36 protein-coding genes (2 of these 36 only partly in view) are annotated in these 57,671 nt (G+C 65.5%); 22 read left to right on the forward strand and 14 right to left on the reverse strand.

Annotation, left to right across the window (positions count from 1 at the left end; translation table 11 throughout):
- Positions 1 to 2,749 carry the 5' portion of a TonB-dependent receptor gene (locus AC1RRC_RS02340; RefSeq protein WP_493053633.1) on the reverse strand. It extends 413 nt beyond the left edge of the window, so the window shows 2,749 of its 3,162 coding nt (coding positions 1-2,749); it begins with the start codon at positions 2,747 to 2,749; its stop codon lies beyond the left edge, outside the window.
- 49 nt (positions 2,750 to 2,798) lie between these two features.
- Positions 2,799 to 4,088, reverse strand: coding sequence for a hypothetical protein (locus AC1RRC_RS02345; RefSeq protein WP_493053634.1), 1,290 nt, complete (start codon positions 4,086 to 4,088; stop codon positions 2,799 to 2,801).
- Positions 4,089 to 4,587: 499 nt separating this feature from the next.
- Here AC1RRC_RS02345 and AC1RRC_RS02350 point away from each other — a divergent pair, with 499 nt between their 5' ends.
- The 4 genes from AC1RRC_RS02350 to AC1RRC_RS02365 are packed head-to-tail and all read left to right on the forward strand — an operon-like array spanning position 4,588 to position 9,560.
- Positions 4,588 to 6,555 (forward strand): glycoside hydrolase family 97 protein, encoded by a 1,968-nt coding sequence (locus AC1RRC_RS02350; protein WP_493053635.1) that lies wholly within the window; start codon positions 4,588 to 4,590, stop codon positions 6,553 to 6,555.
- A 21-nt stretch (positions 6,556 to 6,576) separates the two neighbouring features.
- Entirely contained in the window at positions 6,577 to 7,587 is a 1,011-nt protein-coding gene (locus AC1RRC_RS02355; RefSeq protein WP_493053636.1) for a zinc-binding alcohol dehydrogenase family protein, read from the forward strand.
- Complete coding sequence (locus tag AC1RRC_RS02360) at positions 7,588 to 8,733, forward strand: mannitol dehydrogenase family protein (protein WP_493053637.1); 1,146 nt, start codon at positions 7,588 to 7,590, stop codon at positions 8,731 to 8,733. It begins immediately after the preceding gene.
- On the forward strand, positions 8,730 to 9,560 hold the full coding sequence (locus AC1RRC_RS02365; protein ID WP_493053638.1) for an amidohydrolase family protein: 831 nt from the start codon (positions 8,730 to 8,732) through the stop codon (positions 9,558 to 9,560). The genes AC1RRC_RS02360 and AC1RRC_RS02365 overlap by 4 nt, the downstream gene beginning before the upstream one ends.
- A gap of 29 nt (positions 9,561 to 9,589) precedes the next feature.
- Here the strand turns inward: AC1RRC_RS02365 and AC1RRC_RS02370 are convergent, their stop codons facing one another.
- Positions 9,590 to 10,594: a sugar kinase gene (locus tag AC1RRC_RS02370; RefSeq protein ID WP_493053639.1), complete on the reverse strand. Its 1,005-nt coding sequence runs from the start codon at positions 10,592 to 10,594 to the stop codon at positions 9,590 to 9,592.
- 192 nt (positions 10,595 to 10,786) lie between these two features.
- Here AC1RRC_RS02370 and AC1RRC_RS02375 point away from each other — a divergent pair, with 192 nt between their 5' ends.
- The 3 genes from AC1RRC_RS02375 to AC1RRC_RS02385 all read left to right on the forward strand — a co-directional run bounded on the left by AC1RRC_RS02375 (position 10,787) and on the right by AC1RRC_RS02385 (position 14,722).
- Entirely contained in the window at positions 10,787 to 12,232 is a 1,446-nt protein-coding gene (locus tag AC1RRC_RS02375) for an alpha-L-fucosidase (protein WP_493053640.1), read from the forward strand.
- 170 nt (positions 12,233 to 12,402) lie between these two features.
- The gene (locus AC1RRC_RS02380) at positions 12,403 to 13,731 is read left to right on the forward strand and encodes a GDSL-type esterase/lipase family protein (RefSeq protein ID WP_493053641.1); all 1,329 of its coding nucleotides are present in this window, start codon (positions 12,403 to 12,405) and stop codon (positions 13,729 to 13,731) included.
- A gap of 4 nt (positions 13,732 to 13,735) precedes the next feature.
- Positions 13,736 to 14,722: an alpha/beta hydrolase gene (locus tag AC1RRC_RS02385; RefSeq protein ID WP_493053642.1), complete on the forward strand. Its 987-nt coding sequence runs from the start codon at positions 13,736 to 13,738 to the stop codon at positions 14,720 to 14,722.
- A 374-nt stretch (positions 14,723 to 15,096) separates the two neighbouring features.
- On the opposite strand, the gene AC1RRC_RS02390 is transcribed toward AC1RRC_RS02385, so the two are convergent.
- Positions 15,097 to 16,662, reverse strand: a complete 1,566-nt coding sequence (locus AC1RRC_RS02390; protein ID WP_493053643.1) for an alpha-L-fucosidase — start codon at positions 16,660 to 16,662, stop codon at positions 15,097 to 15,099.
- 217 nt (positions 16,663 to 16,879) lie between these two features.
- Between AC1RRC_RS02390 and AC1RRC_RS02395 the strand changes: the two genes are divergently transcribed.
- Complete coding sequence (locus tag AC1RRC_RS02395) at positions 16,880 to 19,573, forward strand: polysaccharide deacetylase family protein (RefSeq protein ID WP_493053644.1); 2,694 nt, start codon at positions 16,880 to 16,882, stop codon at positions 19,571 to 19,573.
- 98 nt (positions 19,574 to 19,671) lie between these two features.
- Here AC1RRC_RS02395 and AC1RRC_RS02400 read toward each other — a convergent pair whose 3' ends face one another.
- Positions 19,672 to 22,119: a discoidin domain-containing protein gene (locus AC1RRC_RS02400; RefSeq protein ID WP_493053645.1), complete on the reverse strand. Its 2,448-nt coding sequence runs from the start codon at positions 22,117 to 22,119 to the stop codon at positions 19,672 to 19,674.
- A gap of 289 nt (positions 22,120 to 22,408) precedes the next feature.
- Here AC1RRC_RS02400 and AC1RRC_RS02405 point away from each other — a divergent pair, with 289 nt between their 5' ends.
- Positions 22,409 to 23,788, forward strand: a complete 1,380-nt coding sequence (locus AC1RRC_RS02405) for a glycoside hydrolase family 27 protein (RefSeq protein WP_493053646.1) — start codon at positions 22,409 to 22,411, stop codon at positions 23,786 to 23,788.
- A gap of 70 nt (positions 23,789 to 23,858) precedes the next feature.
- On the opposite strand, the gene AC1RRC_RS02410 is transcribed toward AC1RRC_RS02405, so the two are convergent.
- The 5 genes from AC1RRC_RS02410 to AC1RRC_RS02430 form a co-directional block, all read right to left on the reverse strand.
- Positions 23,859 to 25,301: a polysaccharide deacetylase family protein gene (locus AC1RRC_RS02410; protein ID WP_493053647.1), complete on the reverse strand. Its 1,443-nt coding sequence runs from the start codon at positions 25,299 to 25,301 to the stop codon at positions 23,859 to 23,861.
- Positions 25,302 to 25,386: 85 nt separating this feature from the next.
- The gene (locus tag AC1RRC_RS02415) at positions 25,387 to 25,971 is read right to left on the reverse strand and encodes a PEP-CTERM sorting domain-containing protein (protein ID WP_493053648.1); all 585 of its coding nucleotides are present in this window, start codon (positions 25,969 to 25,971) and stop codon (positions 25,387 to 25,389) included.
- A 61-nt stretch (positions 25,972 to 26,032) separates the two neighbouring features.
- Positions 26,033 to 28,387 (reverse strand): WD40/YVTN/BNR-like repeat-containing protein, encoded by a 2,355-nt coding sequence (locus AC1RRC_RS02420; protein WP_493053649.1) that lies wholly within the window; start codon positions 28,385 to 28,387, stop codon positions 26,033 to 26,035.
- Between the two features lie 114 nt (positions 28,388 to 28,501).
- Positions 28,502 to 30,904, reverse strand: coding sequence for a dockerin (locus AC1RRC_RS02425; RefSeq protein ID WP_493053650.1), 2,403 nt, complete (start codon positions 30,902 to 30,904; stop codon positions 28,502 to 28,504).
- A 255-nt stretch (positions 30,905 to 31,159) separates the two neighbouring features.
- Positions 31,160 to 33,523: a sialidase family protein gene (locus tag AC1RRC_RS02430; RefSeq protein ID WP_493053651.1), complete on the reverse strand. Its 2,364-nt coding sequence runs from the start codon at positions 33,521 to 33,523 to the stop codon at positions 31,160 to 31,162.
- 488 nt (positions 33,524 to 34,011) lie between these two features.
- Here AC1RRC_RS02430 and AC1RRC_RS02435 point away from each other — a divergent pair, with 488 nt between their 5' ends.
- Positions 34,012 to 35,928, forward strand: coding sequence for an NPCBM/NEW2 domain-containing protein (locus tag AC1RRC_RS02435; RefSeq protein ID WP_493053652.1), 1,917 nt, complete (start codon positions 34,012 to 34,014; stop codon positions 35,926 to 35,928).
- A 285-nt stretch (positions 35,929 to 36,213) separates the two neighbouring features.
- Here the strand turns inward: AC1RRC_RS02435 and AC1RRC_RS02440 are convergent, their stop codons facing one another.
- Together AC1RRC_RS02440 and AC1RRC_RS02445 are read right to left on the reverse strand one after the other, a co-directional pair.
- Complete coding sequence (locus AC1RRC_RS02440; protein WP_493053943.1) at positions 36,214 to 36,348, reverse strand: hypothetical protein; 135 nt, start codon at positions 36,346 to 36,348, stop codon at positions 36,214 to 36,216.
- A 39-nt stretch (positions 36,349 to 36,387) separates the two neighbouring features.
- A complete protein-coding gene (locus AC1RRC_RS02445; protein WP_493053653.1) occupies positions 36,388 to 37,686 on the reverse strand; it encodes an ABC transporter substrate-binding protein in 1,299 nt (432 codons plus the stop codon).
- Positions 37,687 to 37,827: 141 nt separating this feature from the next.
- Between AC1RRC_RS02445 and AC1RRC_RS02450 the strand changes: the two genes are divergently transcribed.
- Positions 37,828 to 38,520, forward strand: coding sequence for a response regulator transcription factor (locus AC1RRC_RS02450; protein WP_493053654.1), 693 nt, complete (start codon positions 37,828 to 37,830; stop codon positions 38,518 to 38,520).
- A complete protein-coding gene (locus AC1RRC_RS02455; RefSeq protein WP_493053655.1) occupies positions 38,504 to 39,985 on the forward strand; it encodes a sensor histidine kinase in 1,482 nt (493 codons plus the stop codon). Before AC1RRC_RS02450 ends, AC1RRC_RS02455 begins: the two co-directional genes overlap by 17 nt.
- 97 nt (positions 39,986 to 40,082) lie before the next feature.
- On the opposite strand, the gene AC1RRC_RS02460 is transcribed toward AC1RRC_RS02455, so the two are convergent.
- Positions 40,083 to 42,209, reverse strand: a complete 2,127-nt coding sequence (locus tag AC1RRC_RS02460) for a beta-galactosidase (protein WP_493053656.1) — start codon at positions 42,207 to 42,209, stop codon at positions 40,083 to 40,085.
- 379 nt (positions 42,210 to 42,588) lie between these two features.
- Between AC1RRC_RS02460 and AC1RRC_RS02465 the strand changes: the two genes are divergently transcribed.
- The 10 genes from AC1RRC_RS02465 to AC1RRC_RS02510 all read left to right on the forward strand — a co-directional run bounded on the left by AC1RRC_RS02465 (position 42,589) and on the right by AC1RRC_RS02510 (position 55,895).
- Positions 42,589 to 44,853, forward strand: coding sequence for a glycoside hydrolase family 3 C-terminal domain-containing protein (locus AC1RRC_RS02465; protein WP_493053657.1), 2,265 nt, complete (start codon positions 42,589 to 42,591; stop codon positions 44,851 to 44,853).
- Positions 44,854 to 44,951: 98 nt separating this feature from the next.
- A complete protein-coding gene (locus tag AC1RRC_RS02470) occupies positions 44,952 to 46,157 on the forward strand; it encodes a cation:proton antiporter (RefSeq protein ID WP_493053658.1) in 1,206 nt (401 codons plus the stop codon).
- A 93-nt stretch (positions 46,158 to 46,250) separates the two neighbouring features.
- Positions 46,251 to 47,462, forward strand: a complete 1,212-nt coding sequence (locus AC1RRC_RS02475; protein ID WP_493053659.1) for an AraC family transcriptional regulator — start codon at positions 46,251 to 46,253, stop codon at positions 47,460 to 47,462.
- Between the two features lie 158 nt (positions 47,463 to 47,620).
- Entirely contained in the window at positions 47,621 to 47,836 is a 216-nt protein-coding gene (locus AC1RRC_RS02480) for a hypothetical protein (protein WP_493053660.1), read from the forward strand.
- Between the two features lie 101 nt (positions 47,837 to 47,937).
- Positions 47,938 to 50,430, forward strand: a complete 2,493-nt coding sequence (locus tag AC1RRC_RS02485; RefSeq protein ID WP_493053661.1) for a cellulose binding domain-containing protein — start codon at positions 47,938 to 47,940, stop codon at positions 50,428 to 50,430.
- 51 nt (positions 50,431 to 50,481) lie between these two features.
- Positions 50,482 to 51,078, forward strand: a complete 597-nt coding sequence (locus tag AC1RRC_RS02490; RefSeq protein WP_493053662.1) for a PEP-CTERM sorting domain-containing protein — start codon at positions 50,482 to 50,484, stop codon at positions 51,076 to 51,078.
- A gap of 159 nt (positions 51,079 to 51,237) precedes the next feature.
- Entirely contained in the window at positions 51,238 to 52,452 is a 1,215-nt protein-coding gene (locus AC1RRC_RS02495) for a XylR family transcriptional regulator (RefSeq protein ID WP_493053663.1), read from the forward strand.
- A gap of 126 nt (positions 52,453 to 52,578) precedes the next feature.
- Positions 52,579 to 53,478, forward strand: coding sequence for an aldose epimerase family protein (locus AC1RRC_RS02500; protein WP_493053664.1), 900 nt, complete (start codon positions 52,579 to 52,581; stop codon positions 53,476 to 53,478).
- A gap of 22 nt (positions 53,479 to 53,500) precedes the next feature.
- Entirely contained in the window at positions 53,501 to 54,991 is a 1,491-nt protein-coding gene (locus AC1RRC_RS02505; protein WP_493053665.1) for a tryptophan halogenase family protein, read from the forward strand.
- A 145-nt stretch (positions 54,992 to 55,136) separates the two neighbouring features.
- Positions 55,137 to 55,895, forward strand: a complete 759-nt coding sequence (locus tag AC1RRC_RS02510) for a GDSL-type esterase/lipase family protein (RefSeq protein ID WP_493053666.1) — start codon at positions 55,137 to 55,139, stop codon at positions 55,893 to 55,895.
- Positions 55,896 to 56,020: 125 nt separating this feature from the next.
- Here the strand turns inward: AC1RRC_RS02510 and AC1RRC_RS02515 are convergent, their stop codons facing one another.
- Positions 56,021 to 57,671 carry the 3' portion of a glycoside hydrolase family 2 protein gene (locus AC1RRC_RS02515; RefSeq protein WP_493053667.1) on the reverse strand. The gene runs 416 nt beyond the window's last position, so 1,651 of the gene's 2,067 nt are visible here — the last part of the coding sequence; its start codon lies beyond the right edge, outside the window — the gene reads right to left on this strand; it ends in the stop codon at positions 56,021 to 56,023.

Consider the following 57,671-nt stretch of genomic DNA (forward strand, 5'->3'; position numbering starts at 1 on the left):
AATCCTTGAATGGCAAGCCGTTGGTGTCGCAACCGTACAGGGTTTCGCCGATCTTCAAGTCGCCGGCAGGGCAGTAAGCCAGCTTGAACGGGTGATACAGCTCTTGTTTGCCGTCGATGTAGGTGAAGTTCGCGGAAATACCGAAGCCCTTGGCCCAGTCAGGCAGGCGGTCCGACAGCCCTGGCAGCTTGTCCAGGTAGGTCGAGCCGGCCAGTTCGATACCGCCGAGCCAGAGCTTGGCCGCATTGGCCGGCCCGGTGATTTCGAATTCCTGCTCGCTGCCGGCCAGGGACTTGAAGGTACGGCGGTAAGTCTCGGACATGATGATGTCCTTGACTTTCTTGTAGAACAGCACGGCGGTCAGCGACTGGCCATTCTGCGGATACCATTCCAGCGACACGTCGAAGTTGTTGGCCTTGAGCGGCTTCAGCTTCACGTTGCCGTCGTTCTTGCCGAGGTAGGAGACCATGGCCACGTTCTTGCCAGTGGAGTCCATCGTGATTTTCTGCTCCAGCTTGATGTACTCCTGCATCTGGTCGAAGCCGGGACGCGAAATGCCCTGCGACGCGGCGAAACGCGCCTGCAGCTTGTCCGTCAGGTTGGCCTTCAGGTTCAGGCTGGGAATCACGTCGATATGGCTGTCCGTCAGGTCCAGCGGTTGATCGATGCTGTCGAAGCGCGGAACGCTGGGCGGTGTGGTATCGCCATAGGTTGGCTTGAACACGGTGTAACCGTGCGCCACCGTATCGGTCCGGATCGCGCGCACGCCTACATTGCCTTCCACCGGGAAGCGCCAGTCATCGAAGCCGAAGCGCACGGTGCCATGCAGGGCCTGGGTGCCTTCATTGTGCTTGCTGATGTATTTGGGGTCGTTGCTGAAACTGTCGCGCACCCAGTCGTTGCCAATCTTCGAGCAGTCAGCGCTGGTGCCCTTGATCAGGTTCGCGTCTTCACAGTTGTAGCGCAGCGCGGTCAGCAGCTTCTGGTAGGCGGCCGGCTTGTCCTGAATCAGGGCCCTGGTCGGTACCACGATGGTGGGCGGCGCCACCATCCTGCCGTTGAAGAAGTTGGGGAAGGTGAACGTTTCCACACTGCCCAGGGCCGCATAGCGCGGGTCGCTCAAGTAGCCGAAGTTACTGCGCTGCCAGCCCAGGTCGGAGACTTGCGGCAACTGGCCTGGCACTTTGGTGGATGCCACGCCCCATTCCTCGGAGTAGGATTTCCAGCCGGTGCCGGCGTTCTTGAATTTCGTCGACGTGCGGTCGGTCAGGCGCACGCCGAAGCGCACGTCGCGCAGCACTGGATGATCGAAGACGTACTTGGCGTCCACCTTCCATGCGTACATGTCGGCCTTGGCCTTGTTGACGTCGGGCTGCGAAATGCCCCAGAAGTAATTGCCTGGATTGGCCAGGAAATTGCGGGCCTTTTCGTCGAACACGAACGACGGCCGCCCGCCGGAAACGTCCACGCCCATGCTCGGCACGTAGGTGCCAAGGTTGATCATGCCGAAGTCGCCGGAGTTGGTGGAGTGTACCCACTGCAGGTCATTCTGGAGCGACCAGCTCTCATTGACTTGCCACTTGAAGTTCCAGGCCAGTTCGCGGGTGCGTCCGTGCACGTCGCTGTAATTGCGGGTGGTGCCCATGCTCAAGCCGCCCTCGGCGAACTGGTTGGCGCCCCGGCCGCCGATGGGATAGCTCAGCACGCCGGACTGGAACACGCCGTTGGCGTCATATTTCGCGTCCGTATACTTGGTCAGATAGGCGTCTTCGCCGCCGGTGAAGATACTATTGTCAAAGTTCGTTGAATGGAACCCGGAGTCGAAGTAGGTCAGCGACGATTCCTTGCCGTTCTTCTTCCATTGCAAGGCGCCATAGTAGCCCTTGCGCTCGGTTTCGCCATCGTTGCTGCCCCACGATGCGCCGACCGGCACCCATACGGTCTTGCCGGCAACGAGGTTGCTGCGCGGGTAGTAGACCGACTGGTTGATCGTGTCGTACCGGCTGGTGTTCCGGTTGAACGATACATCGACCAGTGCGCCAAACTCGCCGAAGTCGGTTTGCCAGCGATTGGAATACAGGGCGGAGAAGGCTGGCGAGCTCTTCTTGCCCAGCTCGGCATAGCTGTTCGACGCGGAGAGCGCGCCAAACTGGCCCTTGGTGTCGAACGGCAGGCGCGTGCGCAGGTTGACCTGGCCGCTGATGCCGCCCTCGATCAGTTCGGCGGACGGGTTCTTGAACACGTCCACACCCGACATCAGTTCCGGCGGAATGTCACCCCAGCTCAGTTCGCGCCCGGGCCAGCCGGCCGAGAAGGTTTCACGGCCGTTCAAGGTGGACGACCCCCAAGACAGGCCGCGCACCTGGATGCCCGAGCCTTCCACGTCGAAGCCCAGGCCGTTCGCGGCCAGGTTGGCGCCCGTGCGGCTGCGGTTGCGGTCCATGGTCACGCCCACGACACGCTGCAGCACTTCGGTGATCGACTTGTCCGGCAGCTTGCCGGCCTCGTCGGCCACGACCGAATCGACGATCAAGTCCGATTCCTGTTTGATTCTTTGCGCGGTTTCCATCTGCCGGCGCTGGCCCGTGACCACGACAACGTTGGTGCCATCCTTGGCGGCTGGTTCCGATCCCGAGGCCTCGGTCTGCGCATACGCGTTGCCGCACAACAGCGCGACCTGCGCGGCGGCAAACGCCAGCGCGGTCATCCTGATGTGCTTGCTGTTGGTGCTTGTCTCAATTCTCTTCATTATATTTGTCCTCTTGTAAATGCCTTGCTATCTGCCGGGCGGTCCGCCGTCACTGGAAGGTGATCGGGCCGGTCAGAACCAGCTGGGTCGGGTAGGTCGGTTTATCCAGCGGCGTGCTCGACACCGAGATGTTCATGCTGTCGGCGTTGAACGACACCTGCACAATTGGATAGTCCTGCAGTTCATACCAGGGATTGACATCTTTCAGTCCGCACGATTCCGCCACCGTCAGGTCGCGCAGGGACACGGTGTAGTCGGTGGCGTCGGTCGTGGCTGGCTTGATTGTCGAGCGCAGGGTCACGTTGCACGCATCCTTGCCGTCCTTGAGGGCAAAGTGGCCGAGAACCAGGTCGACGTTGATCTTGTTGTTGCCGGTCTTGATCCATTCCGCGTTTTGCGCAATGCGGAACTTCATGGTCGACTGGGAATCGATCCGCGCACCGGTGACCATCGGCCCGACCTTGGAGAGCTCCTTCAAACTGCCGGCCAGCACGTGCAGGCCATAGTAGCCGCCAATCCAGCTGCCGTCGTTGGGCTTGTCGAGCTTGGTATTGAAGGTGAAGCGCAGGTTGTTGCCGTCTTCGGACAGGACCTGGTCGCACCAGCCGTTGCACCACCAGCCGTTCAGGTTGACGCCGGCGTAGCCGTTGACGGCGCCTTCCTCCTTGGTGGTCGAGGCATCCTTGAAACCGGAGAAATGCGTCAGCACCGGCGCCTTTTCGGTGCCGACCGGAATCTTCTTGGTCATCGTCGCGGTTGCGAAAATGTCGCCGCCTTCGGACTTGGCCGTGACGGTGCACAGCCCGTTGGCGACCTTGGTCAGGGTGCTGCCGCTGACCGTGCACACCGCGGGCGTGGTGGTTTCAAACGTGACGGGCCGGTCCAGGTCGGAGACGGCGGCCAGCGCAACCGGCTGCCCATCGAGCGCCTGCGCGCCCGGGTTGCGGAAGGAAACCATATGCGGCCGTTTTGGAATCACGAACAGCTGGCGCTGCGAGGCCGGTGCATAATCTTCAAAACCGGCCTGGGTGGCCGTCACGGAACACTCGCCAGCCTTCAACAGCGACAGCGTGTCGCCATTGATGGCGCAGACGTCCGGTGTATGCGACGTGTAGGTGACCGGGCCGCCGGAGCTGGCCGTGGCCCTCAGTTTGGTCGTTGCCACGGCGGGCGGTATGGCCACCTCAGGCCCGCCAGGGAATGGGAAGGAAATCGACTGTACCGCGCCGCCGCTGCCACTGCCGCCCTTGTCTCCGCCGCCACCGCCGCAAGCGCTCAGTAGCGCGACGCAGGCCAGTCCGACCGCTGTCAGCTGGAATCGCACCGTTGGTCTCCTCATGATTTGTTCCTTTCTGTAGTGTTATTAGTGTGCCGCCGGGTCTTGCAACGATGGCCTGGCATGACGACGGGCGGCAAGTTGAAGATTGGCAATCTCTATCTTGCAAGTTCCGGCGCCACGCGGCAATTGCGATATTCACTAATCCGGCAAGTGAAATTTCGCATCGACTCACAGTGTCTTTAATAGGTAGGATACCAACGGTCTTGTTCATGCCGGATGCTGTGAAATTTCGTATGCCGTCATGGCGGTTTTTGTAATTGCAATGGGGCTGGCGATGCTCGCACAATGTGTTCATCGTGCGGTGCAAACTGGACTAATTGCATGTCTTAAATTTATAATGGACAATGTAGGCCATGCAAGGCGCGGCGCATGGGCGGCATCGGCGACGCCGCGGCCGGCGCATGTATACAACGACACGATTTTCCTGCGGCATCCTTATTACCGGCTGCGATTATCCGATCGACGGCGGCTTTATGACACTGAACTCGCGGACCACACCATGACGAAGAAACCCCTGTTGACCGCCGTGGCGGTCGCCGCCGCGCTGAGCCAGCCGGTATTGCAGCCGGCTTGGGCCGCGCCGGCGCCCGCCACCATTGTTTCGCCGGACGGCAAGATCGCCGTCCGCATCGACGCCGACGCCAGCCGCTATACCGTGACGCGCGGCGGCGAAGCCGTGCTTGCGCCGTCCGCGCTGGGCCTGGAACTGGACGGCGCCCCGGCGCTGGAAGGCCTGGCGCTGGAAAAGCGCAGCGATGTGCGGGTGGACCGCACCATCGCACTGGTGGCCACCAAGGCCGCATCGGCGCGCGACCATTACCGGGGCGCCACGCTGGCGTTCCGCGAGCGCGCAGGCGGCAAGCGCCGCCTGCTGCTCGACGTGCGCGCCTATAACGAAGGGGTGGCGTTCCGCTACCGCCTGGACGACGCGGCGCCGGTGCGCCTGCGCGGCGAACGCACCACGTTCGTCCCGGCCGGCGATCCAGAATGCCTGGTGTCGGTGGCCGACGGCGCGCACGAAGTCGGGTTCGACCCCATGAAAGTGTCGCACATGCGGACCGGCCAGGGCTATGACGTGCCGGTGGTGTGCGGCACGCCGTCCGGGCGCACCGCGTACGCCATCACGCAAGCGCACCTGGCCGGCTACGCCGGCGCATCGCTGTGGCGCGACGGCGATGCGCTGAAGGTGCGGCTGTCGGCGCCGCCCAAGCGGCCCGCGCTGGCGGTCGATTCGCCGTCCGGGCTGACCACCGCGTGGCGCGTGGTCATGATGGGCGACCGTGCCGGCGACCTGATCGCCTCGCACCTGGTCGGCAACCTGAACCCGGCGCCGGCCGGCGATTTCAGCTGGGTCAAGCCCGGCAAGGCCGCATGGGACTGGTGGTCCGGCCCACTGGAGGGCATGAAGCCGGACATGGGCAGCTATAAACGCTTCATCGATTTTGCCGCCGCCGCCGGCCTGCCGTATTACCTGATCGATGCGGGCTGGGCCAAGGGCGCCAACAACGAGGGGTGGCTGGCGCGGCCGGAGACCGATATCACCCGCGCGGCGGACGGTATCGACATGCCGGAACTGGTGCGCTATGCGGCGGCCAAGGGCGTCGGCTTGATGCTGTGGGCGCACTGGGAACATGTGGCGCAGCGCATGGACGAGGTGCTCGACACCTATGCGCGCTGGGGCATCAAGGGCGTCAAGATCGATTTCATGAACCGCGACGACCAGGAAGTGGTCGGCTTCTACCAGCGTGTCGCCGCCGCCACCGCGCAGCGCCGCCTGTTGCTGGACCTGCACGGCGCCTATGTGCCGGACGGGCTGCAGCGCACTTATCCGAATTTCATTACCCAGGAAGGCGTGCGCGGCGCGGAGTGGAACAAGATGGACAAGTCGATCACGCCGCGCCACAACCTGATGCTGCCGTATACCCGCATGCTGGCCGGCCCGATCGACTACACGCCGGGCGGCTTCCGCAACGGCACGCCGGCCGGCTTCACGGTGCGCGCCGAGATGCCGCTTACGCAATCGACGCGCGGCCAGGCACTGGCCATGTACGTGGTGTACGACAGCCCGCTGCAAATGGTGTCGGACGACCCGAAAGCGTACCATGGCGGCGCCGGCTTCGATGCCGGCTTCGATTTCATCCAGCGGGTGCCGACCGCGTGGGATGAAACGCGCTTTGTGTCCGGCACGCCGGGCCGGGACATCGTGCTGGCGCGCCGCCAGGGCGGTAACTGGTACCTCGGCGCCATGACGGCCGACGAGGCCGGCCGCGACGAGCCGGTGCCGCTGCGCTTCCTGCCCACCGGCCGTTACCGCGCCACCGTGTGGGAAGACGGCGCCACGCCGAACGAGGTGCGGCGTGTGCAACGCGAAGTCACGTCCGCCGACACGCTGCCGCTGCGCATGGCGCCGGCCGGCGGCGCCGCCGTGATCCTCGAACCGATTCCGGCCACCGCCAGGAATCATTAAAACAATGCAAGGACAACTTTGATGAAAACAGTGGTATGCCAATCCCCCGGCGAGTTGCGCATGTGCGAAGCGCCCATTCCCGTGCCGGCGCCGGGCGAAGTCTTGATCCGGGTGCGCCGCATCGGCCTGTGCGGCACGGACATGCACATTTTCCGGGGCACCCAGCCCTTCCTGCAGTATCCGCGTGTGATGGGGCATGAGTTGTCCGGTGAAGTGGTCAGCGCGCCCGAAGGCGCCGGGCTGGCGCCGGGCGACCCGGTATACGTGATGCCTTACCTGTCGTGCGGGCGCTGTGTCGCCTGCCGCCAGGGCAAGACCAATTGCTGCACCCATATCCAGGTGCTGGGCGTGCACCGCGACGGCGGCATGGCGGAATACCTGGCGCTGCCGGCGCAATTCGTCTTCAAGACCGACGGCATTTCGCTGGACCAGGCCGCGATGCTGGAATTCCTCGCGATCGGCGCGCACGCGGTGCGCCGTGGCGCGGTGAAGGCGGGACAGCGCGTGCTGGTGGTGGGCGCCGGTCCGATCGGGCTGGCCGTGATGCTGTTTTCGCGCCTGCAAGGGGCGCAAGTGACGGTGCTCGATACCCGCGCCGACCGGCTGCAATTCAGCAGCGACGTGCTGAAAGTGGCGCACACGGTGGAAGCGAAGGACGGCGATAAGGAAGCGCTGGCGAAACTGACCGACGGCGAATTCTTCGACGTGGTGTTCGACGCCACCGGCAACGTGAAAGCCATGGAACGCGGCCTGGAATTCGTTGCGCACGCGGGCACCTACGTGCTGGTGTCGATCGTGCTGGACCGCATTTCGTTTGCCGACCCGGAATTCCACAAGCGCGAAACCAGCCTGCTGGGCAGCCGCAACGCCACCGCCGACGATTTCCGCACCGTGTTGGCGGCCATGAAGGCGGGCCAGGTGCCGACCGGTTTGATGAACACCCACCGCACCACCCTGGACGAATTCATTGGCGTGCTGCCACAATGGATGGACCCCGCCAGCGGCGTCATCAAAGCCATCGTCGAGGTGTAAGTGCATCCTATCCTTCAATTCGGCACCAGCCGTTTCCTGCAGGCGCACGTTGACCTGTTCGTCAGCGAAGCGCTGGCGGCAGGGAACGCGCTGGGCCATATCACCATCGTGCAAACCACCGGCAGCGCCGACAGCGCGCGCCGCGTGGCGGCGTTCCGGCAGGGGGGCGGTTATCCCGTGATCGTGCGCGGCTGGCAAAACGGCGCCGCGTATGAGCGCGAACAACGCGTCACGTCGGTGGCCCACGCGCTGCGGGCGGACCAGGATTGGCCGCAAGTGGTGGAAGCGGCCGAGGCCGCGCAAGTCATCGTGTCCAATACCGGCGACCGGGGGTATGAGCTGGACCCTTACGACAACCCGATGCTGCTGGAAACCTGGCGCGCGCCGCGCAGTTTCCCCGCCAAGCTGCTGGTGCTGCTGCATGGGCGGTTTTTGCGCGGCGCGGCGCCGGTGACCCTGATGCCGTGCGAGCTGGTCGCCAACAACGGCAGCGTGCTGCGCGACGCCGTGCTGGGACTGGCGCGTAACTGGCGCATGGATGGCGCTTTCGTGGCCTACCTCGAACACAGCTGCGTGTGGGTGAATTCGCTGGTCGACCGTATCGTGTCGCAGGCGCTGGAGCCGGCGGGCGCGGTGGCCGAGCCGTATGCCTTGTGGGCGATCGAGGCCCAGCCCGGCATGGTGCTGCCTTGCCGCCATCCGTGCATGGTGGTGACGGAGCGGCTGGAACCGTACGAGCGGCGCAAGCTGCTGATGCTGAATCTGGGCCACACCTTCCTGGCGGAGCAGTGGCTGCGCGGCGGCCGCCTGGCCGACGAAACCGTGCGGCAGGCGATGGCCGACCCGGCGCTGGGCGGCGTGCTGGAGCAGGTGTGGGACGAGGAAGTCTTGCCGCTGTTCGCGGCCCTGGGTGAGGGCGAGCCCGGCCGTGCTTACCGGGCTGAGGTCCGGGACCGTTTCAACAATCCCTACGTGGCCCACCGCCTGTCCGATATCGCGCAAAACCACGACGAGAAAAAACGCCGCCGCCTGTTGCCGGCGCTGCAACTGGCTGCCGAGCTGGGCCTGGACTTGCCGCAGGTGCGCTTGCGCGCCGCGCTGGGCGCCGCGGATCACGGAACGCCGCCGATGGCGAGGAGGGCATGATGCGGATCGATGCACACCAACACTTTTGGCAATTGGCCGCGCGCGCGGGTTCCTGGCCGCCGCCGGAACTGGCGCCGATCTACCGCGATTTTTATCCGGAAGATTTGTCGGGCCTGTTGCAGCAACACGGCATTGCCGCCACCGTCCTGGTGCAGTCGATGCCGAACGAGGACGATACCCGTTTCATGCTGGAGCTGGCGGACCGCCACGCCTTCATCGGTGCGGTGGTCGGCTGGGCCGACCTGAAGGCGGCCGATGCGCCCCGGCGCATTGCCGCGCTGGCCGCGCATCCGAAGTTGCGCGGCTTGCGGCCGATGCTGCAAGACCTCGGGGATGACCGCTGGATCGACGATGCGGCGCTGGCGCCGGCCGTGGCGGCGATGCTGGAACATGGCTTGTGCTTCGACGCACTGGTATTGCCGCGCCATTTGCCGGCGCTGCTGGCGTTCGCGCAGCGCTATCCGCGATTACCAGTGGTGATCGACCACCTGGCCAAGCCGGCCATGGACGGCGAGCCGGCCGCGCAATGGCTGAATGATCTGGATCGCCTGGCGGCGCTGCCGAACGTCCATTGCAAGCTGTCCGGCATGGTCACCGAGGCCGGCCCTGGTTGGACCACCAGCCAGTTGCGGCCCTATGCGCACCACATCCTCGACGTGTTCGGGCCGGGGCGCGTGATGTGGGGCAGCGACTGGCCGGTGATCCTGCTGGCGGCCGGTTATGGCGACTGGATCAGGGCCAGCGAAGCGCTGCTGGCGCACTTGCCCGAGGCGCAGCGGCAGGCCGTGTTCGGCCTGAATGCGCAGCGGTTCTACGGCATCGGGTAAGGCGTGGCGCCGTCAGGCGCCGCGAGGATTCAGCGCCGCACGTCCAGTCCCCCGGTGCACGCGGCCAGGACCTGCGCTTCGCTGGCGAGGTTGAAGTCGCCGGTGATCGAGTGCTTGGCCACGGCCGCCGCCAGGCCGAATGCGAGCGCCTGTTCTTCGTCCCATTCGCGCAGCAAGCCATGCAGCAGGCCTGCGGCAAAGGCGTCGCCGGTGCCGATGCGGTCGACGATGCCGTGCAGGGCGTGGCCGGGCGCGGCAATGGCGCCGGCGCGCGTGTGCAGGGTTGCCGCCAGTTCGTGGTGATCGTTGCTGTGCTGGGTGCGGATGGTGGCGGCGACCCGCTGCAGTTGCGGGAAGGCTTCGAAGGCGGCGGCCATGGCGTCGGCGCGGCTGCCCCGCGCCAGTTCCGGACGCCGCAGCACCAGCGCCATGTCGCGCTGGTCGGCAAACGCCAGGTCGGCGTGGCGCATCAGTTCGTGCAGGACGGTGGCGCCGTCGCTGCCCTGGCGGGCCCACATCGTGGCCCGGTAGTTGCCGTCGAACGACACCTTGACGCCCAGGGCGCGCGCCGCGCGCACGGCGTCCAGCGCCGCCTGCGCGCCACGTTCACCCACCGCCGGCGTGACGCCCGACACGTGCAGCCAATCGGCGCCGGCCAGCAGGGCCGGCCAGTCATAGGTGGCCGGATCGGTTTGTGCGAACACGGAGCCTTCGCGGTCGTACACGATTTCCGACGGACGCAGCACCGCGCCCGGTGTCAGGAAATACAGCCCGATGCGGCCGGGCGCGAAGTGGATGGCGCCGGTATCGACGCCATGCGCACGCACGCCGTCACGCACGGCTTCACCGAGCGCATTGGCGGGCAGCGCGCTGGCCAGCGACACGCGGTGGCCGAAGCGCGCCAGCGACACGGCAACGTTGGCTTCCGCGCCGCCGATGCAGACATCGAGGCGCGGTGTTTGCAGCAGCAATTCGCCGGCAGGGGACGACATGCGCAACAGTAATTCGCCGAAGCAGACAAGTTCAGGTTTCATGAGGAGCATTTTGCGGGCCGCACCCGGCGTGCGCAACGGTGAAAACAACCAGTGCCCCCAATGAAAAACGCCAACCGGGCCGCGCAAGGGGCCTGATCCGGCGCGGAAATTTCATTGGTCCGGCTGGCGGTTTTTGGAATTGTCCACGCCGTGCCGCGCCGGCACAATCCCTCCAACAAGGAGACGATTCCGATGAAAACACGATTTTCCCCATTGGCGGCGCTGGCGTCCGCCACGCTGCTGGCCGCCGCGCTGACGGTTCCCGCGCCCGAGGCGGCCGGGCAAGGCTTGCCGGCGCCGGCCATGGCCGCGCCGGAACGCGGCATCGCGCGGCTGCCTGGCGAAGATCCGGCCGCGCGCATCCAGTGGTGGCGCGGCGCGCGCTTCGGCATGTTCATCCACTGGGGCCTGTACGCGATCCCGGGGCGCGGCGAATGGGTGCAGTGGGACCAGCAGATCCCGGTCAAGGAATACGCGAAACTGGCGGACCAGTTCAAGCCGTCCAAGGCCAACGTTGATACCTGGGCCGAAGTCGCCAAGGCGGCCGGCATGAAATACACGGTGCTGACGGCGCGCCACCATGACGGCTTTGCGCTGTTCGACGACGGCGCCAATCCGTTCACCACCACCACCACGGCGGCGCGCCGCGATTTCGTGGCCGATTACGTGACGGCGGTGCGTAAGGCCGGCCTCGGCGTCGGTCTGTATTATTCTCCGCTCGACTGGCGCTTCCCCGGCTATTTCTTCCCCGACTTGCAGCGCGACAGCGCGGAAGCCATGCGCGAGCAGTACCACCGCCAGGTGGAAAAGCTGATGTCCGATTACGGCAAGATCGATGTGCTGTGGTTCGACGGCGGCGAGACCGGCTGGCTCAATTTCGGCGCCGACTGGAAGGATGCGGGGACGTTCCCCAAATGGGTGGCGCGTCCGTATGGCCAGCACTACAAGGGGGGCTTCAGCTGGCAGCACGAACAAATGTATCCGAAGATCCGCCGCCTGCAGCCGCAAGTGTTGATGAATGGCCGCGCCGACATGCCGGAGGATTTCCGTTCGCGCGAGGGCGACGGCGCGCTGGGCGACTTCGACAACCAGCATCCGTGGGAATTGTGCACCACCATTGCCGGCGCCTGGGGTTACCAGCCGGATGCGCAGGTCAAGCCGCTCAAGCATTACATCCAGCTGCTGGCCAATGTCGCGGGGCGCGATGGCAACCTGCTGCTCAACGTCGGCCCCGGTCCCGATGGCGCGATCGATCCGTCGCAGGTGGCGCGCCTGCGCGACATCGGCGCCTGGCTCGGCAAGAACGGCGAGAGCATCTATGAGACGCGCGGCGGCCCGTTCCTGCCGGCCGGCTATGGCGCATCGACCCATCGCGGCAACACCATTTATCTGCACGTGCTGAACTGGCAAAACGACAAACTGGCGCTGCCGCCGATTCCGGCCAGGGTGCTGCGCGCGTCGGTGCTGGGCGGCGCGAAGGCCGGCGTCACGCAAACCGCGCAAGGCATCGAAGTCACGGTGCCGCCGGCGGCGCGCAACGACATCGACACCGTGATTGCGCTGGAAGTCGATACGCCGGCCGCCTCGATCAAGCCGGTGCGCGTCGCCGCCCCGGGCGCGCGGCAAGCCGGTATCTGAGCCCGCATCCGAGCCCGCATCTTGGCCCATCGCTGAGCCCGTACCTGATGGCGTCCGCCGGCGGCTGCATGGCGGACGGCCGCGTGGTGTGGCACTGGCCGCCCGGATCCCGATGCCGTGGGCGCCGCCGCACCGCGCAATCATTGTCAACCAGACCAACCCGAACCCTCATGAACCAACGTATTTACCGTATCACAGTCCCGCTGCTGGCCGCCGCCTTGTCGGCGGCGGTGTTTTCCGCGCATGCGGCCGGCGACGCCGGCATGGCACTGTATGCCGGCAAGCCGCCGCCGTCGTGGCAAGTCAAGGTCTCTGGTTTCGAGGGGCCGGAACAAGTCTTGCGGGGGGAGTCGCTGACCATGCCCAAGCCGGCCGATATGCAGGCGCCCAACAGCACGGTGGCGGCCGGCGCCGGCACGGTTGCCGGCAAGCCCGGCGCGCTGACCCTGCGCTGGAAAGACGTGTGGCACGCCGGCCTGCGGCTCGATGGCGGGCCGGCGCTCGACTTGCGGCCCTATGCCGCCGAAGGCACGCTGGAATTCGACATCAACGTGGCCGACCTGGCCGATGGCGGCATCTATTTTACGATGCGCTGCGGCCCCGAATGTAACCGCAAAGTGCCTTACGTGCTGCCCGGCCGCGCGCTGCAGGGCAAGGGTTGGCAACACCTGTCGTTCGCGCTGTCCTGCTTTGCGCGCGAAGACGACGACTTTGGCAAGGTGGGCATGCCGTTCGCGCTGGAAGGCAATGGCAGTGGCGAAGTCTCGGTGGCCAACGTGCGCCTGGCAAAACGCGGCAAACCGAATGCCGAATGTCCCGACCCGCGCACCGTGGCCAGCACGCCGGCGATCCTGGGCCATGCGTGGGCGCTGGGCCGGTGGGAAGCGCGCCACCAGCAAAAGCTCGAGGACATCCGCAAGCTGAAGGCTGCCGGCAAATCCCCGCAACTGGTCTTCATCGGCGACTCCATCACCGAAGGCTGGGAAACGACGGGCTTGCCGGTATGGAAGCGCTACTACGAGCAATATAACGCCGTGGGACTGGGCTTTGGCGGCGACCACACGGAAAATGTGCTGTGGCGCCTGCAGCATGGCGAAGTGGACGGCATCGCGCCGAAAGTCGCCGTGCTGATGATCGGCACCAACAATACCGGCGACCGCCAGGACGACCCGAAAGTCACGGCGGCCGGCGTCAAGGCCATCCTCAAGGAGCTGCGCACGCGCCTGCCGCGCACCAAGGTGCTGCTGCTGGCCGTGTTCCCGCGCGAGGAACAGCCATCGGCCTACCTGCGCCGCCTCAACGAGAGCGTCAACGCACTGATCGGCGGTTATGCGGACGGGCGCAACGTGTTTTTTGCCAATATCAATGCCGCCCTGGTGAATCCGGACGGCACGCTGTCGCGCGACGTCATGCCCGATTTGCTGCACCTGTCGGAAAAAGGCTATGAGATCTGGGCGCGCACCTTGGAGCCCGGCTTGAAAAAACTGTTATCGGAGTAAAACTATGAAGAACTTGATGACCGGGGCCGCCATCGGTCGCAGGGCCCTGTGCGTCGCCACCGGGGCATTGCTGGCCGGTTGCGCCGCAACCGGACCGGGAACCGCCCCCGCAACCGCCCCCGTTACCGTGCCTGCAACCTTGCCCGCATCCGTGCTCGCGACTGAGCCCGTCACTGCCGAAACCGCCGGCGCCAACTTTGCCCGGCCGGTGGTGCTGGCGCAAGATGACGTGCGTGCCGTCGCCGCGCCGCCGGCCGGCTTCGACACGGCGCGGCCCGGTGTGGCCCTGGGCGCGGTGACGGAATTCACCTATCACTCGGCCGTCACGGGCAGGGAGCGCAACGCCAAGGTGTACCTGCCGCCCGGCTACGACCCGCAGCGGCGTTATCCGGTGCTGTACCTGTTGCACGGCATCGGCGGCAATGAGCACGAATGGCATTGGTATGTGCGCGCGCCCGCCGTGCTCGACAACCTGATGGCGGACGGCAAAGTGGCGCCGATGATCGTGATCATGCCGAACGGCCGTGCACTGGCCGATGACCGCGCGCCGCCGCCCGAACGGACGTTTACGCCGGAAAACGCCAGCGGTTTCGCCTTGTTCGAACAGGATTTGCTGGCATCGCTGATCCCGGCCGTCGAGCGGCGCTACCCAGTCATGGCGGGGCGCGAACAGCGCGCCATTGCCGGTCTGTCGATGGGGGGAGGGCAGGCGCTCAACTTCGGTCTGGGCCATCCGGACACGTTTGGCTCGGTGGCGGGATTTTCCGCCGCACCCAACACCAATCCCGCCAGGATCGCCGCGCCGGCACGGCTGCTGTATCTGTCGTGCGGCAACAAGGATGGCCTGATCAACGTCTCACAGGACTTGCACCGGCGCCTGCGCCAGCAGGGCGTGCCGCACGTGTGGCACGTCGACGGCTATGGCCACGACCGCGAGAGCTGGGCGGAAAACTTGTACCACTTCGCGCAACTGCTGTTCCGGCCCTCCTGAGGCGGAACGCGGCTATGTCATCGCAAATCGTGGAAGACGCTGGCTGTAGGGCGGCATTGACGGGGACGCCAAGTCAATGCCGCCATGCCCGCACAACGGTACTGCCCGCGCTGGCGGCGGCGCATGCATGGCGGCCTCGTAGAGTCCGCCCTACAGTGGGAGCACTCCACGACTCCCGGTGACATAGCTTTGATTTTTGATGTCGTCGCGGAACTGCGCCGAAGCACGTCGCGCCGATGCGCCCGCGACCGGCGGGCAGGGCTCCGACCCATGGCCTGGCCCGCAGAGATACCAAAGGACGTCGTGTGGTTTTCACCTAACACTGACTCCGCCTGAAACCCCGGCCTCCGAAGGCCGGGGTTTCACGGTGCGGCCTAGAAAACGATGCGGAAGCTGGACGCCATCTTGCTCGGCAGGCTGGCCGGCAATTCGATCGTCAGCGCGTCGTCGGTCTGTTTCCAGCGCAGCGGCGCGGTGCTGCCCAGCAAGGTGACGGCTTTCACGGGACGCGGCTCCAGTCCGGCCTTGCGGCCCAGCGATGCGATGCGCACCGCCTTGTCGGGCGTGCCCAGTGTGATGGCGTACAGTGCGCCGCCTTTCGCGGTGAAGCGGATGTCTTGCGGGGTATAGGCGGTGTTTTCCTGGAAATGGCCGGAGGCGGCTTTGGTTGGACCCTCGCCGAAGACTTTCCACGGCCGGGTGCCGTAGATCGCGTCGCTGTTGACGCCCATCCATTCGGCCATCTCTTGCAGGAACTGCATCGGCTCGGGCGGCAGGCTGCCGTCCGGGTACTGGACCACGTTCAGCAGCAGGTTGCCGTTCTTGCTGACGATATCGGCCAGCATGTGGACCACCTCTGTCGTGCTCTTGTACTTGTAGCCGTCGCTGTAGAACCAGTCGCCGATCGACGTATCGGTTTGCCACGGCAACGGATTGATGCCGTCCATCACGCCGCGTTCGACATCCTGCACGCCGGCTTCGCGGATGAATTCGCCGGAGCCGATTTCCTTGTGGTTGTACACCGCTTCCAGTTTGCCGCCATGGCGGGCGATGCTGTCGTTGTAGTAATTGGCCACCAGCGTCTGGCCAACCTTGCCGAAAGGAAGGCCGCCGTCCGTATACAGCAGGTCCGGCTGGTAGCGCGTCAACAGGTCGGTGATGCGGTTGTACCACTCCTGCTGGAAGCGGGTATCGGTGGTATACCAGGTGGCGGAACCACGGTAGGGCTGGTTGTGGGCGCGATGATACAGCGACGCGTACTTCGGGTCGTCGCCGTCATAGGCCGCGCCCAGCACCGGCCACACTTCGTCATAACCATGGCTGGGGGTGAACCAGCCATAGCTGGCGCCCAGGTGTTCCGATACGCCGAAGCGCAGGCCGGCCTTTTGCGCGGCTTGCTTCCAGTCGCCGACGATGTCGCGTTTCGGTCCCATCTTCACGGCGTTCCATGGGTGGTGGCGCGAATCCCACAGGTCGAAATTGTCGTGGTGCACGCCCATGCTGACGAAGTAGCGCGCGCCGGCCTTCTTGTACAGCGCCATCAGGGCTTCCGGATCGAATTTTTCCGCCTTCCACAAGGGGATGATGTCCTTGTAGCCGTGTTTGGACGGGTGGCCGTACTTTTCCAGGTGATGCTTGTACTGGCCGGTGCCATAGATATACATGTTGCGCGCATACCAGTCGCCGGCGCGCGGCACCGCTTGCGGGCCCCAGTGCGACCAGATGCCGAACTTGGCGTCGCGGAACCAGTCGGGCGTCCGGTAGGTCTTGAGCGATCCCGGTTCCGCCTGGAACGGCCCGGGAACGGTGTTCATTTGCACCGGCGCCTGATCGGCAAGCGCGGCGGTTGCATTCGGTACCGCGTGGACGGGCTGCATGGCCAGGGGCAGGGCGAGGACGGGGGCGGCAAGCGCGTACAGCGCGGCACGGCGGGTAGGCATCGGTGGTCTCCAGGGTAGTCATGACAAATGTCTGTAATATATTATGAACAATTGACTGCCCGGGCAAGCCATGACGGCGGCTTTGGCGGGCGGGTGCGAAATATCGTTGACCGGTTTGACAGCTTTCACAATTGTCATGCGATTGGCGCCGCTTGCACAATGGCCGTGACTTGGTCCGCCCTTCGCCGGACCTCCGCCCTTGACAGGTAGCCCAGGAATGATGCCCCGAACGACAACACACGACACCCTTTCCCAACGACCAGGTTTCCGCCATTCGCTGGCGCGGCGCGCGCTGCTTGCCGGATTCGGCGCATGGGCATTTGCCAACGCCCCGGCGTGCGCCGCCGCGCAGGCCCCGGCCTTTGCCGGCATATTCGGCGACCACGCCGTGCTGCAGCGCGACCAGCCGGTCGCGGTCTGGGGTACGGCCCCGGCCCATGCCGGGGTGACGGTCAAGTTAAACGGCCATACGGTGCAGGCCACGGCCGACGGCGGCGGGAAGTGGCGGATGCAGCTGCCGGCCATGGCGGCCGGCGGCCCCCATGTCCTGAGCGTCAGCGCGGACGGAAAGACCACGGCGTTGAACGACATCCTGGTCGGCGACGTGTTCCTGTGCGGGGGGCAGTCGAACATGGAGCTGGCCATGGCCATCGCGACCAATGCGCCGATGGACATTGCCTATGGCGGCAACCACAATCTCCGCTTCGTCAACATCGCCCGCGAGACGTCGGCGCTGCGCCAGGACGAATACCGGACCGCGCCGCAATGGCAGGTGACGGGACCGCAAACCACCGGCCAGGCGTCGGCCGTCTGCTTCCACATGGCGCGTGCGCTGCAGCGCCAGTACAACGTGCCGGTCGGTTTCGTCAACGCCAGCTGGGGTGGCAGTTCGATCCAGAGCTGGATCAGCGGCCCGTCGCTGCGCAAGCTGCCTGCATATGGCCGGGGTCTGGACGTGCTGGACACTTATGCTGCCGACGCGGCGGCCGGGGCGCGCGCCGAGGAAGCCCGCCAGGAAGCGTGGTGGGACAAGCTTGATCCGCAGGCCGCCGCGCAGCGCGCCTGGTCGCGGCCCGCGTTCAACGACGCCGGCTGGCCCGGCATAGAGCCTGGCGGACGCTGGGGCGATTCCGGCATCGCCGCGCTGAAGGACCATCGCGGCGTGGTCTGGTTCCGCAATACGGTGGAGCTGAACGCGCGGCAGGCCGAAACGGCCAGTCACCTGCTGCTGGGTCCCATCGCCATGTCCGACACCGCCTGGGTCAACGGCGTACGGGTCGGCTCCGGCAACACGTCGTGGGCGGGCCGCGAATATGCCGTGCCGAAAGGCGTGCTGAAGCCGGGCAGGAACGTCATCGCGCTGCGCGTGCTGGGCGATGACCACGGCGGCGGCCTGCTGGCGCCGGCCGGCGAGCGCGCGCTGCGCGGCGCGGACGGCGCCCGGATCGCGTTGCCTGCGCGCTGGAAGTACCAGCTCGGCTCGCGTGTCAGCGCCGTGCAGGAACAGGCGCCGTGGGAGCCGCCGGGCAGCCTGTCCACGCTGTACAACGGCATGATCGCGCCGCTGCGCGGGTATAAATTCAAGCTGGCGGCGTGGTACCAGGGCGAAGCCAACGCCGGCGCCGCCCAGGAATACCGAACCTTGCTGCCGATGCTGTTTGCCGACTGGCGCCAGACCCTTGCCCAGCCGGACTTGCCGTTCATGGTGGCGCAACTGACGGCGTTCGGATCGGTCGCGACCAAACCGGGGCAATCGTCGTGGGCGGAATTGCGCCAGGCACAAACGGCGGCGGTGCGCGCCGATGCGCATGCCGGACTGGCGGTGACGTTCGACTTTGGCGACCGTTCCGACATCCACCCGGCCCAGAAGAAAATCGTCGGCGAGCGCCTGGCCCGCGCGGCCCGGGCCGTCGCCTACGGCGAGAAAATCACGCCCGGCGGACCGGAAGCGGTGTCGGCCACCCGCAGCGGCGGCGATATCGTGATCCGCTTTGCCAACACCAATGGCGGGCTGCGCACGTATTCGTCGGACATGGCGATCGGGTTCGAAGTGTGCGAACAGGAAGAGTGCCGCTATGCGCCTGCAGCGGTGGAGGGCGATACGGTCCGGCTGAAAGGCGCCGCCACGGCGCGCGCCGCCAAAGTGCGTTATGCCTGGGCCGACGCGCCTTACGTCAACCTGTTCAGCGCGGACGACCTGCCAGCCAACGGTTTCGAGCTGAACCTTGCCGCCGAAAGCGCGTGCGCGCCGGACGCGCTGGGCACGGCCCGCACCCTGACCCTCAAGCGCGAATACGCGCGCTACGGCACGGTGCAGTATGGCGCCCTGCCGTTGCAAAAGGGCGAGGTGGCGCTGACGTTCGACGACGGCCCCAACCCCGATACCCTGGACCGGGTGCTCGCTACGCTGGCGTCGCAATGCGTGAAAGCCACGTTTTTCATGACCGGCGTTAACTTGTCCAAGCATCCCGAGCTGGGGCGGCGCGTGGCCGCGGCCGGCCATACCCCGGCGCTGCACAGCTTTGCGCATCCGCCGCTGAAATCCATGACGCCGGCGGCCCAGCTGGCCGACCTGGAGCAGGGGATACAGGCCTTCATGGCCACCTTTGGCACGGCGCCGGCGGCATACCGCTTCCCGTTCCTCGAAGAGACGCCCGCGATCCTGGCCGCGCTCGAACAGCGCAAGATCACGGTGGCGTCGACCGATCTCGGCATCGAGGACTACATGCCGAACGACCAGCGCACCGAGTCGCTGGTGGGACGCATGGCGGCGCGCCTGAAGGGCGGCGAAGGCGGCATCGTCTTGATGCACGATGCGAACTGGCCCACGGCGGAAGCGTTGCCGGCGTTACTCAAGACCATCAAGGACAGCGGCTACAAGGTCGTGCACCTGCGCTGGGACGAACGTTGAATGCCTTGCGCGTTGCGCCGTATGGGCGCCCTGGGCCCGCGCTTGCCCAGGGGCCCTGTTGTGCACGTACACCCGACGTCAATCGGGTGCCGGGTTCATTACGGCCTGGAAGCGAATAGTCCCAATTCGGCGAGATCCGTAAAGGTGCTGTCGCCATTATTGGCGGTGATGTTGAGCCGGTAGTAGCGATAGGCGGCCGGACTCGCGATCACGTAGCTTTTTAGCTGGTAGCGGCCGGTGAACGCCTGGTTGCTTTGCGTGTCGAGCGTGGTCCAGGTGACGCCATCGCCGGAGCCCTGGAACTGCCAGTCCTTCGGTTCGCGCGGAACCTTGTCGTTGGAGCTGACGACAGTGTAGCGCTGCACCGTCTCCGTGTGGCCGAGGTCATACCGTAGCCAGCCCGTCACTCCCGTATGGAACCATTGCGAAGCCGAGTTCTGGTCGAAGGCGCGCCGGGCGTTGCCCGGGTTGTTCGCACTGTCATTGGCGGTGCCGCCGGTGGCGATATTCACCAGCGGATGTTCCGGTGTGGCGCTGTCCTCTGGTGAGTTGGCGCTCGCGCCGGCGGCGTTGGCCGCCGTGACGGTGTAGTAATAGGTGGTGCCATTGGTCACCGAGGTGTCCGTGTAGCTGCCGCCCGTGACGTCCATCGCGATGGTCGAGTAGGGGCCGCCGCTGGAGGTGGCGCGCATGACCGTGTAGCTGGCGGCGCCGAAGGATTGCTGCCAGCGCAGCGGGACGGCGCCATCGCCCGGCGAAGCCTGCAGCGTTGCGGGCGCGGCCGGAATGGCGCTTGGCGCGCCACCGTCGCCGCCGGTGATCTGGACGTTGCTGAAGGTGGAGGTATTGAGCGTGCCGTTGGCGTGCGAGACCACCAGCAGGCCGGCATAAATCGTGTCGGGAAGCGGACCGTCGATGCGGCCGACGTCGGTGGCGGCCCAGTTGGTGCCATCGGGAGAAATATAACCGGTGATCATGTTGCCGATGCGCTCCAGCTTGACCCAGTACGAAGGCGTGGAGCTGGCGATGGACAAGGCCTTGTTGCCGTAGTTGGCGCCGCCGTATACCGAGAGGTTCGGCATGTTCTGCTCGGCCTTGATCTGGTTGGTGACGAGCATCGTGGCGCGCGGGGCGCCTTGGCCAAGGCCGGTGCGCATCATCACGCCCGCCTTGGCGTACAGGCTGGTGTTCTGGATCGTCTCGACCTTCGCGATGATGGCGCCGTCGCCGGTGAGGGCCTGGTAGGCGTAGTGGCCGCTGTCGCTCGTGCCCCAGCTGTCGGCGCCGGCGCCCGTCACGGTCCATTTGCCGTCGGCCGAGTAGGAGGACGTGCCGGTCGGAATGGCGCCGCCGATATCGATATTGCTCAAGCCCGAGGTGATCGAGGTGGTGGCGGGAATCGGGAGTGCCGGCGCGGGCGCCGCGGTGGAGGCATCGGTGTCCTTCAGGAACATGAAGCTGCCGCTGTCCACCGGCATCCACAGGCGCCGTTGCGCGATAAAGGGCGCCTGCATGCCCTTGCGGGTGGCATAGGCGTTATAAATCTGGTTGAGCGGAATGTTCCCGCCGCCGCCGCCCGACCACCCGCGGTTGGTATTGTCGGCGGTGTAGTAGGCATCGGTGGTGCCAAAGGGAAGGGCGGTCGTGGGCGCCAGCTCATTGACCCGCGCAAAATATTCGCCCGCCGCCAGCAGGCGGTTGTCGAAGTCGGAATAAACGTCGATGCCCTGTTTCCAGAGCGCCTCGGCGAGCATGGTCAGGGACTTGAGTTGCCCATGGGCGTGCCCCTGGTCGCGCAGGGAGTCGCCGAGCATGCCGATGTCGTTGGAACTGCGCAAGCCGATGTGGGCCAGCGTGCGGGTCTGGTACACGACCTGGTCCAGCGTTTCGGCGTCGTCGTTGAAGATGGCCATCAAGCCGAGCGCGTTCAGGGCCAGCGCGCCCTTGTTGGCGGCGCCGAACATGTTTTCGCCATAAGGGTTCGATGCCGGCATCAGGACATTCTTGAAATAGTTCTTCACCACGGCCGTGTCGCTGTCCGTCCAACCCGGCCATGCGCCGCGCAGGATGTCCGCGCCGCCCACGAACATGTACGCGTAGTCGCCCAGGTCGAGCATCGACTCCCTGCCCGAGAACGTGGTTTGGGTGGTGGCCCACGCCAGCAGGATCTCGCGCGCCTTGATGGCGTAAGCGTCATTGCGCGTGAAGTGCCACATCCGCGAGAGATTCCATATCGCGACCATGTCGTTGCGCCATGGCCAGAGATTCACGTCGGGGCTGCGGCTGACCGTCGCGTACGGCCCCGCCATGACGTAGGTGGTCTTGGCCTTGCCGTCGTTTGCCAGTTGGTCGTAGGCGGACTTCCATGGCTCTTTGCCTTGATCGACGTAGGCTTTGAGCGTGTTGAGGTCCGCGAGGGTGAGTGGCGCGCCTGGATGCGTGAAAACGGTGGACTCCGCGGCGGCGCTGTAACCGGGCAGCACCGCTGAGCTCAGAAGGAGCACCGCGGCAGCCAGTTCCGTCTTGAAGGTTTTTCGAATTTCCATAGACCATACTCCAGAGTGAGGTTTCATTGGTAAAGGCCGCCGTGCGGCCGAGAGAAATATTAATGAAATATGCACGATACATTAACGACGTGCCAGGGGAGTCTAAATGGAATAGTTGCCGTGCGTCAATAAAAATAGCGGCTCGTTGATCGGCATTGCACGCCCTGCCGCCGGGTGTGAAATATCGTTCGCCGATCTGAGCGTTTTTGCAATTGCCGCCCCCTCGCGGTTGCACCCACAATCGTGCGCACGACTTGCCCGCCTATCGATACGAAATGGAGTGACACTGATGACCGATTTACCCCGCCGCCGCTTATTGACCACCTCACTGGCCACCTCGCTGGCCACCGCGGCCGCCACCGTTTTGCCTGGCGCGGCGGTTGCGGCTGCGCCCAACGCCGCCGGCCGCAAGCCGCTGGCGCCCACCCCGCCGATGGGCTGGAACAGCTGGAACTCGTTCGGCCCCACCATCACCGAAGCCCAGGCAGTGGAAAACGCGCGGATCATGGCGCAAAAACTGCTGCCGTCCGGCTATGACGTCTTTACCGTCGACATCCAGTGGTATGAACCCAAGGCCGACAGCTATACCTACCGCAAGGATGCCGAACTGACGATGGATGCGTATGGCCGCCTGCTGCCGGCGCCGAACCGCTTCCCGTCCGCCGCAAACGGCAAAGGCTTCAAGGCCCTGGCCGACCAGGTCCACCGCATGGGCATGAAATTCGGCATCCACCTGATGCGCGGCATTCCGCGCCAGGCGGTGCGGATGAATACGCCGATCCTCGGGACCAACCTGCGCGCGCAGGACATTGCCGACACCGGTTCCATGTGCGAATGGAACGGCGACATGTACGGCGTCGATATGCGCAAGCCGGGTGCGCAGCAGTATTACGATTCAGTGTTCAAGCTGTATGCATCGTGGGGTGTGGACTTCATCAAGATGGATGACATGTCGCGTCCCTACGACAAGTACTGGCCCGAGGTGGAAGCGGCCCATAAAGCCATCGCGGCGTCCGGCCGCGCCATCACGCTGAGCCTGTCGCCCGGCGAAATGGACCTCAAGTGGGCGCTGCACGTGCCGCACTACGCGCAGATGTGGCGCATCTCGGACGACTTCTGGGATGAATGGAAATTGTTGAACGAACAGTTCCAGCGCCTGGAAAACTGGAATCCCGTGCTGGGCGCCGATTCCTGGCCGGACGCCGACATGCTGCCGCTGGGCCGCCTGGCGCTGGGCGAGCGTAATACGAAGTTCACGCCGGATGAACAGCAAACCCTGATGACCTTGTGGAGCATTGCGCGCTCGCCGCTGATCATGGGCGGCGACTTGCGGCACCTCGATGCGCCGACCCTGGCCTTGCTGACCAATCCGGAAGTGCTGGCGGTGAACCAGAAAAGCCACGACAACCGTCCGCACCGGGTGGACGCGGGGACACGCATCTGGAGCGCCCGGCCGAACGGGGCCGGCGCCGGGGTGTACTACCTGGCGCTGTTCAATACCGAAGACAAGCCGGTGGACATCGCTTTTGACTTGTCGCGCCTGAACCTGGGCAACAAGACCGTGGCAGTGCGCGACCTGTGGGCGCGCCAGGACCGCGCGCCGGCGCGCGGCGTGATCCGCCAGGCGCTGGCGCCGCATGCGTCGGCGCTGTTGCGGGTGACGGCGTGACGCCGTAGGCATGGTTCAACCAAAAAACGGAGGCCGTTGGCCTCCGTTTTTTGTGGGCGGCGCAAGAACGTTATTGCTTCCAGCTCAGTGATTGCGCATCCAGCGACACTTCATAGTAGCCACGGCGGTCCCAGGTCAGCGGGGCGCCGTTCTGCGACAGCGTGCCGCCGTCCACCACCACCCGCAGCTTGCGGCCCTGCGGGAAGTTGGCCGGCAGCGTCCAGCGCCAGGTGGTCACGCCGCCGCTGGCGGTGGGTGTTGCCTCCTTCAGCAATTGCTGGCCGCGCCAGTAGGCGCCGATGTTGACGACGCTGTCCATCCATACCGTGCCGAGCGATTTCGCGTAGGCCATGTTGCCGGTAATGACCCCGATGTCTTCGCCGCCGCCCCAGTTCTGCGTGGTCGGCAAGAGCGTGTGGAACAGGTACATCATCCACCGGCCCTGGCCGAGGGCGTTGTCCACGGCGGTGTTGAACGTGGGCAGCGGGTCGCCGCCCGGAGACGTCGGATCGCCGGGGAAACCGATCACCGGCAGGTTTTGCGCATCGCTCACGGTGCCGGGCGCGACCATGCCGGGCCACACGCCGCGCGAGACCAGGAAGCGCGATGCGGCCGCCGCCTTGTAGTCGGTGTCGCCGAACGGGTAGGCGGCGGTCCAGACCCCGGGCTGTCCGGTCTTGGCGCGGATGTAGTCGCTGGTGTCGTCGAACTCGGCCCCGGCGCTGCCCAGGCCGGCGGGGCAGGTGCCGGCATTGTTGTCGGTCAGCTCCGCGGCCCGGCAGTGGTGGGTGGTGTGGTTGCCGATCTCGGAACCTTGCGCGACGGCGTCTTTCCAGGTGGCGTCGAAGCCGGGATACCAGGCGCCGACCGTGGGGTTGATGTAGTAGGTGACGCGCACGCGCTGGGCCTTGAGCGCCGGATAGTGATCGATATGGGACGGTTGCGCATCGTCGAAGGTGTAGGACATGGCGGCCTTGAATCCGGCCCAGTCGAGCACGCGCAGCCCCGGCAGACCCGCGCTGCCCGCGGGACGGGCCACCTCGCGCGGCGCCAGGGGCAGCGGCAGGGCTGCCGCGCCGCCATCGTTCCATGGCAACACCCGCACCTTCAGCGGGGTCTGCGTACTGCGATGGCCGTCGCTGACCTGCACGATGAGATCATAATCGTTGAGCACGTCGGCGTCACCGGGGCGCGCGGTGTCGGGCGCCTGGCGGAACGACAGGGCGCCCGTCGCGGGATCGATAGTGAAGCGCGCCGCATCGCTGCCGGACACGGACCACGTGGCGCTGCGTCCGGCCGATACGGTGGCCGACGGCAACAGGAAGGCCGCAGTCAGGCCTTCGTGGACGCTCAGGCTTGCCGGCAGTGTCAGGACGGGCGCCGGCGAGGGGGCGCCGGCGGCGCTGGGGTGCGAGCCGGCATTGTTGCTGGCGCCACTGCCCCCGCTGCAGCCTGCAAGCAGCGCCGCCAGCAGGGCCGGGATGACGGAATGGATGTGGTGTTTCCTGTTCAAATTAACTCCTCAAAGAATGCATGATGGTGTTCGATGTGCCGGCATGGCAAAGCGCGTCCGCCGGCACTGGCTTGTTTGCCGGTCATCAGCCTCGGCGGCGGCGCGCCAGGGCGGCGGCGGCCACGCCGGCCAGCATCAGCGATACCGTGCCCGGCAGCGGTACGGCGCCCGATGCCGCTTCCACCACGTCGACATTGTCGAGCTGGTTATAGGCGCCCGAGCTGAAGCGCAGTTCCGTGATGCCGGTCAGCGCCGTGGCCCATGTGCCCGCATCCTGAATCGATCCCAGCAACGCGCCGTCGGCCCACACGGAGCTGCCGTCCATGTAGTAGTCGAAGCTGTTCAGGTCGAACTTGCCGCCGCCGGCCCGGGTCAGGGTCACGAAGGTGTCGGCGCCGTTGTCGAGACCGTCGTGCCAGTTATAGGTCTGCGGTTCGAACGTGCCGGTGCCGATGTTCGCCGCGCCGGCCTCGGCGTTGGGTGCGTGCAGGGTCCACTGGAAGCCCGATTCCACGTAGGTCAGGTTGCTGCCGTCGTAAGCCATGTCGGCGGCCAGCGGGAAGCCGCTGCCGTACATCATTTCGGTCAGGCCGTCGAAGCTCAGGACGGTGGCGTTGGCGCTGCCGGCGGCCACCAGGGCGAGGGCGGCGAAGAGGGTCTTGCATTTCATGATCAAACTCCGGAAATAGTCGATACCGCCGGCGTCATCGATGTCGCCGGCGTGGCTTGAATTAATAGCTGAAGATCACGCCCCGCCCGTTGGCGGAGGCGAATACGCGTCCGGGCACGGACTGGTCGGCCGCCAGGTTGCCGATGCCGGCGTACTGGTGCTTGTCGTCGTTGATCCGGCGCCAGGTCGCGGCACCGTCATCGGAACGGTACACGCCCCACTGGCCATTGATCACGCCCACGATGTAGATCGAAGCCGAGTACGTCGCACCGGCCACCGGCCTGCCCAGCGAGATCGAGGTCGCGCTATACACTTCAGGGTACATCCACGTCGGGTTGTTGCCCCATATCGGCGCGGTCACGTTCAGCTTGGCCCAGGTCGCGCCCGAGTCCGTCGAGTGCAGGATGTTCTGGCCATCCACCACCCAGACGTCGCCTTCGGCGTTTGGGTTGACGGCGATCGTCGACGTGCCGAAGTCCGCCACCAGCGCGCCCGCGCTCTTGAACGACGCGCTCTCCGTGAACGTCTTGCCGCCGTCCGTCGAGTACCAGAAGTGCGACGTATCGGACCACTGGTTCCACCAAGCGCCGCCCGAGTTGAATGCATAGACCTTGTTCGGGTTCTTGCGGTCGGCGGCAAGGCGGTAGCCGCGGTTGATGCCCACGGACGGCAGCGGCGGCAGGTTGGTGTAGGTCCAGGTTGCACCGTTGTCGGTCGTATACGCTGGCACCGCACCGGCCGGCGACCAGACCACGTGGCCCGGCTTGGTCACCGCGAGGCTGGCCTGCTCGCCCTCGTTGGTGGCCGCATCCGGGTGCACGCTCGCGAACCGGGTCCACGTCACGCCGGAGTCGGTCGAATAGACACCGTGGATGCCCGAGGCCGTGTAACCGGGGGTGCCGACCGCCGCGATGTAGGCGGGATTCGACCACGCGGTGTCGATCCCGACGCCATTGGCGAACGTGTTCACCGGCCGGCGCGTGGCAGTCTTGAGCAGTTCGGTCTGTACGTGCACGCCGATGTCGCCCGACGCATTGAGCAACGTGTACGACGCGCCTTTGGGCGGCGTCATCAATGCCAGCGTCGCGGTTTCCTCGATGCCGGAAATCATCTCCTTCCAGGACGGCGTCGCCGACGATGCGTTGCGCGTTTCCCAGATGCCGCCCCCCGTCACGTGCAGTACGTGGTCCGGGTTGTTCGGATTGATCTCGACGTCATCGATCCAGCCGCCACCGAAGGAGTCGGGACTGTGCGGCATCTGCGCGGCGATTTCGCGCCAAGTCAGGCCGGCGTCGTCGGAAACCTGGACGATAGGCTGGCCCTGCCAGTTACCCCACGAGTTGGTGACACCCAGCGCGATGCGGGTGGTCGCGCCTGTACCGGAGACCGACAGGCCGCCCATGCCGAAGTTCACCCATTGCTGCGTATCGTAGCTCTTCAGCAGCGTCCAGTTGGCGCCATCGAACTTGTACAGGCGTGCCGGGCCGCCGGCACCCGGGCCGAGGTCCCTGGTGAACGCCACGTAGATCATGCCATCCTTGGCGCGGGCCATGTGCGGGATATGGAAACCCGCCACCGGCGTCTCCACGCCGGCCCAGGTCGCGCCGCCGTCGGTCGACTTGTACATGCTGTGGCTGAGGCCAGCCGCAATGGCGTAATCCGGCGCTACGGTCGTGTAGATGGTCTGCGTGGACGTGCCGGAGTTCGTGGTCGAGGTATCGAACAGCACGCCCTCGATGCCGCCGGACGTGCGCTGGGGCAGGGAGCCGATCTGGTCGCCCGGATACTGGAACGACGAGAGCGAGGTCACCTGGTTCCAGGTCTGGCCATGGTCGGTGCTCTTCCACAGGCCCGACGTGCGCGTGCCGTAGTACAGCACCGACGGCTTGTTCGGGTCGACCATCATGCGCTCCCCGACGGCGCGGCCCTGGTCGTTGGCGCCGACGCGGAACGGCAGGTCGACGTGCGTCCAGTTGTCGCCACGGTCGGTGGAGATGTACAGGCGGCCATTGCGGCCGGCCCAGCCGTACAAGCCTGTGCTCATGTATACGCGCTGGTCGTCGTTCGGGTCCAGGGCAATGCTTTCGCTGCCCATGTGGAAACCGTCCTGGACGCCCAGGCTATCCGTGAGAGGGATCCAGTTCGAGGCCGTGGGGTTCCAGCGGTAGATGCCGCCGATGTCGGTACGGGCATACAGGACGTCCGGGCTGGTCGGGTGGAAGACCAGCCCGGGGACGTAGCCGCCGCCGCCATACTTGACGTTTTGCCAGCGGGTGCCGGCGGCGCTGGGGACTGCGGCGCCGCCTTGTTTGGCGGCGTACGGTGGTGACTGCTCGGACGGATCGCCGCTGCCGCCGCAGGCCGCCAGCAAGGCCGCGGTGACCGCGGCCAGTGCAACGAAGTGTTTGTGCTTCATATTATCTCCTCGGGTAATTTTAATTATGGTTGCCGGCAGGATGGCGACCAGGCGCCAGGGCTCCCGCGATCCGACCGGCACGGCTAACGCGGGATATGATCGGTTGCGCTGTGCTTAGTTGGTGTAGAGCATCCCCCGACCGGTGCCGCTGAAGTAAATCCGGCCATAGGTGTTCTGGTCGGCCGCCAGCGCGCCGATGCCGCCGTACTGGTGCGCGTCGTCGTTGAAGCGCGACCAGGTCGCGCCGCCGTCGTCGGAGCGGTGGATGCCCCACACGTTGTTGATGACACCGACCACGTAGACCGCCGCCGAATACTTGGCGCCTTTCGCCGCCTTGCCCAGCGCGATGGCGCTGGCGGCCGACGTGCCGGCGCCAGGCGCGAAGTTGGCGAGCTTCTTCCAGTTGGCGCCGGAGTCGGTCGAGTGGTACACGGCGTTGCCGTCGGTCAGCCAGATGTCGCCTTCGGCATTGGGGTTGACCACCATCGACGTGGTCCACCACGCGTTAGGGGCCAGGTTCAAACCCGCCGCGCCCTGGCTCAGCGCAAAGGTGTGGCCGCCATCGGTCGATACATAAAACTTGCCTGCCGTGCCCCACGTCGCGCCGCCCGAATCATAGGCGTAGACCTTGTTCGGATTCTTGCGGTCCGCCGCCAGGCGGTAGCCCCGGCCCCAGCCGGGCGCCACGCTCGGCAGCGCCGGCAGGTTGGTCAAGTTCCAGCTGGCGCCATTGTTAGTGGTGTACGACGGCACCGAATTGGCTGGCGAGCAGATCACGTTGTTGCGCGCGGTGACCACCAGGCTCGCTTCGCCGCCGGTGTTTTGCGCGGCGCCGGCCGGCAATGAGGCAAACCGGGCCCAGGTCTTGCCGCCATCGCCCGACCAGAACGCAGTGGCGGAGTTGTTCGAATTGATCACGCCGAGGCCTGCGATGTACAGCGGGTCGGACCATGCCATGTCGGCGGCGGTGCCATTGCTCCAGCCGAGGCCGGGATTCAAGGTCGGTGTGGCGGTGAGGTCCGTATCGACCCAGGTGCCGACGTCGCCCGAGCTGTTGATCAGGATGTATGGCGCGCCGGCCGGCGGGGTGGCGATGGCAAGGACGGCGGTTTCTTCGATGCCGGCGATGCTGCCTTTCCAGCTCGGCGTGGCCGAGGACGCGTTTTTCGTCTCGACGATACCGCCGCCATGCACGTGCAGGATGTGGTCGCGGTTGGACGGGTCGATCTCAACGTCGTCGACCCAGCCCGACGCGGTTTCGCCCGGCATGGTCGCTTCGATTTCGCGCCAGGTCTTGCCGGCGTCGTCCGACAACTGGACGATTTGCTGGCCGTTCCAGCTGCCCCAGGAGTTCGTCACGCCCAGCGCAATGCGGGTGGTGGCGCCGCTGCCGTGGACGGACACGCCGCCGAGCCCAAAGTTCAGGCCGTTGACCGGGTCCACGCTCTTGAGCAGGGTCCAGTTGGCGCCGTCGAACTTGTAGAGACGGCCGGGCCCGCCGGCGCCCGGCCCGGTATCCTTGGTGAACACGACATAGAACATGCCGTCCGCGGCGCGCACCATATGGGGAGTGTGGTAGCCGGATACCGGTGTCGCGACCGGGGACCAGCTGGCGCCGCCGTCGGTGGATTTGTACATGTTCGCGCTCAGGCCCGCCACCTTGGCATAGTCCGGGGCGATGGCGGTATAGATGGCCTGGGTGGCCGTGCCGGTGCCGCGGGTGCCGGTGTCGTACACCACCAGTTCGACGCCCATGCCGCCGCCCGCCGCGCCGAACTGGTCGGACGTCATCTTGGCCGCCGACAGCGACGTGACTTGCGCCCACGTCTGGCCGGAATCCGCGCTTTTCCACAGGCCGGCCGTGCGTGAACCGAAGAACAAGGTCGATGGCTTGTTGGGGTCGACCATCAGGCGTTCGCCCATGGCGCGGCCCGGATTATTGCCGCCCAGCGGGAAGGGCAGGTCGACATGGGTCCAGGTGGCGCCGCGGTCCCTGGAGATGTAGAGGCGGCCGTTGCCCTCGAACGTGTACATGCCGGTGGCCATGTAGACCAGTTGGTCGTTGTTCGGGTCGAGGGCGATGCTTTCGATACCATGGAAGCGGCTCTCGTTCGCGCCGAAACCCAGGCCATCGGTGAGCGGCGTCCATGAGGACGTGGCCTGGTTCCAGCGGTAGGCGCCGCCGATGTCGGTGCGGGCGTATAACAGGTTGGCGCTGGTGGGGTGGTAGACCAGGCCGGTGACATAGCCGCCGCCGCCGAACTGCACACTGTTGAACGTGGCGGGCCCGGATGTCGCGGCTCCGCCGTCGGGTGGCGTGGTCGGTGTGGTCGGCGTCACCGCGCCGGTGTCGGGCGGGGTGGTTGGTGTGACGGGGGGCGTGACGGGCGCCGTGGCAGTGCCCGGCTGGCTGGCAGTCGGGGCCGCTGGCGCTGCGCCGCCGCCGCCACCGCACGCCGCCAGCAGGGCGGCGAGCAGGGCAGGGACGGCGAGCGTGATGCGGTGTTTCGGATTCAAGGTGTATCTCTCCAGCAATGGGTTATTGGTTCGAGTTTTCCGGTACCGCATGCCGGGTGTGGTCACTGCCGGAACGATGTTCATACCGCGCGCCCATTTGTTAATGTGGCTTAACTCCATGTTGAATCATGCAAGCGGCAGCGCTGCACTGCAATTGCGAAAGTAAACAATGCGTCATATGAAATTGAATAAAAAAACGGAGGCACACGGCCTCCGTTGCTCACGTCACGGACGTGCGGCTGCTTAGCTGCTTACTTAGTTGGTGTAGATGATGCCGCGGCCGGCGCCACTGAAGTAGATGCGGCCGTAGGTGTTCCAGTCCCCCGCGATCACGCCGATGCCGCCGTACTGGTGCGCGTTGTCGTTGAAGCGCGACCAGGTGGCGCCGGCGTCATCGGAACGCCACACGCCCCACACGCCGCTCCTCGTGCCCACGACGTAGACCGCAGCCGAGTACGAGGAGCCAGCCGCCGCCTTGCCCAGCGCGATCCGGGTGGCGCCTTGCAGCGCCCCCGTCGAACCGTTGGCGGCTACCGTCGCGAAGCCGGACAGCTTGGTCCAGTTCGTGCCCGAATTGGTCGAGTGGTACACGGCGTCGCCGTCGGCCACCCAGAGGTCGCCCGCGGCGTTGGGATTGCCCACCATCGTCGTGATCCCGAATTCATTGCGGGCGAAGTTCGCCGCGACCGAACCCTGGACCAGCGCGAACGAATGGCCGCTATCGGTCGACAGGTAGACCTTGCCCGTCGTGTTGTTCCACCACGCGCCGCCCCCGTCGAAGGCGTAGACCTTGTTCGGGCTCTGGCGGTCGACGACCAGGCGATAGGCGTTATTCAGGCCGCCATTGGGCGTGGGCAGACCGCTGACCTGGGTCCAGCTGGCGCCATTGTTGGTGGTGTAGGAGGGGATCGAGTTGGCGGGCGCCCAGACGACGTTGTTGCGCGATGTCGTCACGATGCTGGCCGTGTCGGCGTGGTTGGTGGAGGCGCCGGCCGGGAGCGATGCGAAGTTCGACCACGTGACCCCGCTGTTACCGGACCAGGAGCCGTAGGCGGTCACGGGCGTGTTGTTGGTGATCCCGACCGCGACGATATAGCTCGGGTCGGACCACAACACGTCGGCGGCGTCGCCATTGCCCCACGCGCTGTTGGGCGTCCTGGTCGGTGTCGCCGCGAGGTCGGTCTGGACCCAATTGCCGATATCGCCCGCGCTGTTGACGAACTTGTATGAGGCGCCGGCGGGCGGCGTGACGAGTGCCAAGGTCACGGTTTCCTCCAGGTTGTTGACCGGCGCATCCCAACCCGGCGCGGCCGCCGACGCATTCCAGGTTTCCCAGACGCCGCCGCCGTGGACGTGCAGGATGTGATCCTTGTTGGTCGGATCGATCTCGACGTCGTCCACCCAGCCCCGGTAGCCGCCGCTGCCCCAGTGCGTCATGCCGTCCGCGATTTCGCGCCAGGTGCCGGGGGCGCCGGCGCTGTCGGACAGCTGGACCACCGGCTGGCCGGCGTTCCATGTGGTCACGGTCAGCGCGACGCGGGCCGTCGCGCCGCTGCCGTGGACGGACACGCCGCTGTAGCCGCCCTGCGTGGTGGTGGTGAGCTGGGTCCAGTTCTCGCCAAAGCTGATGCCGCCGAACTTGTAGAGGTAGCCGGGACCGCCGGCGCCCTCACCGGTGTTCTTGTTGAATACCACGTAGTAGTTGCCGTCGCTGGCGCGCACCATGTGCGGGACGTAGTAGCCGGACACGTTGGACGGCACCGGCACCGGCGTCCACGAGGCGCCGCCGTTCTGGGACTTGTACATGGTCGAGGTCAGGCCGGCCTTCTGCACGTACTCCGGCGCGATGAAGGCATACATGTTCCACGTCGTACCGCCGCCGCCCGTGCCCGAATTGTCGAGCACGATCTGCTCGACGCCAATCGGAGCGGTACCCAGTCCCATGATCTCGCTGCCGGTCAACACCTTGCTCGACAACCCGGTCTGGGTCCAGGTCTGGCCCGAGTTCGTGCTCTTCCACAGGCCGGCCGTGCGCGAGGCGTAGAACATCGTCGACGGATTGGTCGGGTCGAGCTTCAGGCGTTCGCCGATGGCGCGGCCGCTCTCGTTGGCGCCCACCGGGAACGGCAGGTCGTAGTGGGTCCAGCTGGCGCCGCGGTCTTGCGACACATAGATGCGGCCGTTGAACAGGGCGGAGCCGTCCCAGTTGTGCGTGGTCAAACCCGAGACCATGTACACCTTATTGTCGTTGGTCGGATCCAGCGCCAGGCTTTCGACACCGTGGTAGGTGCCTTCGCCCGGGCCGAACCCGATGCCGTCGGTAAGCGGCGTCCACGAGCCGCCGCCGTCCCAGCGGTAGACGCCGCCGACGTCGGTGCGGGCATACATGACGTTATAGCTGGTCGGATGGTAAATCAGGCCGGTGACGTAGCCGCCGCCGCCCCATTTCACGCTCGTATAACTGGCGGCCGCCGGGCCGGCCCCCTGGGAATGGCGCGGCGCCGTGGTGCTGCCGATGGCGTCGTTGTCGGAACCACCGGCGCAACCGGTGATCACGCCGGCCACAAGGGTCGCCAACAGGGCTGGGATGACGAGTTTGGCGTTGTACTTCGCTTGCATACTGTTCTCCTCCAAATGGAATTTTTATTTGATGACTGCGGTACTGCTTCACTGATTACTACAACGTAGCCATATTAACGAAAAATTCACGTCAAATTAAGCTACATTAACGCCATCTAAGCATGGGTGCCAGGCAATGTCAATTGTGTCTGCATTGATGGGTGATACTCGGTTGCGGAAAATCAAACTCCGCGCCGAGGCGCGGAAGTCAAAACGGCCAAGGAGAGCGGCGGGCAGGGCCGCGACGGCGAGGAGCAGGCCCCTTGGGTGAAGTCCCGTCATGCCTCATGGTGCAAGTGGCCGCATTGCACGGCAATTGCGAAAGTAGCCAATGTGGCCAATGAAATTGATCAAACGGCAGGGCGGGCCGGGGCGCGTCGCGTGGGGCGCCGAATCAGCGCATTGACACGAGAAAAATACTCGGCTTACACTGTGTTAATGTTGAGTTAAGTTATATGAATCTATACCGTTGATACTGGAGATTGTTGATGTCGCAGAAACACCCCCCACGCTGCTGGCCCCGCCTGGCATTGATTCCCTTGTGCCTGGCGGCGGCGCTGTCGCACGCCGCGACCGACCCGCTGGCGCCGACCGCGCGCTGGAGCGCCTATACCGCCGGACGCGCCGCCACGCCGCCGATGGGCTGGAGCACCTGGAACGCGTTCGGCACCGATATCGACGAAGCCAGGATCCTCGGCTCGGCCCAGCGCATCGTCGACAGCGGCCTGGCGGCCAAGGGCTACCGCTACATCAATATCGATGACGGCTGGGCCACGCGCCGCGAGGAGAAGGACGGCCACCTGGTGATCCGCGCCGACCGCTTCCCTTCGTCCGCCACCGGCGGGCGCAGCACGTTCCGCCCGTTCACCGACAAGGTCCATGCGATGGGCCTGAAAGCCGGCATCTATTCCGACCTGGGCCGCAACACCTGTGCCCAGGCGTATTCCGGCGACAATCCCGACTTGCCCAAGGGCAGTGTGCTCGAGCGCGAAGTCGGCCTGTACGGCCATATCGACCAGGACATCAAGCTGTTCTTTGCCGACTGGGGTTTTGACTACATCAAGGTCGATGGCTGCGGCTTGCGCGCCTACGGCGCCAACAGCCCGAAAGTCGCGTCGGGCCAGTACCGCGCCCTGAAACCCGTGCTGGACCTGGAATCGGTCAGCCGCTCCGACATCGGCGCCGTGCAGGAAGAGTTTGCGCAGATTAACGCGGCGCTGGTGCGCAACAATCCCGATGGCGACTACCTGCTGTCCCTGTGCGTGTGGGGCGCCGCCAACGTGCGCGCCTGGGGCAAGAACGTCGGCAACTTGTCCCGCACCAGCGACGACATCACGCCATCCTGGGCCCGCCTGCTGAGCAACTTCGACAGCGCGGCCAAGCGCGAACTGTATGGCCATCCCGGCGGCTGGAACGATCCGGACATGCTGTACATCGGCAAGGGCGACTTCGACGGCGCCCACCTGGTGGAGGCAAGGTCGCACTTCTCGCTGTGGGCCATGCTCAATGCGCCGCTGATGCTGGGCGCCGACTTGCGGACCACGCCGGCCGCGCTGATGGACATCGTTGGCAATGCCGACATCATCGCGCTCAACCAGGACCCGGCCGGCAACCAGGCCACGCTGGCGTATGACGCCGACGATTTGCAAATCCTCGTCAAGCAACTGGCGTCCGGCCAGAAGGCCGTCGCCATCTTCAACCGGGGCCTGGGCCCGATCGACGTGGACTTGAATGCCGCGCACCTGAAACTGCGCGACGATGCGCCGATCACCCTGACCGACCTGTGGAGCCGCGCCGACACCACCTTCACCAATGAGACCAAGATCCGGGTCGCGCCGCGCGAGACGCGGGTATTCCGGGTCCAGGGCCAGCGCCTGCTGGCGCAGGGTGTTTATCTGTCGGAGCAACCGGGCAGCGTGAATCCGGCGGTCGACGGCGTGACCGTCCCGCAAGCCGACCCCACGGTGTTCCGCTCGTCGGCCGCGTGGTCCGGCACCAAGAGCGCGGGCGAACGGCCGATGTATGCCGGCTGGGGCGGCGCGCGCGCCGACAGCACGCCATACGGCCAGATCCTGCAGGTGGCGGGACACGCCTATCCGGCGGGGATCGGCATCCTGGCCAATTCGCGGCTGGAAGTGCGCAACCATGGCTACCGCGGCTTCAGCGCCCAGGTCGGCGTCGACGATTCCGCGCGCGACCGCAAGCATGGCGTCACCTTCATGGTGTACGGCGACGGCAAGCTGCTGGCAACGAGTAAGGCCTTGCGCTGGGGCCAGCCGGCGCAAACCCTGTCGGCCGACGTGGCCGGGGTCAAGGTGGTCGAACTGGTGGCGCGCAGCGCGGCCGTCAACAACGAACTGCTGCCGGTGACCTGGGGCGGGGCGGCGTTGCTGACGGGCCGTTAACACCGGCGACCGGGCCCTGGTGCCATTGGCGGCCGGGGCCCCGATTCCGTCGTGGTTGTGAATCAATCGCGGACAGGATTACGTAGGGCGGTTTTGCGGAGCAAAGCCGCCATGCGTGCGTTGCCGCAACGCGGGCAGTACCTTCCTGCGAGCGTGGCGGCTTCCTGCGGAAACCGCCCTACGTATTTGGCGCCGGCTGTACCGTCAATAGCGCGGTGGGCGCCGGGGCATCCAATACGCTTGCCGGCGTGACCTAAGAGCGCACAGCGCGTCATCCGGCATGCATCACTTCCTCGGCGACAGCTGCAGCATCACGATATCGCGTCTCGGCACCGTCACGTTCAGCGGCGTTGCCGTGGTGCCCGCCGCCTTGCCGGCCCACAGGTCGCGGATCTCGTAGTTGTCAATGGCAATGGCAATGGCTAACCGCTCGGTCGCGGCCGGGCGCGGCCTTACGCCTCAGGCGGGCGGGCGCTGGCTGGCGTGATGCCGGCGGGCGGTGGCGGCCAGGCGTTCCAGGGTGGCGTGCGCGGTGATGCGGTCGTCGCGCCAGTAGGCGCTGACCGCTTCGCGCATGGCGTCTTCGACCGCCGGCGGCACCGCCATGGAAATGCCGGGTACCAGGGAGTGCGCGCGGGCGGACGCCTGGAACGCGCTGCCCGACAGCTTCGCGCAGCGGTCGAACCTGGCCAGGTTCACGTCCAGCCGGACCGGGATCGATCCCTTGTCCAGGTTGAATTCCTCTTGCACGGCCGGCGACAGCAGCGCGGCGGCGAAGTCCCGCTGCGCGGCGGCCTTGGCGCCGCTGTTCACCTTGAACATGGCGAAGGAATCGACCGCGAAGGAAAAGGCTTTTGCCGTCCCCGGCGCCGGCACGCAGGTGAATTCCAGGCCGGAAGCGTGCTGCGCCGCGAGGAACACCGGCTTGGCCCAATCCCCCATCAATTGCATGCCGGCTTCCCCCTTGGCGAGTTTCTGGGACGCCCAGATCCAGTCGCGGCCGAAGGTGGCGGGCGCGGTATAGGCCTTGATGCGGCGGAAGGTCCGCAACGCCTGCTCCATGACGGGCCCGGCCAGCGCTTGCGGATCCAGCGCGACGAACGCCTTGCGGTGGAAATCCGGTCCCCCGACCCCCAGCGCCACCGTTTCGAACAGCAGGAAATCCTGCCACGGCTGGCCGCCATGCGCGACAGCCGTGTAGCCGGCCCGCTGCATGGCGTCGGCGGCGGCAAAGAATTCATCCCAGGTGGCCGGCACGCGCGCGCCAGCCTGGTGCAGGATGCGCAAATTGATCCACAGCCAGTTGAGCCGGTGGACGTTGACCGGCACCGCGACGTAGCTGCCCTTGAACTTCACGGCGTCGCTGACCGGCTTGGGCAGCACCTGGTCCCAGCGCCCGGCGCGCGCCACCTCGTCCATCCTGGCCAGCGCGCCTTGCTGCGCCCACTGCTGGATCACCGGCCCCCTGATCTGCGCCGCCGACGGCGGATTGCCCGACAGGACGCGTGAGCGCAGCAGCGAGACTGCCAGGCCGTTGCCGCCGTCCGCCACCGCGAAATCCTTCCAGGTATGGCCCTGACGCTGCAGCGTCGACTTCAGCAGGGCGGCCGCCTTGGCGTCGTTGCCGACTTCCCAGTAATGCAGCACTTCGATCTCGCCGCCGTGCACGGCGCAGACGGCGCATGCGGTCAACAGCGCGATTGCGGCGCGCCATCCGGCCCGGAACGGGCGCATCGGTCGACAGGTGGAATGGGCCATGGCTCTTCTGTGGGGCGGCGTCCGGCGGTCTCTTGCGCCGGCTTGTCCGGACATGTTAACGCGCTATCGGTGTCCTGTGAAGCGCTTCTCCACGCGCCGCGTCCGATTGTAAGGCGGCTCCGTATCCGTTAATATAGCTAAATGCAACTTTTACTTGCCGAAGACGACCCCATTCTTGCCAACGGCTTGATTGCGCAACTGAATGGCGCGGGATTTACCGTGGAGCATGCTCCGAATGGCCCGGTGGCAGAATTCCTGCTGGGCCGGCAACATTTCGATATCGCCATCCTCGACCTGGGCCTGCCGATGATCGACGGGCTCACCGTGCTGAAGACCTTGCGCGCGACGCGGCCCGATTTGCCGGTGGTGGTGCTGACCGCTCTCGACAAGCTCGACAGCCGCGTGGCGGGCCTGAACGCCGGCGCCGACGATTACATGACCAAGCCGTTCGACTTCCCTGAGCTCGAGGCACGCCTGCGCGCCGTGCTGCGGCGTGCCAGGCCGGGCGCCGTGCAGCACGACGTGGCGGTGCAGGGCCTGCATTTCGACCGCGCCACGCGGCGCGCCGTCGTCGATGGCGAGCCGGTCGAACTCAGTCCGCGCGAAGCCACGCTGCTGGAATTGCTGATGGCGCAATTCGAGAAAGTCATCACCAAGGAGCAGATCGCCGCCGCCTGGTCCGGCGATGGCGGCGAAGTCGGCGGGGGCAACACGGCGGAAGTGCATATCCACCGCCTGCGCCGCAAGCTCGAGGGCTCGGGGCTGGAAATCCGCACGGTGCGCGGGCTGGGATACTTGCTGGCCACCGAACATGCCCATGGACGACCGGCCTGAAGCAGGCGTCCCGCAGCCTGGCCGCTTTCCCCCCCGCAATGGCTCATTGCGGCGCCAACTGCTGATCTGGGTATTGCTGCCGCAACTGGTGCTGTGGGGCGCCGGCGGCGTCGCCACGTACCGCCTGGCGGTCAACTACGTCAACCAGGCGGCGGACGCCACCTTGTCGCAGGCCAGCCGCGCGCTGGCGCGGCGCGTGAAACCGATCGGCAGCGGCCTGCTGATCGATTTCCCCCGGGCCGCGCAAGACATCCTCGAGACCGATCCCAACGACCGGCTGTTTTATATGGTCAGCACGCCGCCCGGCGAATTTGTGCTTGGCAACAGCAACCTGCCGATGCCGCCGAAGGCGATGCGGCCGCGCCCCGATGCGCCGTATTTCTATGACGGCGAAATCGCGTCGCCCGACGAGCCCGGGCAACCCGGCAGCGCGCCGGGGGCGGTGGTCAAGGTGCGGATTGCCGCCTTGTACCTGGCGGATGGCGAGCCGGATGGCAAACAGCAATGGATGCTGGTCCAGGTCGCGCGCGGCATGGCGCCGCGCGAAGACCTCTTCAAATTGATCCTGATCGACACGCTGCTGCCGCTGTCCGCCCTGATTCCGCTGATGACCATGATTGTCTGGGTCGGCACCGGGGCCGGCCTCAAGCCGCTGCTGCGCTTGCGCAAGGAAGTCGAAGGGCGCTCGCCGGTCGACCTGGCCCCGCTGCACGTAGAATCGGCGCCGCAGGAAGTGCGGTCGCTGGTGCGGGCCTTGAATGAACTGCTGGCCTCGGTGCGCCAGAACGTTCATGCGCAACAACGCTTTATCGCCGATGCGGCGCACCAGTTGCGTACGCCACTGGCCGGATTGAAGAGCCAGACGGCGCTCGCGATGGCGGCCACCCGCGACCCGGAGTTGCTGGCGCGCCTGCGGCTGGTGGACCAGAGCGCGGCGCGCGGCGCCCACCTGATCAGCCAGCTGTTGATGCTGGCGCGCGCCGACCCCGATGCGGCGGCGGCCAGCGAGATGGCGCCGCTGGATGTCGTTCCGTTCGTGCGGGAAATTGTGGCCGAGTTCGTCCCGCGCGCGATGCGTGCGCGGATCGACCTGGGCATGGACGACGTGCCGGATCCGCCTGAACCGCTGCGCATCAACGCGGTTGCCCTGTTGCTGAAGGAAGCCTTGGCCAACGTGATCGACAACGCCGTCAAGTACACCGGCAGCGGCGGCGTGATCACGGTGCAGGTCAGGCCCGATGGCGGCGACGTGCTGATCGTCGTCAGCGACAATGGCCCCGGCATTGCGCCGGCCGACCGCGCCCGGGTATTCGAGCGGTTTGTCCGGGCCACCGACCAGGGAGAGGGCTGCGGCCTTGGCCTGGCCATCGTGCGCGACATCGTGGCGCGGCATGGCGGCAGCGTGACCCTGGACGGCGCGCCGCCGCACGGATTGCAGGTGGCGCTGCGCCTGCCCAAGCTGTAAGCGGGGCCGGAGCAGGCGCCGGCCCGGCCGGCCGCGCTTACTTGGCGGCGGCCTTGCCGGCGGACTTGTCCGCTCACTTATCCGTTCACTTGCCCGCTTACTTGCCCGCCTCCTCGATAATCGCAAGGTCCCATGGCCCCAGCGTGATGCTGTCGCCAGTGGCGGTGCGTTTGCCGGTCAACAAGTCCGCGCCCGGCTTGCGCGCATAGCTGAACGTGGCATCCTTGCCGGAATAGTTGAAGTAATAGTGGACCTGCCGCTGATAGCCATTGGTGCCGGTGCGCGTGCGGATGCTGTCCGGCAGTTGCTGGTCGGCGCCGACCAGCCCCAGCTCCTGCAAGGACGACTTCAGCACGGCCTTTTGCAATGTATCGGACAGGAACGTGCCTTCATAGACGATCTTGCCCGCGCCATACTGGTTCGACGTGATCGCCGGCCAGCGGCCGAAGAAGTGGTGGTCGTAGTACGCCAGCGCCTTGGCGGTGTCGAGTTGCAGGAACTCCGCCCAGTGCTGCACTTTATTGTCGCCGCCGGCCTGGAACGGGTCGTCTTTCAGCGCCAGGGGTTGCGCCAGGTTGGAGAATTCCTGGTAGTGGAAGCCCAGCGCTTCGCGCAGGGGGCCGGGCGCCATGGTCCAGCGCACCGCCGCGTTTTCATTGGCAAAGCCGCTCTTGAACGACATCACCACGTGGCCGCCCTTGCGCACATAGTCCGTGATGCGCTTGAGCAGCGCATCGTCCGCCACGTACAGCGGCGGCACGATCAGCATTTTATAGCGCGAGAAATCCTGTTCTTCCGGGAATACGAAATCGGCGCCGACATTCATGTCATACAGCTGGCGGTGCACCTGGCGCACCACGGAACCGTAGTCGGCCTTGGTGCCGTTGCCGCCCCACTGGCTGTCCTTGGCGAAGGGCATGTCGTTGAGCGCGTTCAGCGAGTCGCGGCTCCACAGGATCGCGACGTCGTTGCGGATCTTCAGGTTGACCAGGCGCGGGCCGATCTTTTGCAATTCCTTGCCGGTGCGGCTCATTTCCGCATAGGCGCGGTTCGGCTCCAGGTCGTGCGACAGCACGCCTTTCCAGTAGGTTTCCTGGTTGGCGTGGATCGACGACCAGTGCCAGTATTCCACCATGTTCGAACCGTTGGCCAGGTGCGTATAGACGTCCTGGCGGAACTGGCCGTCATACGGCGGAAACTGGAACGACGAACTCCAGTCGGTGGTTTGCGCATTGGTTTCCGTGACCAGGAAATTGCCCTGCTTGAGCGAGCGCGTGAAGTCGGCCTGCAGGGTCTGGTCGGCGCCGTTGTAGTACTCGCGCTGGCCCCAGTGATAAATGTTCACGGCCGGCATGTCGAGCGCCTTCGACACGGCTTCCTCGTTGACGTCGTTGTGCATCGCGCCGGCGAAATCGTGGGTGACGAACTGGCGCGGTGACGCGCATTCGCGGATCAGTTGCGCCTGCCAGTGCAGGAAGTTCGTGACGCGCTGTTGGCCCCAGCGCGACCATTCGAGTTTATAGCCGGTGCTTTGCGCGCCGTCCGGGCGCGGCAGGTCGGTCCAGCTATGGATGCCCTGGCCCCAGTAGTTCAGGAACCAGGCCTTGTTGAGCGCTTCCGGGGTGCCGAATTTTTTCTCCAGGTGGTGCTGGAAACGGATGAACACATCGTCGTTGGCGGCGCCATAGGTGCTGGTTTCATTGTCGACCTGCCAGCCGATGACGTGCGGGTTGTCCTTGTAGCGCGCCGCGATCTTGCGGATCAGGCGTTCCGCGTAAAACCGGTAGGCCGGCGCATCGGTGTTCATGTTCTGCCGCATGCCGTACGTGTTTTTTGCGCCATTGAACTTTTGCGCCAGGATTTCCGGGTGCTGACGCGCCATCCAGGCGGGCACCGAATACGTCGGCGTGCCCATGATGACCTTGATGCCGGCCTTGCCCATGGCGTCGATGACCCGGTCCATCCACGCATAGTCGAAGCGGCCGTCTTCCGGTTCCCACAGGCTCCACGTGGATTCGCCCAGGCGCACCACGTTGAAGCCGGCGGCCTTCATCATTTGCACGTCTTTTTCCAGCCGCTCGTACGGCATGTACTCGTGGTAGTACGCGGCGCCATACAGGATGGTCGGGAATTCCGGCACGGCGGAGGCCGTGGCGGCCGCCGTTGTGCCGGCGGCGGTGAGCGCGCATGCCAGCGCGAAGGAGAGCAGTGTCCGTTTCAGCATCGTTGTCTTCCTGGTGTCGGTTGTGGTCCTGCGGCGGGGCAGGCCATGGGTAGCCTATTGTGCGGATGCGGGCGGGGCGGGCGCAATTATGAAAACCGTCGGATACGCCAATGTTTTTCCGTAGGCCGGAGCGGGAACCACCACGGCGTGGCCGCGAGGCGCGCCGGCTGTGCAATTTCATGGTCCCCGTTGGCGGTTTTTGCAATTGCCGCGGGGGGCCGGCCGCCCACACAATACATTCCAGCAAGCATGAACGGCCGCATGGCTTGGAATGCTTTGCCAGTTTCAACGTGTAGTCTCCAACTGCCCTTGCCGGTAGTTTTTTTCGGGGCGGCTTCGGCCGCCCTATTTTTTTTGAATTGTTGGTGGTAAAAAACTGATGAAACTGAAGAAAAGAATCACCTGGTTGTCGGCCGCCGCGGCCCTGTGCTGTGGCGCCGTGTCGGCCACCGAAACAGGCGCCCATCGGGCGCCCGCCGACAAGCCCTGGCTCGATGCGCGCCTGCGTTCCAGTGAACGCGCCGACCTGGCGGTGCGCGCCATGACCCTGGATGAAAAACTCAAGCTGGTGTACGGCTACCTGGGCGCGGACATGGAGTCGAAAAAGACCAAGCGCCCGGCCGAAGCCCACGTCCAGTCGGCCGGCTTTGTCTACGGCGTGCCCCGGCTGGGCATCCCGCACTTGCGCGAAACCGATGCCGGCATCGGCGTGGCCAGCCAGGCCGGTCCGGATGCGCGGCCCGCCACGGCGCTGCCGTCCGGCCTGAACACCGCCGCCACCTGGGACCTGCACACCGCCTATGCCGGCGGGGCCATGATCGGCGCGGAAGCGCGCCACTATGGCTTCAACGTGTTGCTGGCCGGCGGCGTCAACCTGATGCGCGAACCGCGCAACGGGCGCAATTTCGAATATGGCGGCGAAGATCCGCTGTTGGCCGGCAAAATGGTGGGGGCGCAAATCCGTGGCATCCAGTCCAATCGCGTGATTTCCACGCTCAAGCATTTCGCGCTGAACGACCAGGAAAGCGGTCGCACCACGCTCGACGTGAAGATCAGCGACCAGGCGGCGCGCATGTCGGACTTGCTGGCGCTGCAGATCGCCAACGAAGAAGGCAAGCCCGGCTCGGTCATGTGCGCCTACAACAAGGTCAACGGCCTCTACAGCTGCGAAAGCCCCTACCTGTTGACTGAAGTGCTGAAGCAGGACTGGGGCTTCAAGGGCTGGGTGATGTCGGACTGGGGCGCGGTGCACAGCACGATCCCGGCCGCCAATGCGGGGCTGGACCAGCAGTCCGGCATGCCGTTCGACCTGGCCGACTATTTCGGCCCGCCGTTGAAGGAAGCGGTGCAGAACGGCTGGGTGCCGCAGGCGCGGCTGGACGACATGGCGCGCCGCATTGTGTATGCGATGTTCGAACATGGCGTGGTGGACCACCCGGTGGCGATGGCGCCGGAAAAAATCGACTTCAAGGCCAACGCGGCGGTGTCGCTGAAGGATGCGCAGGAAGGCATGGTGCTGCTGAAGAATAGCGCGAATGTCTTGCCGCTGGATAAAAGCGTCAAGCGCGTGGCCGTAATCGGCGGCTATGCCGACAAGGGCGTGCTGGCCGGCGGCGGATCGTCGCTGGTGTATCCGGCCGGCGGCAACGCGGTGCCGGGGCTGGAGCCGAAGCATTGGCCGGGGCCGGTGATGGTGTATCCGTCGCCGCCACTGAAGGCAATCCGGGAGCGCCTGCCGCATGCCGTGGTCACCTTCCATGACGGCGCGGATCCCGCCGCCGCCGCGAAGGTGGCGCGGGAAGCCGATGTGGCGCTGGTGTTCGCCACCCAGTGGACCGGCGAAGCCATGGATGTGCCGAATTTGTCGCTGCCGAACAAGCAGGACGAGTTGATCGCCGCGGTGGCGGCCGCCAATGGCAAGACCGTGGTGGTGCTGGAAACCGGCGGCCCGGTCACCATGCCATGGCTGAACAAGGTGCCGGCCGTGCTGGAAGCATGGTATCCGGGCACCAGCGGCGGCGAAGCGATTGCCAGCGTGCTGTTTGGCGAAGTCAATCCGTCCGGCCACCTGCCGGCCACGTTCCCGGCTTCCGAAGCGCAATTGCCGCGTCCGGTGCTCGACGGCTATCCGCATGTCGAACACCACCGCTTCGACGTCGACTACCACGAAGGCGCGGCGGTTGGCTACAAATGGTTCGATTTGAAAGGACACACGCCGCTGTTCCCGTTCGGCCATGGCTTGTCGTACACGCAATTCACGCTGACGGACCTGAAGGCCGGCGTCAAGGATGGCGTGTTGCACGCCGCGTTCTCGGTCAAGAATACCGGCAAGGTGGCCGGCAAGGAAGTGGCCCAGGTCTATGTGGCGCCGGTCAACGCGCAATGGGAAGCGCCGAAACGCCTGGTGGGATTCCACAAGGCCGACGTCAAGCCCGGCGCCGCCGCCAAGGTCTCGCTGTCGGTCGATCCGCGCCTGCTGGCCATGTACGATTCGGCCAGCAAGACGTGGAAAGTCGCCAAGGGCGATTACAAGGTGATCCTGGCGGCCGATGCGGCCGGCAGCCAGGCGGCCAGCCAGGTGGTGCACCTGGAGGCGGCGGCCTATGACCTGCACGGCAAGCCGCTGCGCGGCGCGCCACGCTAAGGCAGGACAGGGCGGCTTGGCGCGAGAGCCACACGGCGCCGGCCGCTTGCGGGCCCTTTGCCGGTCCGCAAGCGGCTTTTTTCTCCGGAGAGACAACCATGAATACCACTGAAATTTTCCTGCTTGCCATGCTGCTGATTTTCACGGCGCCATATTTGCTGTGGCGGCTCGGCAGGACGGATTACTTCGCACCGCTGGCCATCGTGCAAATCATCGGCGGCATCTTGCTGGGGCCGGGCGTGCTGGGGGCGGCGTTTCCGGAATATCACCAGGCGGTTTTTACGCCGGCCGTGGTGCAGTCGCTGAACGGCATCGCCTGGTGGTCGGTCATGTTGTTCGTGATGATCGCCGGCATCGAGCTGGACCTGAAGCAAGTGTGGCAAACCCGGCGTGAGAGCGCCATTACGGCGGGCTGCGCGCTGGGCATGCCGCTGCTGTTCGGCTGCGGCGCCGCGGTCCTGTTGCTGGGCTACCAGGGCTGGATCGGCCCGAAAGGCAAGGACTGGCAATTCCTGCTGGGCGTCGGCATGGCGTGTGCCGTCACGGCGCTGCCGGTGCTGGTGCTGTTGATGGAAAAGCTGGACATCCTGCGGGTGCCGATGGGCCAGCGTATCCTGCGCTACGCCAGCCTGGACGACGTCGCCATCTGGGGCGTATTGGCGGTGATCTTGCTGGACTGGGAAAGGGTGGGGCGCCAGGCCGGCTTCCTGCTGGCGTTCGCCGTGCTGACCGTGCTGTTCCGGCGCCTGATGGTGAAACTGGCTGAGAGCGACCGCTGGCATGTATCGCTGATCTGGCTGGCCGCCTGCGGCTTTGGCGCGGACTGGGCCGGACTGCATTACATGGTGGGCGCATTCCTGGCCGGGGTGGTGATGGATGCGCACTGGTTCGACCGGAAAACCATGGATATGCTGTTCAAGCATATCCTGCTGGTGATGATGCCGGTGTTCTTCCTCAGTACAGGCCTGCGCACCCAGTGGGATGTCGGCAGCTATCCCGTGTTTTTCGTGGCCGGGCTGCTGTTGCTGGCGTCCGTGGGCGGCAAGCTGGCCGGTACCCGGCTGGCCGGCAAGCTATTGAAGTGGAAGGAGGGCGAAGCTTCGCTGTTTGGCTGGCTGTTGCAAACCAAGGGGTTGATTGAAATTATCTTTGCCAACATCTTGCTCGATAAGCAAATTATCACGAATGAAACGTTTACAGCGCTGTTGCTGATGGCGGCCGCCAGCACCATGCTGACGGTGCCGGTGGTCCATCCCAGGCTGCACCGTGTGGCCAATACCGGCCTGTTGCGGCAAGCCGGTTGAGTTTGACTTCTGCCCGCCGGCATCGAGCTGTTATGATGCGAACAGGCATGCCGGTCCCGGCGGTGCACGGAGATCAATCAACAACTGTAGACAATGCAAGAGTTTTATAGGAAGTCGCTGCTGGCGCTCATATTCCTGGTGGCCGCCGATGCGCTGCTGGCGGCTTTGCTGATCCAGCAAAGCTACCTGTCGCTGTCGCTGTTCCCGACGCACGACTTGCATTGGCGCTACTACACCAACACCGACGCGACCATGCAGGGCACGTCGACGGTGCGGATCGACAATTCCACCCGCGAGCGCTTGCGGTTCGATTTCAACATGACGAAAGCGGTGCAGTACCCGTTTGTCTTCGCGGGCATCGTGTTGAACGACCGCCATGGCAAGGAACTGCAGATCGACCTGACCAAGTACACGGCCGCCACCTTCAATGCCAGGTGCGCCCCCGCCAATGAAATGGTCATGCAGGTGTCCACCTTCGACGGAAAAGTCTCGAAGCCGGGCGACTTCATTACTTACCGTTCGCCCTCGACATTTTTTGCCTGTAATGCGGCGGGCGTGCCGGTGACGCTGGACTTGACCCGGCTGTCGATTGCGCAATGGTGGTTTGACGCATTCAAGCTCGACCTGACCCAGCAGGAATATACCCTGAACCGGGTATCGAAAATAGCTTTTGGCACCAGCTCGCGCAGCGCTTACAACGTCGATTCCCATGTCGAAATCAGCGACCTGGTATTGCATGGGCGCGATTACCGTTATATTGATGCGCTGGCCGTAATCTTATTATCCAGTGTCGGCATATTTGCCATTTTATTTTTCCGCGCTTATACCCGTGCCCTGACGGCCAGCCTGGACGTTAAAATGAAAAAGGATTTGCCGCTGGTGGCTTATCGGCAGTTAACGCTGGAACCTTATAAAGACAAGGAAAAAGCCACGGTATTACGCTTTATCGCCACCAATTATACGAATACGGAACTGGACCTGGAAGGCGTGGTGGCGGGTACCGGCACCAATCGTAATAAAGTCAATGAAGTGCTTAAAACCGAATTGGGCATGACGTTTACCAGTTACCTGAATAAATTGCGGCTGACGGAAGCCGCCCGCCTGTTGACGGAAAGCAGTGCTGCGGCGGTGGCGGAAATCGCCTATTCGGTTGGTTATGGCAACGTTTCGTATTTCAACAAGTTGTTCAAGGAAGAATACGGCTGCACGCCGAAAACCTTCCGCACCCTGGCCTCCCACCCGGCCCCGTCCGCCGAGTGCGACACTGCCGGGTCATCCCCCGTCCGGAGCGACGAACCCGGCTGACCGCCACTTGCACTACCTGCAGAACTAATCGCAATTTCTGCATATTGATAGAAATTCCTGTATGGGCGTTAGTGCCCCCCGGGCCTGCGCCCCTAAGCTGGTGTTGTGGGTTAGCTTCCGCTACCCACCCGGTTCACACCATACAAGGAATAGAAGTCATGAACGTCGATCCCCGGTGCCGCCAGTCCATCGTCCGCACTCCCCCTGGACACGGCTCCATCCTGCCTTGCCAGCCATACGCCGCCAACGAACCGGTTAAACCGGCACCGCCGGCGCCCCTCGTGCCGCAATTACGCATCAATTTCGCCATCGCGGTTTGCCTTGCCGCTTCGGTATTGATGCTGCTGGCCGGGCCGGAATTTACTTCCATTTAATTTCAGTGCAGTTGGTCAGCGCCGCCTTAGTGCGTCCGATTTCGGGCCGGATATTGCCCGGAATAATAAAAAATATAGTTTGAACGGAGGAGATTTTGAAATTGAAACCACTTAGTGCGCTGTTATCGGCTACTTTATTAATGGCATCGATGGCGTCGATGGCGCAAGCCGAAACGTATAAATGGGATACCGTCGCCATGGGCGGCGGTGGTTACGCCACGGGCGTCATTCCAAGCAAATCAGAGCGCGATGTACTGTATATGCGCACCGACGTTGGCGGCGCATACCGCTGGGATCCACAAAACGAGCGCTGGATTCCCTTGCAGGACTGGACCCCGGAAGAGCGCTCCGGCTTAATGGGGGTCGAAGCGATCGCCATTGATCCGAACAACGCCGGCACCGTGTATTTAATGGGCGGCACCGATTACCTGAATAATGGCAAGAGCGCAATCCTGCGGTCGCGCGATTATGGCCGCACCTTTGAAATCTTCGACACCACGGCGCAATTCAAGGTCCATGGCAACGGCATGGGCCGTGGCAATGGCGAACGCCTGCAAGTCGATCCGGGCAACAGCGATATCCTGTATGCCGGCACCCGCCGCAACGGTCTGTTCAAGTCGCTCGACGCCGGCGCCACCTGGAACCGCGTGGAGTCGCTGGCGGTCACGTCCACCCCGAACGACAATGGCATCGGCTTCGTGCTGCTCGATCCCGCCAGCGTCGATGGCGGTCCGGCCCAGCGTGTATTTGTCGGCGTGTCGCGCATGGAGAGCGTCGGTCCCAATCTGTACTTCAGCTATGACGGCGGCGAAACGTTCGAACCGGTCGAAGGCGGCCCCGCCGGCCTGATGCCACAGCGCGCGGTGATGTCGCCCGATGGCAAGCTGTATGTGACGTATGCCGACGGCGCCGGTCCGCACGGCAGCGACCTGGAAGCCATGAGCCGTGGCCAGGTGTGGGAATACGACGCCGTTGGCGGCAATTGGACCAACATCACCCCGGCCGGCATCAGCGGTCCGTTTGGCGGCATCAGCATGGATCCCGCCGATCCGCTGCACCTGGTGCTGTCCACCACCAATTACTGGCGTCCGCAAACCGTCACCGGCGGTTGGGGCGAACAGGTTTTCACTTCGCGCAATGGTGGGCGCAACTGGACCAACCGGATGGCCAGCCCGGTCACCATCAATCCCAAAGGGGCCGACTGGATTACCGGTTCATCGATCCACTGGGCATCCGACATCCAGTTCGATCCGTTCGACACCCGCACCGCCTGGGTGGTATCCGGCAATGGCGTGTTCCGCACCACCAATATCGAGGCCCCTTCCACGACCTGGAATTTCGAAGCGGGAGCGTACGAGGAAACCGGGACCTATTCGGCCATCAGCCTGCCGAACGGGCAACTGGCGACGTCGATCGGCGACTATGACGGCTTCATCCACACCGACGTGGCGCAGTATGCGCCGCGCCACGCGCCGTCGATGGGCAGCACCACGTCGCTGGTGGCCAGCGCGGATGGCCAGGTCATGGCCCGGGTCGGCACCCGGCTGTACTACAGCACCAACACGGGCGCCAGCTGGACCCAGGCCGCGACCATGAACGGCAGCGCCGGCCGCCTCGGGATCTCGGCCGATGGCCAGGTGCTGTTGCATGTGCCGGACAATGCGGCGACCGGATACCGCAGCACCAACTTCGGCGCCAGCTGGACCGCCGTGCAGGGCTTGGTGGCGGGCGCGCGCCCGTATGGTGACAAGATCAATCCGCAAAAGTTTTATGCCTACAACAGCGGCACCGGCCGCATGCTGGTCAGCACCGACAGCGGCGCAACATTCGTGCCGAAAGGCATGGTCGGCCTGGGCGGTTCCCGCTATATCACCCCGACCCACGGCATCGAGGGCGACGTCTGGGTGTGTCAGCCAAACGGCTTGATGCACACCACCGACAGCGGCGAGACGTTCAGCAAGATCGCCACCGTCAAGGATTGCACCGCCGTTGCGGTGGGCAAGGCCGCGCCGGGCGCCAACTACGGCACGCTGTACATCCTGGGCACCGTGGGCGTGACGCGCGGCGTGCTGCGTTCCACCGACCTGGGCGCAACCTGGGTGCGCGTGAACGACGACGCCCACCAGTATGCGGGCCTGGGCAACGACGCGGTGCTGGCGGCCGACCTGACCCGCTATGGCGTGGTGTACCGCAGCACCATGGGACGCGGCGTTGCCTACGGCAAGGTGGCGGACGACGGCGACGTCATCGTGACGCCGGCCGACCCCAACGTCACAGCCGTGGAACCGCCGAACCAGTGCGATTACGTGGTCACGAACTCGTGGTGGGGTGGCGGCATTGCGGAAATCCGCATCACCAACAACCGCTCCACGGCGGTCAGCGGCTGGACCGTCAACTGGACGTACGGTGACGGCACGGCGCCGGCCCAATGGTGGAACGCCAACGTCAGCGGCAGCTCGCCGACCTTTACCGCCACCGGCGTGGACTGGAACCAGACCATTTCGCCTGGCGCCACGGTGACATTCGGCATGGTGTTCAGTGGCGGCGGTGAGCACCCCACGATCCCCGCCTTCTCCGGCGACGTTTGCAAGTGACGGCAACCGGGGCGCCGGCTGGCGCCCCTCCACAGTACGAGAGCACAGATCATGAAAAAAATATTGTTTGGTTTGATCGCCGGCGCAGCCATGCTGCTGGCTTCCACGGCGCATGCCGGCGTGGTGTCGTTTGAAGACTTGAACGCCGGCGGCAAGCTGGCCAGCATGTCGAAGAACAACCCGTATGCGGGCTTCACGTGGAGCAACTCCCTGTTTCTGGGCGACACGTCGGTGGCGGGCTATGGCAATGCAGCGCACTCCGGCACGGACTTCCTGACCAACGGATTCGGGGTCAACAACCTGGGCATCGCCAGCGCCGACCCGTTCAATTTCACCGGCGCCTGGTTTGCCACGCCCAACACCAATGGCAGCAAGGCCGGCTGGATCAACATCACGGCCTATGACAGCGCCAACCAGCTGATCGGGAGCACCGGCAACATCGTCATTGGTTCGGCGTTCTCCTTCATCGGCGCCAACTTCACCAATGTGGCACGCCTGAATATTGCGCGCGACAAGGGCTGGTTCGTGATGGATGACCTGGCGTTCAACCGTGGGCAAGGCACGGTGCCGGAACCGGGCAGCTGGGCGCTGCTGGGCCTCGGCGCGGCGGCCCTGGGTTGGGCGCGGCGCCGGCGCGACGGCGCATAACGCTTGTTTGATGCATTGACAGTGTCAACCGCAGGGGGCGCGCCACACGCGCGACCCCCTGCGGGAATATAAAAAATACAGCACGGAGACCACAAGCATGAAATACGAACCGAACATCCGCACTGGTGCCGCAAGCCGTTTTGATGGCGCGAGGCTGGCATGAACACCACCAAGGCCCACCGCATCGCGTTGCTGTTTAACGCCAACAAGAGTTTTGATCGTGAAATCATCGCCGGTATCGGCGCCTACCTGGGCAGCACCCGCTCGGCCTGGGATTTGTTCCTGGAAGAAGATTTCCGCCTGCGCCTGGCCGGCATCGAGCACTGGCAGGGCGACGGCATCATTGCCGACTTCGACGACCCGGCCGTGGCGAACGCGCTGTCGCGCTGCCAGGTGCCGGTGGTGGCGGTCGGCGGTTCCTACGCCGACGACGCGCAGTATCCAAGCGGCGTACCGTATGTGGCCACCGACAACCACAAGCTGATCAAGCTGGCGCGCGACCACCTGATCGACGTGGGCCTGCACCGCTTTGCCATGTTCAGCCTGCCCAAGGCCAGGGAAAACCGCTGGGCGCAGGAACGGGAAAACGCTTTCCTCAACCTGATGCGGGATGACCAGATGGATGCCGAGATTTTCCGCGGCTGTGAAACCAGCGCCTCGTCGTGGGACGAGTCGGTCCAGGGCCAGATCGCCTGGCTGCGCAGCTTGCCGAAACCGGTCGGCGTGATCGCCGTCACCGATGCCCGCGCGCGCCAGCTGTTGCAGGCGTGCACCATTGCCGGCATCGAGGTGCCGGAACAGGTGGCCATCATCGGCATCGACAACGACCCGATGGTGCGCCTGCTGTCCCGTATTCCATTGAGTTCCGTGATCCAGGGCGCGCAGGAAATGGGACGCACCGCCGCCCACTTGCTGGACCAGATGCTGCACGGCGTGCGCCTGCGCGATACCCGGATCCAGGTGCCGCCGGCGGGTATCAATGTGTTTGCCTCCAGCCAGCACCAGCCGGTCAAGCATCCGCACGTGATGCGGGCGCGCCACTTCATCCGCCAGTATGCATGCCAGGGCATCAAGACCCACCAGGTGGCGGAATACGTGGGGGTATCGCGCTCATCGCTGGAAGCGTACTTCCGCCAGGAGCTGGGGTGCAGCGTGCACGACGTGATCCTGCGCTTCAAGCTCGATGCCGCCAAGGCCGCGCTGGAAGAGGGCGAGCGCAGCATAGCCGACGTGGCGCAGGGCTGTGGCTTCACGTCGACCCAGTACATGCACCTGGTGTTCAAGCGCGAGCTGGGCTGCACGCCCCGGGCTTACCGCGACCGTGCGCTGGACGCGGGTGAGGGGGCGGAACAGACCGCTTGCGCGCAGGCGTGACGGGGAGGGCCGGAACGGTTCGCGAGAATCGTTCCGGTGCTTGGTGAATATCGCAATTGAAACGTCATGGTGCGGGTTGCAGAATGGCAGGGTGACTATCTGCGTGCGCAAGCCCGGCTTATAACAATGACTAATTTATTTCCCCCGGCCCCGGTGGCTTCGGACCAGTACCGCTTGTTTACGCTCAGGAATGCCTGTGACATGACGGTCACCATCAGTGAACGGGGCGCGGCGCTGCGCTCGTGGCGCGCACCCGACCGCTATGGCCGCATGGCCGATGTGGTGCGGGCTGGCGCGGATGGCGCATCGATTGACGCGGCGCCGGCGCTATGGCAAGGCCGGCACACCCCGGGCGGCGTGGCGCTGCGGTTGATGGAGCCCGGCGGCGGCGCGGAGTTGCGGGCCAGCTACCGCCTGGACGACGACGGCTGCCTGACGGTGAAGCATGATGTGCTGGCGCGCCTGCCGACCATGGTCAGGCTGCGCTCGCATCCCGGCTTCAACCTCAATGGCGGCATTGCCGACGTTGGCGACCATATGCTGCAGATCGACGCCGACTATTACGTCGAAGTCGACGCGGGTGGCGCCCCGATCGGCGTGGCGGCGGTGGGCGGCACGCCGTTCGACTTCCGCGAGCCGGCGCCGATCGGACCGCGCCTGCGCTGGCCGGACAGCCAGATCAGCCAGGCCGGCGGCTTTGACCATTGCTTTTACGTCGGTAGCCATTTCGCCGGCGGCCAGGGCGAATTGCGCGAAGTGGCGCGGGTGTTCGATCCGGGCTCCGGGCGGCGGCTGCAAATGTACACCACGGAAGCCGCGCTGCAATTTTGCGCCGGCGGCGGCCGGGCGGGGCCGGCGAACAAGTCGAAGCAGGCGCCGGGCGGACGCCATGGTGGCCGCGACGGATTTTGCCTGGAAGCGGACGCGCGGCCGGCGCTGGTCAGCGTCGCCTGGCCCCATCTGCTGCTGCACCCGGGGCAGTCCTACCGTCAGACCAGCGCCTATCGCCTGTCGCTGATGGATTGATCTTTTCAAGGAGCAGGCAAGCATGAGCAAGGCATTTCAACGCATGGTGGTGGTCGGTGGCGGCGCCGCCGGCTGGATGACGGCGACCGCGCTGGCGACAGCGTTCCCGGGCAGTTCGGTGGAACTGGTGGAGTCGGAAGAGATCGGCATCATCGGCGTGGGCGAAGCAACCTTCCCGTCGATCCGCAAGTTCCACCAGCTGCTGGGCATCGACGAAGCGGAGTTCTTGCGCGCCACCAACGGCACCTACAAGCTCGGTATCGAGTTTTGCGACTGGCGCGCGCGTGGCGAGCGCTATTTTCATACCTTTGGCGATTTCGGCATGCTGAGCGGACCGCTGGCGGTCTGGGGCCAGCACCGCAGGGTTGCCGATCCGGCGCTGGGACCGCTGGGCGAGCAGTGCCTGCCCAGCGTGATGGCCAGCCAGGGCCGGTTCCGGCCGCCGTCCGGCCAGGCCAACGCCTTCGATTACGCTTATCATTTCGATGCGGTACTGTATGCCGGCTTCCTGCGTACGCTGGCGCTGCGGCGCGGCGCGCGCCGTACCGAAGGGCGCATCGTCGATGTGACGCGGCGCGCCGACGGCGGCGTCGCCGAATTGAAGCTGGCCGATGGCCGCGCCATCGCGGGCGACCTGTTCATCGACTGTTCCGGCTTCGCGTCGCTGCTGCTGGGCCGCACCTTGGAAGAGCCGTTCGTGGATTTCAGCCACTGGCTGCCGGTGGACCGGGCCTGGGCCTGTCCCGCCGCGCGCACCGGCGCCGGGCTGGCGCCGCTGACGCCATACACCCGCGCCATCGCGCTGGAAGCAGGCTGGGCCTGGCGCATCCCGTTGAGCAACCGCACCGGTCATGGCCATGTGTTCGCCAGCCGTTACATCGATGAAGAACGGGCCCGCGAACAGTTGCTGCAACAGATGGATGGCGAACCGCTGGCCGAACCGCGCCTGCTGCGCTTTGCCACCGGCCACCGCGAGCGCGTCTGGGTGCACAACGTGGTGGCGCTGGGACTGGCGTCGGGTTTCCTGGAACCGCTGGAATCGACCAGCATTTTCCTGGTGCAGAGCGGCCTCGGATGGCTGATCGAATTGCTGCAGCCCGGCCCCGCGCCATCGCCGCAGATGGTGGCCGCCTACAACACCCGGATGACGCGCCAGTTTGCCCGCATCCGCGACTTCATCATCCTGCACTATTGCCTGACCGCGCGCCGTGACAGCCAGTTGTGGCGCGCCATGACCACTATGGAGTTGCCGGAAACGCTGGCGTTCAAGATCCACGCGTGGCGCCAGGCGGGCGCGCTGCACATGTACGACGAAGAAGGCTTTGACGCCACCAGCTGGCTGGCGATCCATGCCGGCATGGGGCACTGGCCGGACCGCGCCGACCCGTCGCTGCGCGACATGCCGCCGGACGTGGCCCTGAAGGGCTTGCACCTGCGGCGCGACCAGATCGCCACGGCCGTGGCGGCGATGCCGTCCCACGACGATTTCCTGCGCGGCGTGCTGCAGCGCTGAAGCGCCGCCGCGCCCGCTGGATTGTTGAATATTGTTTGGCGTTTGGTCATTTTCGCGATTGCCGCGTCGCGATACCTGCTTGCACAATGGGCGTGGCGCCGCCCCGGCGCCAGCGTGCTGGTAAAGGGATGCAATGAAAGTGACAATGAAACAAACGATACGCGGGCTGGCCCGCCCGGCCGCGTGGCTGGCGGTTGCCGGTGGCATTGCGGGCGCGCCGGCCTGGGCCGGGGAAGCATCCGCCGCGGGGCCGTGCGCCACGCGGCCGGCGGCGCGCGCAATCGACTACCCGTGGATGTCAATCGCGCGTTGGCAACAGTTCTATCTCGACCACGCCGCGCGCGCCGCGCGCGGCGATATCGACGTGATGTTCGTTGGCGACTCGATCACGGAAATGTGGCCGCAACCCGTGTGGGACGCGAACTTCGGCCGTTTTAAGCCGGCCAACTTCGGTATCGGCGGCGACCATACCGGCAACCTGCTGTGGCGCCTGCAAACGCCCGCCATCGCCGCGCTGACGCCGAAACTGGTGGTGCTGCTGATCGGCGTAAACAATTTGAACCTGTGCGGGGAATCGCCGGAACAGGTCTTCGATGGCATCCGCGCCGTGGTGGACAAGCTGCGCAAGCAATATCCCGGCGCGCGCATCCTGCTCAACGCCGTGCTGCCGGCCGGCGAATTGCCGGAGTCGGCCTTGCGCCAGCGCGTCAATGCGCTCAACACAATGGTGGCGGCGCTCGGTGACGGCAAGACCGTGCTGTTCCATGATTACGGCCCGCGCCTGCTGGGCGCGGACGGCAAATTGTCGGCGCGGCTGCAGCCCGACTTCCTGCACCTGTCGGAGCAGGGTTACCGGATCTGGGCCGATGCGCTGCGCCCGGATATCGAACAATTGCTGAAATAGATTGCTGAAACAGTCTGCCGGAACAAGCGCGCCACGCGGCCTGCCAGACCGCGCCGCCGCTCAACCGGTGCGCAGGCTAGTCCGGTGCGCGTGATCGGCACCGTCCTCAATCCGGCACATCCCGGTCATCGGGCGGGTGCCGGAACATGGTGCCACTCGACCGTGTCGACAGCCTTGCCGGCCGTGACGCTGACGCGGTTGGCCCCGGGCGCCAGGCGCACCGGCCACGTGGCGATGTGGCCGGTTACCGGCTTTTCGCCGAGGTCGACGCCATTGACCGCCAGCCTGGCCGTGGGCTGGTTGCTGTACACCTTGACTTCCACATCGGCCGACTCGCGCCGCGTATGGCGGCGCGACGTGATATACGCCATGGGCCGCGATGCGCCGTCGGTCCAGTTGGACTGGTACCAGAAATACGCATCCTTCTTCACTGTGCGGTCATAGTTCACCAGTCCCTTGTCATTGAACCCCGGCTGGTCGCCTTCGTTGCGGAAGGCCGACGGAAAATCGAAGCCGAGCCAAATGAATTTGCCCCACAGCCAGGAACGTTGTGCCAACTGCGGCCATGCCGCTTCGTGGTACAGGGCCTGGTATTGTTCCGGATGCCAGCGTCCGCCCGGCTGCGGGCGCTGCGGCGGGTCTTGCTGCTGCAGCGCGCTGCCGCCCGCACCATATTCGCTGACGGCCAGCGGCGTGGCCGGACGGCGCGCATGGTTGTTGTCCAGGAACGGGCCCAGGTCGGCGAACGCGCCGTCGTACCAGCCGTAATACACGTTCGACCCGGCGGCATCCGTGTGCGACGCTTGCGGCCCGTCGATCGGAGCGCAGCAATTGGCATAGACCGTCGGCCGCTCCGGTTCTTCGCGCCGCGCCACGCGCTGCAGTAGCGCCAGCACGGTGGCGCTGGCCGCGTCCACCTTGTAGATCTCGTTGCCCAATCCCCACGCCATGACCGATGGGTGGTTGCTGTTCTGGCGCAGCAGCTCGCGCAACTGCTGCACGCTGTTGGCCAGGAACGCCTGGCCGGCCCCCACTTCGGCATTGAGCGGCATTTCCGTCCAGACCAGCCAGCCCAGCCGGTCGGCCAGGTCGTAGGCATGTTGCGGATGCTGGTAATGCGCGTGGCGCACGCCGGTGACGCCCAGGTCCGACAGGATGCGGTAATCCGCGTCGATCTCGGCGTCGGCCACGGCCGGGCCTTTTCCCGGCAAGAAGGTCTGGTGCAGGTTGACCCCGTGCACCGCGTACGGCGCCCCGTTCAGCAGCACGCCGCGCGCCGGGTCGAGCCGGATGTCGCGCACGCCGGCCTTGAACTCGGACCGGTCCAGCAAGCCGGCGCCGGCGCCGAGCTCCGCTTCGCTGGTGTACAGGTAGGGATCGCGCACGCCTTGCCACAGGTGCGGCGACGCCAGTGTGCCGGCCAGCGCCACCGTGGTCACGCTGCGCGGCGGCAGGCTGACGGTCTTGCGCGCGCTGGCGGCAATCCGCCCGGAGGCGTCGCGCAGGCGCGCGCTGACGGTGGTGCGCACCGCGCGGGCGCTGTCATTGGCCACGCGGGCGGTCCATCCGAGCGTGGCGCCGGCGGCCGAGACGCCGGACGCCGTGAAGTACACACCGGGACCGCCATAGTCCAGCATATCGAAGTGCACGGCGCGGGTGGCCACCAGCCGCACTGGCCGGTACAAGCCGCCGGCCATGGTGTAATCGCCGCCGAGCGGCTGCACGTCCGGGTTGCGCGCATTGTCGACGCGCACCTCGACCCGGTTGCGGCCCGGT

Source organism: Pseudoduganella sp. GW821-FHT12E03, assembly GCF_058807115.1.

Bases quoted from the DNA above. Each gene is read 5' to 3' on its own strand.
- AC1RRC_RS02385 (WP_493053642.1), top strand. From the start codon at position 13,736: ATGAAGAACTTGATGACCGGGGCCGCCATCGGTCGCAGGGCCCTGTGC.
- AC1RRC_RS02445 (WP_493053653.1), bottom strand. From the start codon at position 37,686: ATGGCCCATTCCACCTGTCGACCGATGCGCCCGTTCCGGGCCGGATGG.
- AC1RRC_RS02350 (WP_493053635.1), top strand. From the start codon at position 4,588: ATGACGAAGAAACCCCTGTTGACCGCCGTGGCGGTCGCCGCCGCGCTG.
- AC1RRC_RS02355 (WP_493053636.1), top strand. From the start codon at position 6,577: ATGAAAACAGTGGTATGCCAATCCCCCGGCGAGTTGCGCATGTGCGAA.
- AC1RRC_RS02490 (WP_493053662.1), top strand. From the start codon at position 50,482: ATGAAAAAAATATTGTTTGGTTTGATCGCCGGCGCAGCCATGCTGCTG.
- AC1RRC_RS02405 (WP_493053646.1), top strand. From the start codon at position 22,409: ATGACCGATTTACCCCGCCGCCGCTTATTGACCACCTCACTGGCCACC.
- AC1RRC_RS02400 (WP_493053645.1), bottom strand. From the start codon at position 22,119: ATGGAAATTCGAAAAACCTTCAAGACGGAACTGGCTGCCGCGGTGCTC.
- AC1RRC_RS02380 (WP_493053641.1), top strand. From the start codon at position 12,403: ATGAACCAACGTATTTACCGTATCACAGTCCCGCTGCTGGCCGCCGCC.
- AC1RRC_RS02465 (WP_493053657.1), top strand. From the start codon at position 42,589: ATGAAACTGAAGAAAAGAATCACCTGGTTGTCGGCCGCCGCGGCCCTG.
- AC1RRC_RS02365 (WP_493053638.1), top strand. From the start codon at position 8,730: ATGATGCGGATCGATGCACACCAACACTTTTGGCAATTGGCCGCGCGC.
- AC1RRC_RS02420 (WP_493053649.1), bottom strand. From the start codon at position 28,387: ATGAAGCACAAACACTTCGTTGCACTGGCCGCGGTCACCGCGGCCTTG.
- AC1RRC_RS02450 (WP_493053654.1), top strand. From the start codon at position 37,828: ATGCAACTTTTACTTGCCGAAGACGACCCCATTCTTGCCAACGGCTTG.
- AC1RRC_RS02475 (WP_493053659.1), top strand. From the start codon at position 46,251: ATGCAAGAGTTTTATAGGAAGTCGCTGCTGGCGCTCATATTCCTGGTG.
- AC1RRC_RS02480 (WP_493053660.1), top strand. From the start codon at position 47,621: ATGAACGTCGATCCCCGGTGCCGCCAGTCCATCGTCCGCACTCCCCCT.
- AC1RRC_RS02495 (WP_493053663.1), top strand. From the start codon at position 51,238: ATGAACACCACCAAGGCCCACCGCATCGCGTTGCTGTTTAACGCCAAC.
- AC1RRC_RS02390 (WP_493053643.1), bottom strand. From the start codon at position 16,662: ATGCCTACCCGCCGTGCCGCGCTGTACGCGCTTGCCGCCCCCGTCCTC.
- AC1RRC_RS02470 (WP_493053658.1), top strand. From the start codon at position 44,952: ATGAATACCACTGAAATTTTCCTGCTTGCCATGCTGCTGATTTTCACG.
- AC1RRC_RS02395 (WP_493053644.1), top strand. From the start codon at position 16,880: ATGATGCCCCGAACGACAACACACGACACCCTTTCCCAACGACCAGGT.
- AC1RRC_RS02415 (WP_493053648.1), bottom strand. From the start codon at position 25,971: ATGAAATGCAAGACCCTCTTCGCCGCCCTCGCCCTGGTGGCCGCCGGC.
- AC1RRC_RS02370 (WP_493053639.1), bottom strand. From the start codon at position 10,594: ATGAAACCTGAACTTGTCTGCTTCGGCGAATTACTGTTGCGCATGTCG.
- AC1RRC_RS02505 (WP_493053665.1), top strand. From the start codon at position 53,501: ATGAGCAAGGCATTTCAACGCATGGTGGTGGTCGGTGGCGGCGCCGCC.
- AC1RRC_RS02375 (WP_493053640.1), top strand. From the start codon at position 10,787: ATGAAAACACGATTTTCCCCATTGGCGGCGCTGGCGTCCGCCACGCTG.
- AC1RRC_RS02435 (WP_493053652.1), top strand. From the start codon at position 34,012: ATGTCGCAGAAACACCCCCCACGCTGCTGGCCCCGCCTGGCATTGATT.
- AC1RRC_RS02455 (WP_493053655.1), top strand. From the start codon at position 38,504: ATGGACGACCGGCCTGAAGCAGGCGTCCCGCAGCCTGGCCGCTTTCCC.
- AC1RRC_RS02500 (WP_493053664.1), top strand. From the start codon at position 52,579: ATGACTAATTTATTTCCCCCGGCCCCGGTGGCTTCGGACCAGTACCGC.
- AC1RRC_RS02510 (WP_493053666.1), top strand. From the start codon at position 55,137: ATGAAACAAACGATACGCGGGCTGGCCCGCCCGGCCGCGTGGCTGGCG.
- AC1RRC_RS02460 (WP_493053656.1), bottom strand. From the start codon at position 42,209: ATGCTGAAACGGACACTGCTCTCCTTCGCGCTGGCATGCGCGCTCACC.
- AC1RRC_RS02345 (WP_493053634.1), bottom strand. From the start codon at position 4,088: ATGAGGAGACCAACGGTGCGATTCCAGCTGACAGCGGTCGGACTGGCC.
- AC1RRC_RS02430 (WP_493053651.1), bottom strand. From the start codon at position 33,523: ATGCAAGCGAAGTACAACGCCAAACTCGTCATCCCAGCCCTGTTGGCG.